General features: G+C 71.5%; 52 protein-coding genes (1 of these 52 only partly in view). 33 read left to right on the top strand and 19 right to left on the bottom strand.

The window, feature by feature from the left end:
* On the top strand, positions 1 to 1,031 hold the 3' portion of the coding sequence (locus AB0L00_RS11855; protein WP_364431907.1) for a DUF2207 domain-containing protein. Its footprint begins 745 nt before the window's first position; 1,031 of the gene's 1,776 nt are visible here — the last part of the coding sequence; its start codon lies off the left edge, out of view; its stop codon occupies positions 1,029 to 1,031.
* Between the two features lie 156 nt (positions 1,032 to 1,187).
* Here AB0L00_RS11855 and AB0L00_RS11860 read toward each other — a convergent pair whose 3' ends face one another.
* Positions 1,188 to 1,538, bottom strand: a complete 351-nt coding sequence (locus AB0L00_RS11860) for a hypothetical protein (protein WP_364431909.1) — start codon at positions 1,536 to 1,538, stop codon at positions 1,188 to 1,190.
* Between the two features lie 235 nt (positions 1,539 to 1,773).
* Between AB0L00_RS11860 and AB0L00_RS11865 the strand changes: the two genes are divergently transcribed.
* The 7 genes from AB0L00_RS11865 (at position 1,774) to leuS (ending at position 11,288) form a co-directional block, all read left to right on the top strand.
* A complete protein-coding gene (locus AB0L00_RS11865; RefSeq protein WP_364431912.1) occupies positions 1,774 to 2,859 on the top strand; it encodes a polysaccharide deacetylase family protein in 1,086 nt (361 codons plus the stop codon).
* Between the two features lie 155 nt (positions 2,860 to 3,014).
* Complete coding sequence (locus AB0L00_RS11870; RefSeq protein WP_364431914.1) at positions 3,015 to 3,536, top strand: DUF1707 and DUF4870 domain-containing protein; 522 nt, start codon at positions 3,015 to 3,017, stop codon at positions 3,534 to 3,536.
* A 68-nt stretch (positions 3,537 to 3,604) separates the two neighbouring features.
* Positions 3,605 to 4,969: an FAD-binding oxidoreductase gene (locus AB0L00_RS11875; protein WP_364431917.1), complete on the top strand. Its 1,365-nt coding sequence runs from the start codon at positions 3,605 to 3,607 to the stop codon at positions 4,967 to 4,969.
* A 2-nt stretch (positions 4,970 to 4,971) separates the two neighbouring features.
* Positions 4,972 to 6,255 carry a class I SAM-dependent methyltransferase gene (locus tag AB0L00_RS11880; RefSeq protein WP_364431920.1) on the top strand — a complete coding sequence of 428 codons (1,284 nt, stop codon included), beginning with the start codon at positions 4,972 to 4,974 and terminating at the stop codon, positions 6,253 to 6,255.
* Between the two features lie 129 nt (positions 6,256 to 6,384).
* Positions 6,385 to 7,278, top strand: a complete 894-nt coding sequence (locus AB0L00_RS11885; protein WP_364431922.1) for an alpha/beta hydrolase — start codon at positions 6,385 to 6,387, stop codon at positions 7,276 to 7,278.
* 54 nt (positions 7,279 to 7,332) lie between these two features.
* Positions 7,333 to 8,580, top strand: coding sequence for a cytochrome P450 (locus AB0L00_RS11890; RefSeq protein WP_364431925.1), 1,248 nt, complete (start codon positions 7,333 to 7,335; stop codon positions 8,578 to 8,580).
* 242 nt (positions 8,581 to 8,822) lie between these two features.
* Positions 8,823 to 11,288 (top strand): leucine--tRNA ligase, encoded by a 2,466-nt coding sequence (leuS, locus tag AB0L00_RS11895; protein WP_364431927.1) that lies wholly within the window; start codon positions 8,823 to 8,825, stop codon positions 11,286 to 11,288.
* Between the two features lie 153 nt (positions 11,289 to 11,441).
* Here the strand turns inward: leuS and lexA are convergent, their stop codons facing one another.
* Positions 11,442 to 12,146 (bottom strand): transcriptional repressor LexA, encoded by a 705-nt coding sequence (gene lexA, locus AB0L00_RS11900; protein ID WP_345353819.1) that lies wholly within the window; start codon positions 12,144 to 12,146, stop codon positions 11,442 to 11,444.
* 654 nt (positions 12,147 to 12,800) lie between these two features.
* On the opposite strand from lexA, the gene nrdR reads away from it, so the two are divergent.
* Entirely contained in the window at positions 12,801 to 13,265 is a 465-nt protein-coding gene (gene nrdR, locus AB0L00_RS11905; protein WP_345353820.1) for a transcriptional regulator NrdR, read from the top strand.
* Between the two features lie 72 nt (positions 13,266 to 13,337).
* Positions 13,338 to 16,163: a vitamin B12-dependent ribonucleotide reductase gene (locus AB0L00_RS11910; RefSeq protein ID WP_364431930.1), complete on the top strand. Its 2,826-nt coding sequence runs from the start codon at positions 13,338 to 13,340 to the stop codon at positions 16,161 to 16,163.
* Between the two features lie 261 nt (positions 16,164 to 16,424).
* On the opposite strand, the gene AB0L00_RS11915 is transcribed toward AB0L00_RS11910, so the two are convergent.
* Entirely contained in the window at positions 16,425 to 17,405 is a 981-nt protein-coding gene (locus AB0L00_RS11915; protein ID WP_364431933.1) for a MarR family transcriptional regulator, read from the bottom strand.
* 195 nt (positions 17,406 to 17,600) lie between these two features.
* Between AB0L00_RS11915 and AB0L00_RS11920 the strand changes: the two genes are divergently transcribed.
* The 4 genes from AB0L00_RS11920 to AB0L00_RS11935 all read left to right on the top strand — a co-directional run bounded on the left by AB0L00_RS11920 (position 17,601) and on the right by AB0L00_RS11935 (position 20,878).
* Positions 17,601 to 18,707, top strand: a complete 1,107-nt coding sequence (locus tag AB0L00_RS11920; RefSeq protein WP_364431936.1) for a serine hydrolase domain-containing protein — start codon at positions 17,601 to 17,603, stop codon at positions 18,705 to 18,707.
* 56 nt (positions 18,708 to 18,763) lie between these two features.
* On the top strand, positions 18,764 to 19,705 hold the full coding sequence (gene sigJ / locus AB0L00_RS11925) for an RNA polymerase sigma factor SigJ (RefSeq protein WP_364431938.1): 942 nt from the start codon (positions 18,764 to 18,766) through the stop codon (positions 19,703 to 19,705).
* An 86-nt stretch (positions 19,706 to 19,791) separates the two neighbouring features.
* Positions 19,792 to 20,730, top strand: coding sequence for an NAD(P)-dependent oxidoreductase (locus AB0L00_RS11930; RefSeq protein ID WP_364431941.1), 939 nt, complete (start codon positions 19,792 to 19,794; stop codon positions 20,728 to 20,730).
* A 16-nt stretch (positions 20,731 to 20,746) separates the two neighbouring features.
* Entirely contained in the window at positions 20,747 to 20,878 is a 132-nt protein-coding gene (locus AB0L00_RS11935; protein WP_364431944.1) for a hypothetical protein, read from the top strand.
* Positions 20,879 to 21,049: 171 nt separating this feature from the next.
* Here the strand turns inward: AB0L00_RS11935 and AB0L00_RS11940 are convergent, their stop codons facing one another.
* Complete coding sequence (locus AB0L00_RS11940; protein WP_364431947.1) at positions 21,050 to 21,652, bottom strand: helix-turn-helix domain-containing protein; 603 nt, start codon at positions 21,650 to 21,652, stop codon at positions 21,050 to 21,052.
* A 7-nt stretch (positions 21,653 to 21,659) separates the two neighbouring features.
* Here AB0L00_RS11940 and AB0L00_RS11945 point away from each other — a divergent pair, with 7 nt between their 5' ends.
* Together AB0L00_RS11945 and AB0L00_RS11950 are read left to right on the top strand one after the other, a co-directional pair.
* On the top strand, positions 21,660 to 22,283 hold the full coding sequence (locus tag AB0L00_RS11945; RefSeq protein ID WP_364431950.1) for a hypothetical protein: 624 nt from the start codon (positions 21,660 to 21,662) through the stop codon (positions 22,281 to 22,283).
* Positions 22,198 to 22,740 carry a GDSL-type esterase/lipase family protein gene (locus AB0L00_RS11950; protein WP_364431953.1) on the top strand — a complete coding sequence of 181 codons (543 nt, stop codon included), beginning with the start codon at positions 22,198 to 22,200 and terminating at the stop codon, positions 22,738 to 22,740. The genes AB0L00_RS11945 and AB0L00_RS11950 overlap by 86 nt, the downstream gene beginning before the upstream one ends.
* A 214-nt stretch (positions 22,741 to 22,954) precedes the next feature.
* Here the strand turns inward: AB0L00_RS11950 and AB0L00_RS11955 are convergent, their stop codons facing one another.
* Positions 22,955 to 23,737 carry an SDR family oxidoreductase gene (locus AB0L00_RS11955; protein ID WP_364431955.1) on the bottom strand — a complete coding sequence of 261 codons (783 nt, stop codon included), beginning with the start codon at positions 23,735 to 23,737 and terminating at the stop codon, positions 22,955 to 22,957.
* Positions 23,738 to 23,823: 86 nt separating this feature from the next.
* Here AB0L00_RS11955 and AB0L00_RS11960 point away from each other — a divergent pair, with 86 nt between their 5' ends.
* Positions 23,824 to 24,681, top strand: a complete 858-nt coding sequence (locus AB0L00_RS11960) for a helix-turn-helix transcriptional regulator (protein ID WP_364431958.1) — start codon at positions 23,824 to 23,826, stop codon at positions 24,679 to 24,681.
* A gap of 85 nt (positions 24,682 to 24,766) precedes the next feature.
* On the opposite strand, the gene AB0L00_RS11965 is transcribed toward AB0L00_RS11960, so the two are convergent.
* Positions 24,767 to 25,507, bottom strand: coding sequence for an SDR family oxidoreductase (locus AB0L00_RS11965; RefSeq protein WP_364431961.1), 741 nt, complete (start codon positions 25,505 to 25,507; stop codon positions 24,767 to 24,769).
* 95 nt (positions 25,508 to 25,602) lie between these two features.
* On the opposite strand from AB0L00_RS11965, the gene AB0L00_RS11970 reads away from it, so the two are divergent.
* Positions 25,603 to 26,178 carry a TetR family transcriptional regulator gene (locus AB0L00_RS11970; protein ID WP_364431963.1) on the top strand — a complete coding sequence of 192 codons (576 nt, stop codon included), beginning with the start codon at positions 25,603 to 25,605 and terminating at the stop codon, positions 26,176 to 26,178.
* Here the strand turns inward: AB0L00_RS11970 and AB0L00_RS11975 are convergent.
* Complete coding sequence (locus tag AB0L00_RS11975; protein ID WP_364431966.1) at positions 26,155 to 26,637, bottom strand: MarR family transcriptional regulator; 483 nt, start codon at positions 26,635 to 26,637, stop codon at positions 26,155 to 26,157. The genes AB0L00_RS11970 and AB0L00_RS11975 overlap by 24 nt on opposite strands.
* A gap of 69 nt (positions 26,638 to 26,706) precedes the next feature.
* Here AB0L00_RS11975 and AB0L00_RS11980 point away from each other — a divergent pair, with 69 nt between their 5' ends.
* Positions 26,707 to 27,312 (top strand): TIGR03086 family metal-binding protein, encoded by a 606-nt coding sequence (locus tag AB0L00_RS11980; RefSeq protein WP_364431968.1) that lies wholly within the window; start codon positions 26,707 to 26,709, stop codon positions 27,310 to 27,312.
* Positions 27,313 to 27,331: 19 nt separating this feature from the next.
* On the opposite strand, the gene AB0L00_RS11985 is transcribed toward AB0L00_RS11980, so the two are convergent.
* Positions 27,332 to 28,330: a zinc-dependent alcohol dehydrogenase family protein gene (locus AB0L00_RS11985; protein ID WP_364431971.1), complete on the bottom strand. Its 999-nt coding sequence runs from the start codon at positions 28,328 to 28,330 to the stop codon at positions 27,332 to 27,334.
* Between the two features lie 110 nt (positions 28,331 to 28,440).
* Between AB0L00_RS11985 and AB0L00_RS11990 the strand changes: the two genes are divergently transcribed.
* The 3 genes from AB0L00_RS11990 (at position 28,441) to AB0L00_RS12000 (ending at position 31,541) form a co-directional block, all read left to right on the top strand.
* Entirely contained in the window at positions 28,441 to 28,779 is a 339-nt protein-coding gene (locus AB0L00_RS11990; protein WP_345353831.1) for a helix-turn-helix domain-containing protein, read from the top strand.
* Positions 28,780 to 28,948: 169 nt separating this feature from the next.
* Positions 28,949 to 31,042 carry an elongation factor G gene (gene fusA / locus AB0L00_RS11995; RefSeq protein ID WP_364431975.1) on the top strand — a complete coding sequence of 698 codons (2,094 nt, stop codon included), beginning with the start codon at positions 28,949 to 28,951 and terminating at the stop codon, positions 31,040 to 31,042.
* Between the two features lie 151 nt (positions 31,043 to 31,193).
* Positions 31,194 to 31,541 (top strand): PH domain-containing protein, encoded by a 348-nt coding sequence (locus AB0L00_RS12000; protein WP_345353833.1) that lies wholly within the window; start codon positions 31,194 to 31,196, stop codon positions 31,539 to 31,541.
* Between the two features lie 107 nt (positions 31,542 to 31,648).
* Here AB0L00_RS12000 and AB0L00_RS12005 read toward each other — a convergent pair whose 3' ends face one another.
* A complete protein-coding gene (locus AB0L00_RS12005) occupies positions 31,649 to 32,512 on the bottom strand; it encodes an alpha/beta fold hydrolase (protein ID WP_364431977.1) in 864 nt (287 codons plus the stop codon).
* A gap of 202 nt (positions 32,513 to 32,714) precedes the next feature.
* Here AB0L00_RS12005 and AB0L00_RS12010 point away from each other — a divergent pair, with 202 nt between their 5' ends.
* Positions 32,715 to 33,746 carry a hypothetical protein gene (locus tag AB0L00_RS12010; protein WP_364431980.1) on the top strand — a complete coding sequence of 344 codons (1,032 nt, stop codon included), beginning with the start codon at positions 32,715 to 32,717 and terminating at the stop codon, positions 33,744 to 33,746.
* A 24-nt stretch (positions 33,747 to 33,770) separates the two neighbouring features.
* On the opposite strand, the gene AB0L00_RS12015 is transcribed toward AB0L00_RS12010, so the two are convergent.
* From AB0L00_RS12015 to AB0L00_RS12030, 4 genes are all read right to left on the bottom strand, one after another.
* Positions 33,771 to 34,664, bottom strand: coding sequence for an alpha/beta fold hydrolase (locus tag AB0L00_RS12015; RefSeq protein WP_364431983.1), 894 nt, complete (start codon positions 34,662 to 34,664; stop codon positions 33,771 to 33,773).
* A 196-nt stretch (positions 34,665 to 34,860) separates the two neighbouring features.
* Complete coding sequence (locus AB0L00_RS12020; protein ID WP_364431985.1) at positions 34,861 to 35,343, bottom strand: PPOX class F420-dependent oxidoreductase; 483 nt, start codon at positions 35,341 to 35,343, stop codon at positions 34,861 to 34,863.
* A 12-nt stretch (positions 35,344 to 35,355) separates the two neighbouring features.
* Positions 35,356 to 36,825 (bottom strand): DHA2 family efflux MFS transporter permease subunit, encoded by a 1,470-nt coding sequence (locus AB0L00_RS12025; protein ID WP_364431988.1) that lies wholly within the window; start codon positions 36,823 to 36,825, stop codon positions 35,356 to 35,358.
* Positions 36,826 to 36,905: 80 nt separating this feature from the next.
* Positions 36,906 to 37,394 carry a MarR family winged helix-turn-helix transcriptional regulator gene (locus AB0L00_RS12030; RefSeq protein ID WP_345353839.1) on the bottom strand — a complete coding sequence of 163 codons (489 nt, stop codon included), beginning with the start codon at positions 37,392 to 37,394 and terminating at the stop codon, positions 36,906 to 36,908.
* Positions 37,395 to 37,495: 101 nt separating this feature from the next.
* Here AB0L00_RS12030 and AB0L00_RS12035 point away from each other — a divergent pair, with 101 nt between their 5' ends.
* On the top strand, positions 37,496 to 39,082 hold the full coding sequence (locus tag AB0L00_RS12035; protein WP_364431991.1) for an MFS transporter: 1,587 nt from the start codon (positions 37,496 to 37,498) through the stop codon (positions 39,080 to 39,082).
* A gap of 10 nt (positions 39,083 to 39,092) precedes the next feature.
* Here AB0L00_RS12035 and AB0L00_RS12040 read toward each other — a convergent pair whose 3' ends face one another.
* Positions 39,093 to 40,304: a Gfo/Idh/MocA family oxidoreductase gene (locus AB0L00_RS12040; RefSeq protein ID WP_364431993.1), complete on the bottom strand. Its 1,212-nt coding sequence runs from the start codon at positions 40,302 to 40,304 to the stop codon at positions 39,093 to 39,095.
* Between the two features lie 219 nt (positions 40,305 to 40,523).
* On the opposite strand from AB0L00_RS12040, the gene AB0L00_RS12045 reads away from it, so the two are divergent.
* Entirely contained in the window at positions 40,524 to 41,573 is a 1,050-nt protein-coding gene (locus tag AB0L00_RS12045; RefSeq protein WP_364431996.1) for a biotin/lipoate A/B protein ligase family protein, read from the top strand.
* 109 nt (positions 41,574 to 41,682) lie between these two features.
* On the top strand, positions 41,683 to 43,326 hold the full coding sequence (gene pgi / locus AB0L00_RS12050) for a glucose-6-phosphate isomerase (protein ID WP_364431999.1): 1,644 nt from the start codon (positions 41,683 to 41,685) through the stop codon (positions 43,324 to 43,326).
* Positions 43,327 to 43,447: 121 nt separating this feature from the next.
* Here the strand turns inward: pgi and AB0L00_RS12055 are convergent, their stop codons facing one another.
* Positions 43,448 to 44,305, bottom strand: a complete 858-nt coding sequence (locus AB0L00_RS12055; protein ID WP_364432001.1) for a DoxX family membrane protein — start codon at positions 44,303 to 44,305, stop codon at positions 43,448 to 43,450.
* Positions 44,306 to 44,394: 89 nt separating this feature from the next.
* Between AB0L00_RS12055 and AB0L00_RS12060 the strand changes: the two genes are divergently transcribed.
* The gene (locus AB0L00_RS12060) at positions 44,395 to 45,135 is read left to right on the top strand and encodes a ribonuclease HII (RefSeq protein WP_364432004.1); all 741 of its coding nucleotides are present in this window, start codon (positions 44,395 to 44,397) and stop codon (positions 45,133 to 45,135) included.
* 93 nt (positions 45,136 to 45,228) lie between these two features.
* Here AB0L00_RS12060 and AB0L00_RS12065 read toward each other — a convergent pair whose 3' ends face one another.
* Together AB0L00_RS12065 and AB0L00_RS12070 are read right to left on the bottom strand one after the other, a co-directional pair.
* The gene (locus tag AB0L00_RS12065) at positions 45,229 to 45,834 is read right to left on the bottom strand and encodes a response regulator transcription factor (RefSeq protein WP_364432007.1); all 606 of its coding nucleotides are present in this window, start codon (positions 45,832 to 45,834) and stop codon (positions 45,229 to 45,231) included.
* On the bottom strand, positions 45,831 to 47,009 hold the full coding sequence (locus AB0L00_RS12070; RefSeq protein WP_364432010.1) for a sensor histidine kinase: 1,179 nt from the start codon (positions 47,007 to 47,009) through the stop codon (positions 45,831 to 45,833). Before AB0L00_RS12070 ends, AB0L00_RS12065 begins: the two co-directional genes overlap by 4 nt.
* A gap of 137 nt (positions 47,010 to 47,146) precedes the next feature.
* Between AB0L00_RS12070 and AB0L00_RS12075 the strand changes: the two genes are divergently transcribed.
* The 4 genes from AB0L00_RS12075 to AB0L00_RS12090 all read left to right on the top strand — a co-directional run bounded on the left by AB0L00_RS12075 (position 47,147) and on the right by AB0L00_RS12090 (position 52,136).
* A complete protein-coding gene (locus AB0L00_RS12075; RefSeq protein WP_364432013.1) occupies positions 47,147 to 47,845 on the top strand; it encodes a sugar isomerase domain-containing protein in 699 nt (232 codons plus the stop codon).
* Positions 47,846 to 47,872: 27 nt separating this feature from the next.
* A complete protein-coding gene (locus AB0L00_RS12080) occupies positions 47,873 to 48,505 on the top strand; it encodes an endonuclease (RefSeq protein WP_364432016.1) in 633 nt (210 codons plus the stop codon).
* Between the two features lie 169 nt (positions 48,506 to 48,674).
* Positions 48,675 to 51,020 (top strand): AAA family ATPase, encoded by a 2,346-nt coding sequence (locus tag AB0L00_RS12085; protein ID WP_364432019.1) that lies wholly within the window; start codon positions 48,675 to 48,677, stop codon positions 51,018 to 51,020.
* Positions 51,021 to 51,074: 54 nt separating this feature from the next.
* On the top strand, positions 51,075 to 52,136 hold the full coding sequence (locus AB0L00_RS12090) for a winged helix DNA-binding domain-containing protein (protein ID WP_364432022.1): 1,062 nt from the start codon (positions 51,075 to 51,077) through the stop codon (positions 52,134 to 52,136).
* A 151-nt stretch (positions 52,137 to 52,287) separates the two neighbouring features.
* Here AB0L00_RS12090 and AB0L00_RS12095 read toward each other — a convergent pair whose 3' ends face one another.
* Complete coding sequence (locus AB0L00_RS12095; RefSeq protein ID WP_364432024.1) at positions 52,288 to 53,220, bottom strand: TIGR03564 family F420-dependent LLM class oxidoreductase; 933 nt, start codon at positions 53,218 to 53,220, stop codon at positions 52,288 to 52,290.
* Positions 53,221 to 53,294: 74 nt separating this feature from the next.
* On the opposite strand from AB0L00_RS12095, the gene AB0L00_RS12100 reads away from it, so the two are divergent.
* Positions 53,295 to 53,861 carry a helix-turn-helix domain-containing protein gene (locus tag AB0L00_RS12100; RefSeq protein WP_364432027.1) on the top strand — a complete coding sequence of 189 codons (567 nt, stop codon included), beginning with the start codon at positions 53,295 to 53,297 and terminating at the stop codon, positions 53,859 to 53,861.
* Between the two features lie 140 nt (positions 53,862 to 54,001).
* Positions 54,002 to 54,961: an alpha/beta fold hydrolase gene (locus AB0L00_RS12105; protein ID WP_364432029.1), complete on the top strand. Its 960-nt coding sequence runs from the start codon at positions 54,002 to 54,004 to the stop codon at positions 54,959 to 54,961.
* A gap of 45 nt (positions 54,962 to 55,006) precedes the next feature.
* On the opposite strand, the gene AB0L00_RS12110 is transcribed toward AB0L00_RS12105, so the two are convergent.
* Complete coding sequence (locus AB0L00_RS12110) at positions 55,007 to 56,188, bottom strand: SMI1/KNR4 family protein (protein ID WP_364432032.1); 1,182 nt, start codon at positions 56,186 to 56,188, stop codon at positions 55,007 to 55,009.
* Between the last annotated feature and the right edge of the window lie 53 nt (positions 56,189 to 56,241).

The following is a 56,241-nucleotide window of genomic DNA, read 5'->3' on the forward strand; positions in this document are numbered from 1 at the left end:
TCGCCGCCGCGGGAGGCCTACTGCTCATCGCCGCCTGGTGGTTCCTGCCGCGTCGCCGGTGCGGCCTGGGACGCCGGGACGGCGGCGTCTCGGCGTTCCCCCCGGACGACCCGAGGATGCGCCCCGGCGTCGCCGTGGTGCTCGTGAACGGGTTGCGCGCGAACCGGCACGCCCTCGCCGCCACTTTGACGGACCTGGTGATCCGAGACCACATCCACCTGAAGGCGGAAAGGCTGACTCGGAACGAGGACAGAGTGCGGCTGACCCGGGGCGACGCCGCCGATCGGGACCTGGTCGGCGTCGAACGCCGGCTCCTCACCGACATCTTCCAGCGGAATGACACCATCTCTCTCGGCGACGTTTGGACGCGGGCGTATCAGCGCCCGCTCTGCGAGCAACTCGAGCGTGCGCCGGTCGAACTCGGCCTGTACCGCAGGACCCCGTCGGCGCAGGCGCTGCAGTCGAAGCTGCTGGCGTGGTCGGCCGGGATCCTCGGCCTGACCCTGCTCTGCCTCGCCGCCACGTCGCCGGCCTTCGCGGGCGGAGGATGGGTGAGCCTGACGCCGATCGTGATCGCGCCATTGGTCGTGTTGATGGGACACACGGTGCCGCGCCGGGCGTCGGGTGCGCGAGCCGAGGCGCTGGCGAGCGCCTGGCGGAAGGCCGTCGCGGGCGGACCACCGAGCGACGACCCCGCCGCCCTGACGCGCACGTTCCCGTACGCCATCGCGTTCCGGCAGGCGGCACGCTGGAGTGACCCGATGGCGTCGCCGGCGCAGGCGGGCGACCTGGACTGGTTCGAGGTCGACAGGCCACTTCGGCCGCGAAAGCACCGCTCCGCGGTCGCCTCCCTGCTCCTAGGGCTGTCGAGCGTGTGGCCCGAACCCGCCACCTCCCGAACGAGGGGTGCCCGCAGCCGCGGGGGCGGCGGCGGCCTTTTCGGCGGTGGTTACGGCAGCGACTCCGGCTTCAGCGGCGGTGGGATGTCCGTGGGCGACGGCGGTGGAGGAGGCGGAGGGGGAAGCTGGTGACGGGGCCAGGACCGGGGCCGGCCTGGCTGCCGGCGTTCGCGGCCTGGCAGGCGGCCCGAACCGCCGGGTCCGAACCGCCGGGGCCGAATCGCAGGGGCCTAACTGCCGGGTCCGAAACCGCAGGGGCCGCGGAGCGGTCCTACCGTCGCGGTGTCGTCACAGGGAGGCGGCGCCGCCCTGGCGTTTGCGGCGTTCGTTGAAATCCCGCATCCGTTGCGGGTAACCGGTGATCTGCACGTCGTACACCGGAAGGCGCAGGTCGCGGGCGACCTTGTGGATGACCCGCGGTGAGCCGACGCGGCGGCGGGTCCACTCGCCGTCGGCGGCGATCGCCACGGCGGTGGTGTCGGTGGCGAAAGTCTCGGGTTCGACGTAGAACTCCACGCCCTTGCGACTCCGGGCAAAGGCCCTGAGCGACTCGATGTCGGCGTTCGTCGCCTCCCGGTCCAGAACGGTCACCCTGTCACCCCGCCGGCGGCGAATTCCGAAGCGATCGCCCCACCTCATCGGACGTCCTCCCCAAGAGCCCGTCGCGCTTCCCGCCCCCCGTGCCCTGACGGCTTCTTGCGGTGGATCGCGCGATTCGTCACGTCTTCAACGCCGATCTATCTTGCAGGGTTCCAAGTGATGACACCACGCGTTTGTCGGTATTTGACCGACTACGAAACCGCAAGGGGAATATGGAACTAAGGTGTGCCGTGTCGCGCGTCAGGTACTAATGGGGGGTCCGATGAGCTTCGTCATGTCGTCGAGGACCGTCCGCAAAGCCCTCCTGATCGCCGCGGCCGTACTCGGGCTCGGGTGGCTCAGCGGCCTCGGAACCCACCCGGCCGGCCCCGCGCGGGGCACGGGTGGGACCGCCGGGCCGCCCATCCCGGAGACGGCGACCGGCCGGTCCGCCTCACGTGGCGCACCGCCCACCGGGCCGCTCGGCCGGCCGAGGTCGCGTCCCGTGGGCGGCCCGCCCACCACGGCGTCACGCGGCCCGGCGAACGCCGCGGCGGCCCACGCCCCGGCGAACGACCTCATCGCACGCCTGCGGTACCTCGCCCAGCTCCCCGGCACCAAGGCCGCGGCGCCCAAGCCGCGGGTCGACTGCCGCAAGGTCAAGTGCATCGCGCTGACGTTCGACGACGGCCCGGGCCCGTACACCGCGAAGCTGCTGAACATGCTCGCCGCCCGGCACGTCAAGGTCACCTTCTTCCTCATCGGCGGCAACATCCGCGGCCGCGAGGCGCTCGTCCGCCGTGAGCTCGCCGAGGGCCACGTGGTCGGCGACCACACCTGGTCGCACCCGTCGCTCAGCTCGCTGTCCGACGGCGCCATCCGCTCCCAGTTGACGCGCACCCTCGGTGAGATCCGCCGGGCGTCCGGCCACGGCACCGTCCTGATGCGACCGCCGTACGGCGCGACGGACCGGCAAGTGGCGGCGGTGGCGCGCCGCATGGGCATGGCGCAGATCCTCTGGAGCGTCGACACCAATGACTGGCTGGACCGGAACTCGGCGATCGTCGCGCATCGCGCGGTGTCCTGGGCCCATCCGGGCGACATCATCCTGATGCACGACATCCACCCGACGACGGTGAACGCCGTGCCGAAGATCCTGGCCGGTCTGTCGCGACGCGGCTTCACGTTCGTCACCGTGCCCGAACTGTTCGGCGTACGGTCGCTGAAGCCGGGGGAGACCTACTTCGACGGGCCCGTGCCCCGGCCGAAGAGCCCGCGGACGAAGGCCGCTTCGCACCCGAGCGGCGCGGCGAACCCGAGCGGCGCGCACCCCTCGGGTGGCCCGGCCGCAACACGGGCACCCGCCACGCCCGGAGGCTGACCCGCCGGTCCGGGGCCGCCGCGCCCGAAGGCGACTTGCCTGGTCCAGGCCCGCCGCACCCGGAGGCCGACCTGCTGGACCGGGGGATCGCCCCAGGGACGGATCAGGGGTTTCCCGGATGGATTCGGAATCGGGCGCGGCGCACGATCGATGGCATGACCATCTCCACACCGACCGGCGCGCTGCGCGTCTCCGCCGCCGAACGCGAGCCGATCGTCGACCGGCTGCAGCAGGCCTTCGCCGAAGGCCGCCTCGACAAGGAAGAACTCGACCTGCGGCTGCATCTCGCGATGACGGCCAGGACACGGGCCGACCTGGACGCGGTGCTGGCGGACCTGTCGCCCGTGCCCGCCGCGCACCGGGCGCCGACGCCGGTCGGCGAGCCGACCGCCGAGCAGCGCGTGCTGGCCGCGCTCGCGCACGTCCTCGGCGCCACCACCCTCTTCCTGGGACCGCTCGTCATGCTGTGCACGCGCGCCCGGCGGTCGCCGTACGTCCGCCGGCACATCGTCGAGGCCCTCAACTTCCAGCTCACGCTGCTGCTGCTGACGGTCGTGACCTTCGGCATCGGGGGGATCGCGTACGCGGTCGCCTGGATCGTCTGCGGGGTCGCCGCGCTGCTGGCGCTCGTGGGCACGGCGTTCCGGTATCCGTTCACCCTCCGGCTGGTGCACTGACCCGATCACGCCGCGTATCGGGCGTGCCCTGGCTGTGCCGCCGGATGCCGGGATGAGAAGATCGACAGGTGACAGGTCACCAAACCGCGGTCGAGAGGCTCCTGGCGTCCTACCGGGCCATCCCGGAGGGCGCACCGGTCCGGCTGGCGAAACGCACCTCGAACCTGTTCCGGTTCCGCGACGAGATCCAGGCGCCCGGCCTCGACGTCAGCGGCTTCGACAAGGTCCTGAGCGTGGACCCCGAGGCCCGCGTCGCCGATGTCCAGGGCATGACGACGTACGAGGACCTGGTCGACGCGACCCTGCCGTACGGCCTGATGCCGTTCGTCGTCCCGCAGCTCAAGACGATCACACTGGGCGGCGCGGTGACGGGGCTCGGCATCGAGTCGTCGTCGTACCGCAACGGGTTGCCGCACGAGTCCGTGCTGGAGATGGAGATCCTCACCGGCGCGGGCGAGGTCGTCACCGCGACTCCGGACAACGAGCACCGCGACCTGTTCTACGGCTTCCCGAACTCGTACGGGACGCTCGGGTACGCCCTGCGCCTCAAGATCAAGTTGCAGCCGGTCAAGCCGTACGTCGCGCTGTGGCACGTGCGGTTCTCCTCCGCGCAGGAGTGCGTGGAGGCCATCGACGAGCTCGGTGCCGAGGCGGACTTCATCGACGGCACGGTGTTCGGCGGGGATGAGCTGTACCTCACGCTGGGCCGGTTCGCCGACACGGCCGAGCGCGTCTCCGACTACACGGGGCAGGGGATCTACTACCGGTCGATCCGCGACCGGTTCGTCACGCCGCGCTGGCTGCGGCCGGACGGCCCGCCGACCGACGCTCTGACGACGCACGACTACCTCTGGCGGTGGGACACCGACTGGTTCTGGTGCTCGCGCGCGTTCGGCGCGCAGCATCCCCTCGTGCGCCGGGTCTGGCCGGCGTCCAAGAAGCGTTCCGACGTCTACCGCCGGCTGGTCGCGCTCGACAAGCGCCTGCAGACGTCGGCGCGGGTCGACCGCTGGCTCGGCCGGCCGCCCCGCGAGGACGTCATCCAGGACGTCGAGGTGCCGGTGGAGCGGCTGCCCGAGTTCCTCGAGTTCTTCCACCGTGAGATCGGCATGAGCCCGGTGTGGCTGTGCCCGCTGCGGGCACAGGACAAGTGGCCGCTGTACCCCCTCGAGCCCGGACGGACGTACGTCAACGTGGGCTTCTGGGGGACGGTGCCGCAGAAACCCGGTCGGCTGCCCGAACACCACAACCGGCTGATCGAGCGCGAGGTCGCCCGCCTCGACGGCCACAAATCGCTGTACTCGACGGCGTTCTACACGCGTGAGGACTTCTGGCGGCACTACGACGGCGCTACCTATCGCACGTTGAAGGAGGAATACGACCCGGAGCGGCGGCTGCTGGATCTCTACGACAAAACCGTACGGGGCAGGTGAAGATGAAGCTGGCGGAGGCTTTCGAACGCGTCGTCGGACGCGACGCACAGGTGGAGTTCCGGGCGTACGACGACAGTCGCGCCGGAGCTCTCGGCGCGGACGTCAGGGTGGAGGTCAGGTCGCCGTACGCGGTGTCCTATCTCGCCCACGCGCCGGGTGCGCTGGGGCTGGCCCGCGCGTACGTCGCGGGGTACCTCGACGTGCACGGGGACATGCACACGGCACTGTTCCGGATGCAGTCGGCCCTCGGCGAACTGAGCTGGGCCGACAAGAGGACCCTGCTGCGCGGCATTCTGGGCGACCCGCTGCTGCGCGCCGCCGCGCTGACGCGTCTCGACCCGCCGCCGCAGGAGGTACGGCCCGCCCGCGTGCCACTCCTGTCGGGACTGCGGCATTCCAAGCGCCGCGACGCGAAGGCGATCTCCCATCACTACGACGTCTCGAACACCTTCTACGAGTGGGTGCTCGGCCCGTCGATGGCCTACACCTGCGCGTGCTTCCCCTCGGAGGACGCGACGCTGGAGCAGGCGCAGTTCCACAAGTTCGACCTCGTGGCGCGCAAGCTCGGGCTCCGCGAGGGCATGCGGCTGCTCGACGTCGGCTGCGGCTGGGGCGGCATGGTCATGCACGCCGCGCGGGAGTACGGCGTGAAGGCGCTCGGCGTGACGCTGTCCAAGCAGCAGGCCGAGTGGGCGCAGAAGGCGATCGCCGAGGCGGGGCTGTCGGAGCTCGCCGAGGTCCGCCACCTCGACTACCGCGACGTCAAGGAGGACGGCTTCGACGCCGTCAGCTCGATCGGCCTGACCGAGCACATCGGCAAGGCGAACGTCCCCGGCTACTTCTCCTTCCTGTACGGCAAGCTCAAGCCGGGCGGCCGAATGCTGAACCACTGCATCACCCGCCCTGACGACAACGAGCCGTCGATCCGCCAGGAAGGCTTCATCAACCGGTACGTCTTCCCCGACGGCGAACTGGAGGGGCCGGGCTGGCTGATCTCGCGGATGAACGACGCCGGCTTCGAGATCCAGCATGAGGAGAACCTCCGCGAGCACTACGCCAAGACCCTGGCCGGCTGGTGCCGCAACCTCGACGACCACTGGGACGAGGCGGTCGCCGAGGTCGGGGAGGGCACCGCGCGCGTGTGGCGGCTGTACATGGCCGGCTCGCGGCTCGGGTTCGACCTGAACTGGATCCAGCTGCACCAGGTGCTCGGCGTCAAGCTGGGAGAGGACGGCCGCTCCGGCATGCCGCTGCGGCCTGCGTTCGAGCCGCCGACGGCCGGCTGACCGCCGACTGCGGTGACGGCCGGCCACGGTCGGTCGCGGTGACGGGTGGTCGCGGCGTGCGCCGCGACCACTCCGGGACGCGCCGGGCAGGGCGTGACGGGTCGGCGACGGCGGCTTAGTGTCGGCCTCATGACGGAGATCGCGACGATCCAGGCGAACGGCCTGAGCTTCGGCTACCTCGAGGCCGGCAGCGGGCCGCTCGCGCTGTGCCTGCACGGCTTCCCCGACTCGGCGCACACCTGGCGGCATCTGCTCCCCGCGCTGGCCGACGCCGGCTACCACGCTGTCGCGCCGTTCCTGCGCGGCTACGCGCCCACGGACGTGCCGAAGGACGGCGCCTACCAGGTCGGCGCGCTGGCGGCCGACGCGAACGCCCTGCACGAGGCGTTCGGCGGGGACGCCGACGCGGTGCTCATCGGGCACGACTGGGGCGCCGCCGCGACGTACGCCGCCGTCGCGCACGCCCCGGAGCGCTGGCGGCGGGCGGTGGCCATGGCGCTCCCGCCGTTCGGGGCCATGTTGTCGAGTTTCTTCGACTACGCGCAGCTCAAGCGGTCCTTCTACATCTTCCTGTTCCAGACGCCGCTGGCCGAGGCGGCGGTGCTGATGGAGGACCTGGCGTTCCTCGACGGCCTGTGGGCGGACTGGTCGCCGGGCTACGACGCCGCCCGCGACGTCGCCCACGTCAAAGAGTGCCTCCGCGACCCGGAGAACCTGTCCGCCGCCATCGGCTACTACCGGGCGATGCTCGACCCGTCCCGGCACCTGCCCGCGTACGCCGCCGAACAGGAGGCGGCCGAACGCGTCGGCGAGCGGCCGATCCTCTATCTGCACGGGGCGGCCGACGGCTGCCTGGACGCCGGGCTCGCCCGAGACGTCGACGGGCATCTCCCGCCCGGTTCGCGGTCGGCGTTCGTCGCCGGCGCCGGGCACTTCGCGCATCTGGAGCGGCCCGGGGAGGTCGAGCGGCTGATCCTGGACTGGCTGGCCGACGATCGACCCGTACGAACCGGTGCGGTGTAAGTGCTTACTTTGGCAGAATGGAGCAGAATCGCGTTCTAGTCGAGGAGGAGCGGCGTGGAGAAGACCCGGCCCGACGGGATCGATCTGACCGAGTGGGATTTCTGGGCGAGCCCGCTCGACGAGCGTCATGCGGCGTTCCGGACGCTGCGGGGGCTGCCGCGGCCGGCGTTCTTCCGGGAGCCGGAGCTGTCGTTCGTGCCGGCGGGGCCCGGGTACTACGCGCTGGTCACCCACGCGGACGTCGTCGAGGCCTCGCGCCGGCCGGCCGACTTCTGCTCCGGGCAGGGTGCGATCAACATCAACGACATGCCGGCCGACCTGGGCGAGTACTTCGGCTCCATGATCAATATGGACGACCCGCGGCATGCCAAGATCCGCCGGATCGTCTCGCGCGCGTTCTCGCCGCGCATGATCCAGCGGTTCGAGGACCAGGTCCAGGCCGTCGCCGAACAGGTCGTCGAGGAGGTCCTCGCCAAGGGCGGCGGCGACTTCGTCACCGACGTCGCCGCCCGGCTCCCCTTGAAGATCATCTGTGACCTGATGGGCATCGACGAGGCGCACTACAAGACCGTCTTCGACAACTCCAACATCATCCTCGCCGGCGCCGACACCGAGTTCGTCTCCGAGGAGGCCGACCAGGTCGCGCTGCAGCTCCTCGAGGCGGGGCAGACGCTGAAGGACCTCGTCGAGGAGCTCGGCCGCAGGCGCCGCGAGGAGCCGACCGGCGACCTCACCTCCGCGCTGGTGAACGCCAACATCGACGGCGAGTCGCTGACCGACCAGGAGCTCGGCTCGTTCTTCATCCTCCTCGTCGTCGCCGGCAACGAGACCACCCGCAACGCCATCGCCCACGGCCTGCACCTGCTCACCCGGTACCCGGAGCAGCGGGAGCTGCTCGCGTCGGACTTCGAGCGGTACGTTCCGGGCGCGGTGGAGGAGATCGTGCGGTACGCCTCGCCGGTCATCTGGATGCGGCGCACCGCGACCCGTGACACCGAGCTGAACGGCCGCGAGTTCAAGGCCGGCGACAAGCTGCTGCTCTACTACTGGTCGGCCAACCGGGACGAGACCGTCTTCGCCGACCCGGACGTCTTCGACATCACCCGTGATCCCAATCCCCACGTCGGTTTCGGCGGCCCCGGCCCGCACTTCTGTCTCGGCGCCCACCTGGCCCGCAGGGAGATCACCGTGATGTTCCGGGAGCTGTTCCGCCGGGCTCCGGGCATCCGCGCCACGGGTGAGCCCGACCGCCTGCTGTCCAACTTCATCAACGGCATCAAGCACCTGCCGTACACCGTCTGACGCGCCGCGCCCGGGACGCCGGGCGGCCGCCGGACGACGCCTCGACCGAGCGAGGCGTCGTTCGGCGGCCGCCCGGCGTCCTTGCGTCTGCGATAGTCTTGAGGTATGCGATCTCGGCTGCTCCTCAGCCGGCCGCGTTGACCCGAGCCGTCGACGCGGCAGCCCCTCCTGCGTGAGGGGCGTTCTCATGCCAGGGGCACGGTTCACCGCCAGCCGAAGCCGTGCGAATCAGACGAGGAACCATGACAGGCGCCGACGAGAACTACGACCCACGGACGATCCAGGACAAGTGGCAGGCCCGGTGGGAGGAGCTGAAGCCCTTCGCGGCGAGCGAGGACCCCGCCGACGAGCGGCCTCGCAAGTACGCGCTGGACATGTTCCCATACCCCTCCGGCGACCTCCACATGGGTCACGCCGAGGCGTTCGCGATCGGCGACGTGGTGGCGCGGTACTGGCTCCAGAAGGGCTTCAACGTCCTGCACCCCATCGGCTGGGACTCCTTCGGCCTGCCGGCCGAGAACGCCGCGATCAAGCGCAATTCCCACCCCGCCGAGTGGACGTACACCAACATCGACACCCAGGCGGAGTCTTTCAAGCGCTACGCGGCCTCCTTCGACTGGTCGCGCCGGCTGCACACCTCCGACCCGGAGTACTACCGCTGGAACCAGTGGCTGTTCCTGCGCTTCTACGAGCGCGGCCTGGCGTACCGCAAGGGCGGCCAGGTCAACTGGTGCCCGAACGACCAGACCGTGCTGGCCAACGAGCAGGTCGTCAACGGGCACTGCGAGCGGTGCGGCGCGGTGGTCGAGAAGCGCGTCCTGACGCAGTGGTACTTCAAGATCACTGAGTACGCCGACCGGCTGCTGGCCGACATGGCGGAGCTGGAGTGGCCCGAGCGGGTGCTGCTGATGCAGCGCAACTGGATCGGCCGCTCCGAGGGCGCCGACGTCACCTTCCAGATCGAGGGGCGCGCGGAGCCGATCACCGTCTACACCACCCGGCCGGACACCCTGTACGGCGCGACCTTCTTCGTCGTCGCCGCCGACGCCCCGCTGGCCGACGAGATCGTCGCGCCGGAGCAGCGCGCGGAGTTCGAGACCTACCGGGACGCGGTCCGCCGCGAGACGGAGATCGAGCGGCTGGCCACCGACAAGGAGAAGACCGGCGTCTTCCTGGGCCGCTACGCGATCAACCCGGTGAACGGCGAGCGCATCCCCGTGTGGGCCTCCGACTACGTCCTGGCCGAGTACGGCCACGGCGCGATCATGGCGGTGCCCGCCCACGACCAGCGCGACCTGGACTTCGCCCGCAGGTTCGGCCTGCCGGTCCGCGTCGTCGTGCACACCGGTGAGGCGGACCCGGGGGAGACCGGGGCCGCGACCCCCGGCGAGGGCGAGCTGGTCAACTCGGGTCCCCTGGACGGCCTGACCAAGTCCACCGCCATCCCGCGGATCGTCGAGATCCTGGAGGAGAAGGGCCTGGGCAAGGCCGCCGTCAACTACCGGCTGCGCGACTGGCTGATCTCCCGGCAGCGGTTCTGGGGCACGCCCATCCCGATCATCCACTGCGACGCGTGCGGCGAGGTCCCGGTCCCGGACGACCAGCTGCCCGTGCGCCTGCCGGACAACCTGCGCGGCGCCGACCTGGCCCCGAAGGGCGTGTCGCCGCTGGCGGCCGCCGCCGACTGGGTCAACGTCTCGTGCCCCAAGTGCGGCGGCGCGGCCAAGCGCGACACCGACACGATGGACACCTTCGTCGACTCGTCCTGGTACTTCCTGCGGTACTGCTCGCCGGGGTACGAGGACGGGCCGTTCGACGCCGAGAAGGTGCGCCGGTGGATGCCGGCCGACCAGTACACCGGTGGTGTCGAGCACGCCATCCTGCACCTGCTGTACGCGCGCTTCTTCACCAAGGTGCTGTACGACATGGGCCTGGTGGACTTCACCGAGCCCTTCAAGCGGCTGGTCAACCAGGGCCAGGTCATCCTGAACGGCTCCGCGATGTCCAAGACGACCGGCAACCTGGTCGACCTGGGCGAGCAGATCGCCGAGTACGGCGTCGACGCCGTACGGCTGACGATGCTGTTCTCGGGGCCGCCGGAGGACGACATCGACTGGGCGGACGTGTCGCCGTCGGGGTCGGTGAAGTTCCTGGCGCGGGTCTTCCGCGTGGCCGCCGAGGTGACGTCCGCGCCGGGCGCCGACCCGGCGACCGGCGACGTCGAGCTGCGCAAGGTGACGCACCGGACGATCGACGAGGTCACCCGGCTGGTCGAGGCGCACCGCTACAACGTGGCGATCGCCCGGATGATGGAGCTGACCTCCGCGGCGCGCAAGGCCATCGACACGGGGGCGGGCGCCGGCGACCCGGCGGTCCGGGAGGCCGCCGAGACCCTGGCGGTCATGCTGTCGCTGGTCGCGCCGTACACCGCCGAGGAGATGTGGGAGCGGCTGGGCCGTACGGCTCCGGTGGTCAAGGCCGGCTGGCCGACGGCCGACCCCGCGCTGCTGGTCCAGGAGTCGGTGACCTGCGTGGTCCAGGTGGCGGGCAAGGTCCGCGACCGCCTGGAGGTGTCCCCGGACATCGCCGAGAGCGACCTGGAGCGCCTGGCGCTGGAGTCGGAGAAGGTCAGGGCGGCCCTGGGCGACCGGGGCGTCCGCAAGGTCGTCGTGCGCGCTCCGAAGATCGTGAACATCGTGCCTGCCTGATCGGCGCCAGGGCGTGTCCGACGGGGATTCGTCGGACACGCCTTAGCCCCGGTTCGGTGCCGTGGCACCGAACCGGGGCTGATCACGTATTCCGCGGGACCGCCACCGTGCGCCCCGGAACGGCCGCGTCGCCGCCGGGGATCCCGGGCGGGATCACATCTTCCGCAGGACCGCCACCACGCGCCCGAGAATGGTCGCGTCGTCGCCGGGAATCGGGTCGTACGCCGGGTTGTGCGGCATCAGCCAGACCTTGTCGTCGCGGCGCTTGAGCGTCTTGACGGTGGCCTCGCCGTCGATCATCGCCGCCACAATGTCGCCGTTCTCCGCGACGGGCTGCTGGCGCACGACGACCCAGTCGCCGTCGGCGATGGCCGCCTCGATCATCGAGTCACCGGTGACGTTGAGCAGGAAGTGGGTGCCTTCGCCGACGAGCTGCCGCGGCAGCGCGAAGACGTCCTCCACGGCCTCCTCGGCGAGGATCGGACCACCGGCCGCGATGCGCCCGACGAGCGGGACGTACGCGGGCGCCGGCCGCGTCGGGGCCTCCTGGCCGTTGGCGACCTCGTACGACTCGCCGTCGGCCTCGGCGGCGATGGCCGGAGATCCGGGCATGCGGACGACGACCGCGCGCGGCCGGTTGGGATCGCGCAGCAGGAAGCCCTTGCGTTGCAGGGTCCGGAGCTGGTGGGACACGCTGGAGGTGCTGGTCAGGCCGACGGCCTCGCCGATCTCCCGCATCGACGGCGGATAGCCGCGCCGCTGCACCGAGTCTCTGATCACTTCCAGCACCTTGCGCTGACGGACGGTCAGGCCGCTCTCGTCGCCCGGGCCGTCGGGCATTTCCCGAACCTTGCTCATGGTGTCTCCGATGGCTGTCTTGCCGGTGACGCGTCGCCGCCGGTATTTCGGTCCCGTAGTGGGACGTTATCGCTTCTGCGGGAAATGATCAAACAGGTGTTCGAAAAATGTGGAATTTTGCGGTCCGGGGTATGTCGCGTTTAGTTCGCACACATGTTCGAAGGTAATTCCCGGGCCGGGTTCGCGGAAGGAGGGCGCCATTGGCGGCCGCGCCTTGCCGCCTCGTCGTGATCGGCGCTCTCGCGCGGCCGGCGCGAAGGGGGTGCCCGCCGACGCGGCGCCGGCGCGCCCGTGGCAGTCTTGGGGGCGCGCGACGCCCGCACCCGCCCGGCCGCCGGCCGGGATGTGATCGACCTCACCGCGACGGGCGTCGGTCGCGTTTCCGCAGGTGATCCAGGATGTACGAGGTCGAAGCGGCCGATCGCCGCCCCCGGGTGGGAGGGTCCGACACGCCGATGAGGGCGACGGATCGCCCTGTGAGCGGCGTCTTCTCGCCGGGTGCCCCATGCGGGTTGCGATGCACCCGGCCGGGCTCTACGGTTGGACCCCAACATCTAGTAGTTACATGGATGTAGTTCACCATAGGTTGTGGTTACGAGGTGAGGTTCGCGCAGTTCGCGCGTGACCCGCTGTCAGGGGGAGGAGTCCGGAGCCATGCACTGCCCGTTCTGCCGACACACCGACAGCAGGGTCATCGACAGCCGCACGGCCGACGACGGAGCCGCCATCCGGCGCCGTCGTTCGTGTCCCGAGTGCGGCCGCCGCTTCACCACCCAGGAGACGGTGCTCATGATGGTCGCCAAGCGCAGTGGCGTCACCGAGCCGTTCTCCCGGGACAAGATCATCGCCGGAGTGCGCCGGGCGTGTCAGGGCCGTCCCGTCAACGAGGACGCCCTGGCCATGCTCGGCCAGCGGGTCGAGGAGGCGATCCGGGCGACCGGGAACGCCGAGATTCCCTCGCACCAGGTCGGGCTGGCGATCCTCGGCCCGCTCCGTGAACTCGACGAGGTCGCGTACCTGCGATTCGCCTCCGTCTACCGGGGGTTCGAGACGCTGGACGACTTCGCCAAGGAAATCGAATCGCTGCGCGCGGCGTCCGGCGGCGACGCCCGTTCCTAGGGCGGCGCCCGGACCGCGGGCTGTACGGGTAATCCTGGAGGTGGGCCTGGTGTGCCCGAGAAGGGGGATGTCATGACGGAGACGGTGAGCGGCTCAGCCCGTCGGGGCAAGGCGGGTCGCAGGGGCCTGAAGATGGAGCGCGTCTTCACGCGGCCGGGCGTCCACCCGTACGACGATGTCCGGTGGGAGCGCCGGGACGTCGTCATGACCAACTGGCGTGACGGGTCGGTGAACTTCGAGCAGAAGGGCGTCGAGTTCCCCGACACCTGGTCCGTCAACGCGGTCAACATCGTCACCTCGAAGTACTTCCGCGGCGCGGTCGGCACGCCGCAGCGCGAGTCGAGCCTCAAGCAACTGGTCGACCGGGTCGTCGGGGTGTACACCGAGACCGGCCGCAAGAACGGCTACTTCGCGTCCGAGGAGGACGCCGAGATCTTCGACCACGAGCTGAAGCACGCCCTGGTCAACCAGGTCTTCAGCTTCAACTCGCCGGTCTGGTTCAACGTCGGCACCGCCTCGCCGCAGCAGGTCAGCGCGTGCTTCATCCTGTCCGTGGACGACACGATGGAGTCGATCCTGGACTGGTACAAGGAAGAGGGCGTCATCTTCAAGGGCGGCTCCGGGTCGGGGGTCAACCTCTCCCGAATCCGCTCCAGCAAGGAGCTGCTGTCCTCCGGCGGCACCGCGAGCGGCCCGGTGTCGTTCATGCGCGGCGCCGACGCCTCCGCCGGGACGATCAAGTCCGGCGGCGCGACCCGCCGGGCGGCGAAGATGGTCGTCCTCGACGTCGACCACCCGGACGTCGAGGAGTTCATCGAGACCAAGGCACGCGAAGAGGACAAGATCCGCGCCCTCCGCGACGCCGGCTTCGACATGGACCTGGGCGGCAAGGACATCGTCAGCGTCCAGTACCAGAACGCCAACAACTCCGTCCGCGTCTCCGACGAGTTCATGCGCGCGGTGGAGTCCGGCGATTCCTTCGGCCTGCGCTCCCGCCGTTCCGGCGAGGTCATCAGCCAGGTCGACGCCAAGGGCCTGTTCCGCAAGCTCGCCCAGGCGGCCTGGGAGTGCGCGGACCCCGGCATCCAGTACGACGACACGATCAACGACTGGCACACCAACCCCGAGACCGGGCGCATCACCGCGAGCAACCCGTGCTCGGAGTACATGAGCCTGGACAACTCGTCCTGCAACCTGGCCAGCATCAACCTGCTGAAGTTCCTGAACGGCGACAACACCTTCGACGTCGAGCGGTTCGTCAAGCTCAGCGAGCTGATCATCACCGCGATGGACATCTCCATCACGTTCGCGGACTTCCCGACCGAGAAGATCGGTGAGACGACCCGGGCGTACCGCCAGCTCGGCATCGGCTACGCCAACCTCGGCGCGCTGCTGATGGCGACCGGCCACGCGTACGACTCCGAGGGCGGGCGCTCGCTCGCGGCGACCATCACCTCGCTGATGACCGGCGTGGCCTACCGCCGCTCCGCCGAGCTGGCCGGCGCGGTCGGCACGTACGACGGCTACGCCCGCAACGCGGAGGCGCACCAGCGCGTCATGCGCAAGCACGCGGTCGCCAACGACGAGATCCGCACGCTCGACGCGATGGACAAGTCCATCCACAGCGAGGCCACCAAGCAGTGGCGGCAGTGCCTCAAGGTCGGCGAGAAGAACGGCTACCGCAACGCCCAGGCGTCGCTGCTGGCGCCCACCGGCACGATCGGCCTCATGATGGACTGCGACACGACGGGCATCGAGCCCGACCTGGCGCTGGTCAAGTACAAGAAGCTGGTCGGCGGCGGCTCGATGCAGATCGTTAACAACACCGTCCCGCGCGCCCTGAAGAAGCTCGGCTACCAGCAGGAGCAGATCGAGGCGATCGTCGAGTACATCTCCGAGCACGGCCACGTCGTCGACGCGCCCGGCCTGCGCCTCGAGCACTACGAGGTCTTCGACTGCGCGATGGGCGAGCGGGCGATCAGCCCGATGGGCCACGTGCGGATGATGGCCGCGGTGCAGCCGTTCCTGTCCGGCGCGATCTCCAAGACCGTGAACATGCCGGAGCAGGCCACCGTCGAGGACGTCGAGAAGATCTACTTCGAGGGCTGGAAGCTCGGCCTCAAGGCCCTGGCGATCTACCGCGACAACTGCAAGGTCGGCCAGCCGCTGTCCGTGGCCAAGAAGAAGACCGAGGAGAAGGTCGAGGAGGCGCCGGCGCCGGCCCCGGTGGTCGAGCGCGGCCCGGTGCGGACCCGCCTGCCCAAGCAGCGGACCGCGACCGTCACCCGGTTCTCCGTCGGCGGCGCCGAGGGCTACATGACCGCCTCCTGCTACCCGGACAACGGGCTCGGTGAGGTGTTCCTCAAGCTCGGTAAGCAGGGCTCCACGCTCGCCGGGGTCATGGACGCCTTCTCGATGGCGATCTCCATCAGCCTCCAGTACGGCGTGCCGCTGGAGACGTGGGTCGAGAAGTTCACCAACATGCGGTTCGAGCCGGCGGGCATGACCGACGACCCGGACATCCGGATGGCGACCTCGATGATGGACTACATCTTCCGTCGCCTCGCCCTGGACCACCTGCCGTACGAGACGCGCGCCGAGCTGGGGATCTTCTCGGCCGAGGAGCGCACGGCGCAGGCGGCGGGCCAGGACCCGGCCTCGCTGCACGCCGAGGAGGACATCGAGCGCGAGTCGCTGGCCCAGTCGGTGCCGGTCGAGCAGCCGAAGGCCAAGGAGCCGGAGGCACCCGCCGAGGCGCACTCCTCGACCGAGCTGATCGAGAGCCACCAGGGCCGTACGGCGGACGCGCCGCTGTGCCTCACCTGCGGCACGAAGATGCGCCCGGCCGGCAGCTGCTACGTCTGCGAGGGCTGCGGCTCCACCAGCGGCTGCAGCTGATTCGGAATGCCCATCAAGGCGTGAAATAGACAGTGCGGAGCGGGGAGCCGACGTGACGTCGGCTCCCCGCTCTCATGCTTTTTCGCCTAAGTGCCCTCTCCCCGCCCGGGCACTGGGCCGCGTGGGCCTGAGCCTGTAGGCAGGGGAGCGTAGACCTGCCAGCTGCGCCAGGTGGCGATCCGGTCATACCTGGATGATCGACCTTCTCGCTCCCTGCTGAGCCTGCTCCTGATGAGTTCAATTAGCTCCTTGGAAGGGTCATCAACTTGTCGAGGTCGTTTTGTCGCGCGGTCGGCTGTGGCGATGTGGAGGGCCGAGGGCTTCGCGCTGTGCCGTGGTGAGCCGGTGGTCTCCGGCGGTGACGGAGTAGGCGCCGGACGCGACGGCCCGTACGGTGACCGGGTCGCCGACCTCCGGATGCCGTTCGGCGCCGCGCAGGGCACTGGTGACGCGGTCCGGATGCCATCCCAACGCCGGGGCGAGTTGCTCGACTGTGAGCGGCTCGCTCGCATGCACCAGTGCGGCGAGCACCGTCAGCATGTCGTTGACGGCCGACTGGTCAGGGCCGCCGGCCATATTGGCGCTGAGTCGTGCGAAGAACCGGGACATGTCGTTCAGCCGGGCCCCGGCCGGTGTGGTGGCCCCGAAGATCTTGACTCCCCGCCGAGCGGTGCCGGCCCACATGGTGTTCTTGCGGGCGCTCGCCGTCCAAGCCCGGACCCAGACGTCGTCCCCGATGACGTACCGTTCGCGGGGTCGTCGGGGGTCACGCTCGCGTCGGATGATGTCCAGGCCTTCGAGGTAGCCGATCGCCTTGGACACCGACGCCGGGCTGACCTGCAGTTGTCGGACCAGGTCCACGGAGGTCAGGGCGCCGGAATCGGTGGTGACGAGGTGCACGAGCACCCGCGCGGCCATTCGGGGAAGCCCGATCTGTACCATCAGCGCCGCGAAGTCCTCCGCGAAAGCGCGGACCGCCTCAGGGTCACGCCGGTAGACGTTCGCGGCGGCCGGGGCGCGCAGCGGCCGCGCGGCGTGTCCGCGACGGCGGGCACGCCGCGCGGTGGCCTTCTGGGCGTGGTCCGCCCGGTAGTCTCCGGGCCCGCCGTTGCGAGCCACCTCCCGGCTGATGGTCGAGGTCGGCCTGCCCAGCCGCCTGGCCATCTCGGCGTAGTCGAGCCCTCCCGCCAGCCACGACGCGATGCGCCGACGGTCCTGTTCGCTCAGCCTGCTTCCCGGCATTCGCGCAGTATGCATTCGCGACCGACCGCATTGCAACGGCTGAGTTTTCGATCGTTGCAATCGAGCCCAGGCCATTGCAATCTTCTTTGTGAGAAACCGCTGTTCAACGCCATGTTCATTCCTACTAGGCGGATTGACGATTCAGGAAACCGCACGTAGTTTCCCTCACCTCTCAAGCAATGGTGAGGAGTCGACATGACACAGCCCCACGCCCGAACCGCCTCGGCGGCCATGGGCGCCGACCGTGACGTCCTTCAGCGGCTGCTCGATCGGGCTGTCGGGGAGGGCGGCGTTCCCGGCATCGTCATCGAGGTCCGCGACGACCGCGGGCGTTGGTTCGGCGCGGCGGGAGTGGCCGACACCGACACCGGGCGCGCACGCACTCCACAAGAGCGGTTCCGCATCGGCAGCACCACCAAGACGTTCGTGGCCACGGTGATCCTGCAGCTTGTCGCCGAGCGCAGGCTGAGCCTGGACGAGACCGTGGAGGAATGGCTGCCGGGGAGGGTCCGCGGGCACGGTCACCGGGGCGGGAGGATCAGCATCCGGCGGTTGCTGAACCACACCAGCGGGATCTGCAGCTACACCGAGGACCCCGAAATGGTGAACCGTTATGAGAAGCACACCCCGGAACTGCTCGTGGACATCGCCATGGCCCATCCGCCGGCCTTCGAACCGGGCGCGGCCTGGGGATACAGCAACACCAACTACATCCTCGCCGGGATGATCGTCGAGCGGGTGACCGGCCAGGCGCTGGCTGATCAGATCGCCCGGCGGATCACCCGGCCGCTCGGCCTCGACGGGACCTACCTGCCGAGCGGCGCCGACCCGACGATCCAAGGACCACACCCGCGGCACTACACGAAGCTGATGAATCCCGCCCCCGACGCCGTGATCCACGACGCCACCGAGCTGGACTCATCGATGTTCTGGGCGGCGGGCGGCATGATCTCGACAATCGGTGATCTCCACCGGTTCTTCGGTGCACTCCTGGGCGGCCGGCTCCTCCCTTCCGCGCAGCAAGAGGAGATGTTCACCACGGTCCCGACCGAGAACTGGATCCCCGACACGACGTACGGGCTGGGCATCTCCTCGGTCACGCTGTCGTGCGGCGCCACCGTGTGGGGCATGGGCGGCGCCATCTTCGGCTCCTGGTCCTACACCTACGGCACCCGCGACGGCGAGCACCTGGTCGTCATCGACGTCAACGGTGACTGGGCCGACGGCCCCTGGGACGACCCGGTCGGCATCTTCACTGACCTGCTCCACGCGGAGTTCTGCTCGCCGAAGACGACGCCCTAAGGGCACGAGAAAGGCCGTGACCAGTTGGAGGCGCTGCGGAAGATTACGATGCGATCATGCCTTTGACGGTGGATGACGTTGACCGGTTCGAGCTGGCGAGGCCCCGTCTGGAGGCCATCGCCTACCGCCTCCTCGGTTCCGCACACGAGGCAGAGGACGCCGTGCAGGAAACGTTCTTGCGCTGGCAGGCCGCCGACGTCGACCGGGTCGAGGTCCCTGAGGCCTGGCTGACGAAGGTGCTCACCAACCTGTGCCTCAACCAGCTTGCGTCCGCGCGGGCACGCCGCGAGACCTACGTGGGCCGATGGCTCCCCGAGCCGCTGCTCGCGGGCGACCCGATGCTCGGCCCGGCCGACACCGCCGAGCAGCGCGAATCGGTGTCGGCCGCGGTCCTCACCCTCATGGAGCGTCTGTCCCCCAACGAACGGGCCGTTTACGTGCTGCGGGAGGCCTTCGACTACCCGCACCGGGAGATCGCCGAGATCCTCGACATCACCGAGGCCGCCAGCCAGCAGATCTTTCACCGTGCCAAGAAGCATGTCGCGTACGGCAAGGCCCGCAGCGAGATCGACGAGGCCGCCGCCTACCGGATCGTCGAGGAGTTCCTCGCGGCCGCCACCAGTGGCCGGACCGATGAGCTCGTACGCCTGCTCACCAAGGACGCCATCTCCATCGGCGATGGCGGAGGGAAGGTCCCAGCGCGCACCAAGGCGTTCGAGGGAGCCGTCGCGGTCGCGAGGTTCGTGCGGGCCCTGTTCAAGCCCGCCGAGGCCAAGCGCACCATCGTCGGCGGTTCGTCCGAGATCCACGCCTGGGCCGCCAATGGCGAACCCGCCGTCGTGGTCGTCGTGGAGGGCCGGGTCGTCGCCATCATGTGCCTGGAGGTCACAGCCGAGGGCATCACCGCCTGCCGTACCCAGGCGAACCCCGACAAGCTTGAACGCGCGACCGAGCAGTGGGCGGCGGCCGACCATGGGGAGCCCCTGCTCGTGGTGTGACCTCTATCACGTCCGATTCCTGTCAGCAATCGGCGGGCCATCCGGTTCAAGTGGCGAAACCGAACCGGAGAGGAAGGGAGCCGACGATGCGAGTTCTGGTGGCAGGAGCGACGGGAGCGATGGGCACGGAACTGCTGCCCCGTCTGGTCGACGCGGGACACGAGGTGTTCGCCATGGTCCGCAGCGATTCCGCTAAGGCCAGGGCGGCGGAGCTGGGCGCGGTGCCGGTCATCGCCGACGCGCTCGACCGGGCCCAGGTCGAGGCGGCCGTGCGCGAGGCGGCCCCAGAGGTGATCGTCAACCAGCTGACCGCCATCGGGCACATCGACACCCGCCATTTCGAGCGCAGCTTCGCCGCCACCGACCGGCTGCGGATCGAGGGCACCGACAACCTGCTCGCGGCCGCACGCGCCACCGGGGTGCGACGGTTCGTCGCCCAGAGCAACGGCGCGTTCACCTACGCCCGGACCGGCGGGCCGGTCAAGACCGAACAGGACCCCTTGGACCGCTCACCGGTCGCCCCGATGGCCCCGATGATCGCCGCGATCGAGCACTTGGAGAAGGCCGTGCTCGGCGCCGCCTGGACCGAAGGGATCGTGCTGCGCTACGGCGCGTTCTACGGACCCGGCACCTCCATGGCGCCCGGCTCCGCCCAGCTCGAGATGATCCGCAAGCGCAAGTTCCCGGTCGTCGGCGACGGCGGCGGGGTGTGGTCGTTCGTCCACGTCGCCGACGCCGCCGAGGCCACGGTCGCAGCGGTGGAGAACGGCGGCCGCGGTGTCTACAACATCGTCGATGACGACCCCGCCCCGGTCGCCGAGTGGCTACCGGAACTGGCGGCGATGATGGGTGCCAAGAAACCGATGCGTGTACCGCGGTTCATCGGGCGGCTGGCCGCCGGACCGGCCGGCGTCGTGCTCATGACCGAACTGCGTGGAGCATCCAATGCCAAGGCCAAGCGCGAACTGGGCTGGTACCCGACACACCCCACTTGGCGCCAGGGCCTCCAAGCTGTGACCGACTGAGATCACCGCCTCGGGCATGGAGCTGGCCGGGCCCGATCCAGCGCGCACCCGGCGACTGCGTGTGGCGCACAACGTCTTCGACTGGATGGACAAGGCCTTCGCGAGTATGCCCGGGCCGCAGCACGAGGAAGATGTCGATGAAACGTGAGCCGGGTCGTTCCGCGATCGTGGCCGGGGCCGGGGCCGGGGCCGGGGCCGGGGCCGGAATCGGCGGGCCGGCGGCGGCCGTCGGCCTGCTGCGGAGCGGATGGGATGTTCCGGGTCCCCCTCGACGTGTTCTCGCACGTCGGTGGCGGGACGACGATGTCACCTCAACGGGTCAGTGCGCGCGTACGCCGTCGATGGCGATCGCCAGCAGGCGGTCGGCTTCGGCCGGGCCGTCGGGGTCGTGCTCGGTGGCCAGGGCGATGGCGCTGACCAGCTTCAGCAGATGGGTGATGGCGATCTCGGGGCGCACGGCGTCTGCCGTTCGGGCGCGTGCGAGGAGGGCATCGCCAGCGTTGATGATCATGTCATGACAAGTACTGCCGAGGGTCGGGTCGCCGCCGCGTATCAGTGACGCACCCAGACCCCGGTTGGCCACTGCATGTGCGCCGACGGCGCGGAGCCAGATGAGCAACGCCTCTCCCGGACCGGGGTCGCAGAGCAGGTCGTCGGCCTTGGCGCAAAGAGTTTCCACTCGATCTTTGAAGACCGCCTCCAGGAGCGCCTGCCGGGAGGGGAAGTGACGGTGCAGGGTGGCCGAACCGACTCTGGCGCGGCGGGCGACCTCCTCCAAGGACGCGTCGGCGCCTTGCTCGGCGATCAGGGCCCCGGCGGCGGCGATGATCCGGTCGACGTTGCGCGTCGTCGCGATGCCGACGCAGGCCGAGGCGGGCCTTCGTTGGAACGCGGCTTGGGGCACCGCCGCCCAGCCGTCCACTCCGTCCGTGGACTGGTACGGGCCCAACTGGTCGGAGAAGGGCTTCGCCGGCGACTCCCTGCGCCAGGTGATCCGGGTCACCGACGGTGGGTCGAAGGCTCGGATCCGGCTGTCGAACGTCTACGGGACCACGCCGCTCCGGGTGGCCGGCGGAGTGATCGCCAAGGCCGGTACGGGCGCCGCGGTGCAACCGGGGTCGCTTCGTACGCTGAGGTTCCACTGTTCGACGGGAGCCGTCGTCCCCCCTGGCCGTGAAATCGTCAGCGATGCCGTGGCCCTGCGTTCGTCCGCCTTGGACAAGCTGACCGTGACGCTCCGGTTCGACGCCCCGACGGGGCCCGCGACCTTCCACCACTTCGCGATGGCCGCCGCCTACCGCGCCGCGGGCGACCACCTGACCGACACCGGTGCCGCGGCGTTCGGGGAGCGCAGCGACTCCTGGTACTACCTGACCGGCGTGGAGGTCTCCGGAAAGTCGCGCCACGGCAGCGTGGTGACATTCGGTGACTCCCTCACCGACGGAGTCGGCTCCACGAAGGGCATCGATGGGCGGTATCCCGACCGGCTGGCCGAACGGCTCGTCTCGGGGGGGCCGGCCGCTGGGCGTGGTCAACGCGGGTATCGGCGGTAATCGGCTGCTCAGCGACTCACCTGTGTACGGAGAGAAGGGCCTGTCCCGCTTCCGTCGGGACGTGCTGGAACGCCCCGGCGTGCGCACTGTGATCGTGATGGACGGCGTGAACGACCTGGCCGCCTGGAACGAGACCGGGCCCGTGACCGCGCGACAGATCATCGAAGGACTTCGTGCCCTGATCGGCGCCGCCCACGCTCGCGGCATCCGGGTCGTCGGCGGCACGATCATGCCGATGAAGGGGTCGGCGGCCTACACCGGGAGCGGGGAGCGGATCCGCGACGAGGTCAACCGCTGGATCCGCGGTGGCGGCGCGTACGACTCCGTCGTCGACTTCGACCGTGTCGTCGATGACCGCGGCCGAATCCGTGCCCTCTATGACAGCGGCGACCACATCCACCTCAACGACACCGGCTACCGCGCCATCGCCGACGCGGTCGATCTCAACACCCTCTGAGCCCTGACGGGGTGCTGCTCGGCTCGCCGCCCGTTAGGGAATACCGCACCCTGCGAGTAAGTGCTCTGTCCCAGTACAGCGGGAGAGGTGTCGGCAGGCACGGCACTCGGGCTGAGACACCACGGCCGTCGTGCCGGGTGACGAGGGGGATCCGGAGATGCTCCGGATCCCCCTTCTCCTGTTCCCATTCGCCGGCGGCGGGGTCGTCCCCGTCTCAGGCGCCGGCGCCGCCGTCCACCGGCACGATCGCGCCGGTCACCATCGAGGCCCGGTCGCTGAGCAGCCACGCGGCCACCTCGGCGACCTCGCGAGGCTCGGCCATCCGGCCGAGCGGGACGCTCGCGTTGATCTGCTCGATGACGCCCGGGGAGGCGGCCTCCCACTCGTCGATCATCTCCGTCGCGGTGCCGCCGGGAGTGATGCCGTTGACCCGGATGCCGTCGGGAGCCCAGGTCACCGCGGCGGTCTCGGTGATGCTGTTGAGCGCGCGCTTCATCGCGCCGTACGCGGGGAGCGCGGGGTTCGCGCGGCGGCTGCCGATGCTCGAGGTGTTGACGATCGCCCCGCCACCGCCCCGGCGCATGAGCGCGGCCTCGGCCGTCATCGCGGTCCAGTGCGCGCGGAAGTTCACCTCGAACTGCTGCTCGACGTCCTCGTCGCTCGTCGTGTCGAGCGGGCCGGGCCGCTGGCCGACCGCGCCGTTGTTGAACGCGCCGTCGAGCCGTCCGTGCAGCTCCTCGACGCGGTCGACCGCCGCGCGGATGCTCGCGCGGTCGGCGAGGTCCACGGTCACGGCGTCCGCGACGCCGCCGTCGGCGCGGATCTCGGCAACGATCTTCTGGAGGGCGTCGGTGCCGCGGGCGGCGAGCACGACGGCGGCGCCCTCGGCGGCGAAGAGCCGGGCCGCGGCCGCTCCGATGCCGCGGCTGGCGCCGGTGATGAACACGACCTTGCCGGTGAGCAGGCCGATGGGGGTGATGTCGATGTCGTTCGTCATGAGGGCAGCGTCGGGCCGGCCCCCGAACCGGATACAGGCACAGGAAGTACCAGGATCCGCCGCCGGGCGGCGTGCAGAATTGGGCTATGGACAGGCAAGAGCTGGGCGCGTTCCTCCGTAGCCGCCGCGAGCGCCTCCGGCCGGAGGACGTCGGCCTCCCCTCGGGCCCGCGGCGCCGGACACCGGGTCTGCGCCGCGAGGAGGTGGCGGTCCTCGCGCACATCTCCACCGAGTACTACGTCCGGCTCGAGCAGGGCAGGGCGCCTCGGCCGTCGGGCGAGGTCCTCGCCGGGATCGCGAGCGCGCTGCGGCTCACGGACGCCGAGTCCGATCACCTGCACCTCCTCGCGGGCACGGCGCCGAGCCGTACCGGAGTGCACCGGCGCGACGTCCGCCCGAGCATCCTCGCGCTGCTGGAACGCCTGCCGCAGACGGCCGGGTTCGTGATGTCCGCCACGTTCGAGGTCCTCGCCTGGAACGACCTCGCGGCCGCGCTCATGGAGGACTTCGCTCCGCTCGCCCCGCAGGACCGCAATCTCGCGCGCCGGGTGTTCCTCGGACCGGCGGACGCCGACGCGACGCCGTACGGGGTCTCCGACACCACGGAGTTCCGGCACCACGTCGTCATGGAGCTCCGGTCCGCCCTCGCCCGGTACCCGTCCGATCCGGCGGTGACCGGACTCGTCGACGAGCTCCGCGAAGGCAGCCCGGAGTTCGCCCGGCTCTGGGAGCGACACGATGTGCAGGCCGCGCCGATGCTCACGAAGACCTTCCGGCACACGGTGGTCGGGGAGGTCACCGTCGACTGCGACACGCTCGCGCTCACGGACCGCGACCAGCACCTCGTGCTCTACACCGCGCCGCCCGGATCCCGCAGCGCCGAGGCTCTGGCCCTCCTGAACGTCCTCGGAGCCGAGTACGTCAAGGAGAGCGGGCCGCGCTGACGGAGCGAGTGACGCGCGGCCGGAGTGGTTCACCGCCGTGGCCCGCGACGCTCAGGGAACGATCATCGATTCGGGCCGACGGTGGCTAACCCTGGATCGTCGGGCGGATGGTGATCTCGCCGATCTCCACGTCGTGGGGCTGTTCAACGGCGAAGGCGATGGCGCGGGCGACCGCCTCCGGCGGGATGGCGATCCGGTCCATGGTGCGGCGGGCCTGCTCACGGGCCTGGGGGTCGTCGATCGAGTCGGTGAGTTCGGTGTTCACGAAGCCCGGCGACACCGCCGTCGTCCGCAGCACGCCGTCGGTCGACTCCTGCCGCAGTGCTTCCAGGAGAGTGCGGACGGCGTTCTTGGTCGCGGCGTAGACCGCCTGGGTGGGGACGATCTTCAGGCCGGACGTCGACACCGTGGTCACCAGGTGGCCGCGGCCCTGCCGGCGGAAGACCGGAAGCGCGGCGGCGACGCCGTACAGCACTCCGCGGAGGTTGACGTCGATCATCGCCGACCAGCCGTCGACGTCGAGGTCGGCCACGGGTCCGAGCCTGCTGATGCCGGCGTTGCCCACCAGCACGTCGAGGCGGCCGAACTCCGCCACGGCCCGGCCGACGAGTCCCTCCAGGTCCTCGCGCCGGGTGACGTCCGTGGTGCAGGCGATGGCGCGCCCGCCGTGGTCGCGGATGTCCCGGGCGAGCTCGTCGAGGCGCTCCGTCCGGCGTGCGCCGAGGACGACGGCCGCCCCTCGCTCGGCGAGCAGGCGCGCCGTCGCCTCGCCGATGCCGCTGCTCGCTCCGGTGATGGCGACGACCTTGCCGCTGATGGCTGTCATGGGAATCCCTTCGGCATAAAGTGGACACGTGTCCGCAGTGACTCGCACGCTACCGGACACATGTCCGCTTAGCCAACGCATCGAGCAGGGGAGCGATGGACTCAATCCGCCGCCGGGCCGACGCCGCCGACAACCGCGCACGGATCATCCGGGTCGCGCGAGAGGTCATCGCGAACGCGGAGGAGATCAGGCTCAACGCGATCGCCAAGCAGGCGGGGGTCGGTCAGGGCACCCTCTACCGCCACTTCCCGACCCGGGAGGATCTGCTCGCCGAGGTCTATCGGGAGGACGTCGGCGAGCTCGTCGCGGCCGCCCCGGCGCTGCTCGCCGAGCATGAGCCGCTCACCGCGCTGGCTCGCTGGTTCGACCGCGTGGTCGACTACGCGCGGGTCAAGCGCGGAGTGTTCGCCGCCGTCGAGGCGGCGGTCTGGCGGGACCTCTCGGCGCACAGCCTCGGCCCGATCGGCGACGCGCTGACCGTGCTCCTCGACGCCGGCAAGGCGGACGGGAGCATCCGCCCCGACGTGGACGCCCGTGACGTCATCCTTCTCATCGGTTACCTGACCCGCCTCGAGCAGGACGAGTGGGACGCCAGGGCCCGGCACCTGCTCCAGGTCGTTCTCGACGGGTTGCGCCGCGTCGAGCGGTCAGTCCGAGCGACGCCGAGGTGACGCCGGGTCGACGATCTCTTCCTCCGGCAGGCTGGACAGCGTCCGCAGGGCCCGGAGGAAGGCGGCGCGGTCGGCGGCCGGCAGCCGGGCGAGCAGGCGGTTCTCCCGCTCTCTGATGCCGGCCTGTACGGAGTCGCGCACCCGCCGTCCCTCGGGGGTGAGTGAGAGGAGCCGGACCCGCCGGTCGCCGGGGTCGGGTCGCCGCTCGATCAGCCCGCGCTCCTGGAGGCCGTCGAGCACGCCGATGATGCGGGTCTTGTCGGCGCCGATGGCCTGCGCCAGCGCGTTCTGGGTCCGGACGGGCTCCTCGCCCAGGGCCAGCAGGACGGAGTACGCCCACATGGACATGTCGTGGGCGCTCAGCACCGGCGCCTCGGCCGCCATCAGGGCGCGCCCCAACGGCACGATCATCGCCGCCAGGTCACGCCGCCCGTCTTCGGCCGCCCTGCTCTCCGTCATGGCACGAAAATACGACGTCTCCAAAGATATGCATGGACAGATGATAAGCAGCTTGCTTACTATCTGCTCATGAATACGATTGATCTACGTTCGGCGGACGAGCGGGTGGTACGGACGAGCGTCGAGGTGGTGGCGAAGGCGAGCCGCGACGATCTCGGCCGCCCCACACCGTGTTCGGCCTGGACGCTCGGCGACCTGCTCGCCCACATGACGGCCCAGCATCACGGCTTCGCGGCCGCCGCGCGGGGCGGCGGCGCCGACCTCGCGGTCTGGCGGCCCCGGCCGCTCGACGCGGATCCGGTGGCCGCGTACGCCGCCGCCGCCGAGGAGGTCCTGGCCGCCTTCGCCGGACCTGACGTCCTGGACCGGGCGTTCGCCCTGCCCGAGGTCGGGCCCGGAGCGACGTTCCCCGGCGCTCAGGCGATCGGGTTCCACTTCATCGACTACGTGGTGCACGCCTGGGACGTCGCGCGCTCCCTCGGGCTGTCGTACGAACTGGACGACGACCTGGCCGAGGACGCGCTGCGGGTCGCCTTGGCCGTCCCCGGCGGGGACCACCGGCTCGGGCCGGGCGCCTCCTTCCGCCCGGAGTTGCCCGCGCCCGAGGACGCGTCCCCGCTCGACCGGATCCTGACGGCGCTCGGTCGCTCCCCGAACTGGCCCGACGGAGCCTGAGCCGTACGAGGATCCCGGCTCACTGCTCGACGGTGACGACGATCTTGCCGAACTGGGCGTTGGACTCCAGGTACCGGTGGGCCTCGACGATCTCCTCCAGGTCGAACGTGCGGTCCACGACGGGCCGGAAGGCGCCCGAACGCAGCCCTGAGGCCACGAACGCCTCCGCCCGGCGGAGCCGTTCGGGCCGGCGGGTCGTCTCGTACAGGGTGTAGGTGCGCATGCTGAGCGCGGGCATGCCCAGCTCGATCCCCGGATAGGGCGTCGGCTCGCCGCTCAGCGCGCCGTACACCAGGAGCGTGCCCTCGTCGGCGACCACCTTGGCCAGGTCCATGACGCCGGGACCGGCGACGGCGTCGAACACGAACTCGGCGCCCCGGTCGCCGGTCGCCGCCAGCACCCGCTCGACGACGTCCTCGGACTCGGTGACGATCACGTCCGCCGCGCCCGCCTTCAGCAGCGCCTTCTTCTTGGCGGCGGTGCGGGTGAGGGCGATCGGCGTGGCGCCGACACGGTCGGCCACCTGGATGGCGGCCAGCCCGACGCTGCTGGACGCCGCGTTCAGCACGACCGTGTCCCCGGGGCGCATCCCGCCGACCTCGACCAGCGCCCCGTAGGCCGTCACGTACGGCATCCACACCGCCGCGCCCTCGACCGCGCCGAGCCCCTCCGGACGGCGCATCACCGCCGACGCGGGCACGATCGCCCGCTCGGCGTAGACGCCGTAGTCGTTCTGGGAGAACGCGGGCACGGTGCCGACCGGCTGCCCGGGCCGGAGCCCGGTGACGCCCGCGCCGACCGCCTCGATCACGCCGGCGGCCTCGGTGCCCAGCCGGGCGGGGAACCGCTTCACCTCCTCGATGTAGTGGCCGGTCCGGAACAGCACCTCGGCCCTGTTCAGGCCGATCGCGTCCACCCGGATCCGCACCTCGCCCGGGCCCGGATCGCCGACCTCCAGATCCTCCAGTCGCAGCACCTCGGGGCCGCCGAGCTCGTGGAACCGCACCGTCCTGGTCATCGCGTCGTCCTTCCGCGGAGTCGTGGGGTGAACCACTTAAGCCCGCAAGTACGACGGCTGTCAAACTTTGACGTTCATCGTAGTTCGACACCGGTCGTAGGATGTGGGTCATGGACGACCGCATCCCGCCGCACCCCGACGTGCGGACGGTCCCCCTGCAGCGGGTCCTCGAGGCCCTCGTCGACCCGGTGCGGCGGAGCATCGTCACGCAGCTCTGCGACGCCACCGCCGACCTCAAGTGCGGCGGGTTCGACATTCCCGTGAGCAATTCCACGGCCACCCACCATTTCCGGATTCTGCGCGAGGCCGGGCTCATCCGGCAGTACTACGTCGGCACCTCGCGGATGAACGCTCTTCGGCGCGATGAGGTCGACGAGGTATTTCCCGGACTGCTCGACGCCATTGTGTCCGCCGACCGCGAGTCCTCCGGGACGCTCTCGCGTCGATGAGCGCGCGATTCACGCGTCATCCGACGCGTGAATCGCCCGGCGCCACCCGGCCGACGGACCTGCGCGGCCGCCGAAAACCGCGTGCACTTCCCTGGGCGATGCGTTCATACTCATGACCCGGTACGACCGGTCACCGCATCCCATCCCAGCGCAGAAAGGACGCAAGCCCATGGCCGCCATCACTCGTCTGGATCTGGCCAAGGTTCGCAACATCGGGATCGTGGCCCACATCGACGCGGGCAAGACGACGACGACCGAGCGCATTCTTTACTACACCGGTGTCTCCTACAAAGTCGGAGAGGTCCATGACGGTAATACGACAATGGACTATCTGGCGCTGGAAAGAGAACGCGGCATCACGATCACGTCCGCCGCGACCACGTGCCACTGGACGCTCGACGGCATCGATCATCTGATCAACGTCATCGACACCCCCGGGCACGTCGACTTCACCGTCGAGGTGGAGCGCTGCCTGCGGGTGCTCGACGGCGCCGTGGCGGTCTTCGACGGGGTCGCCGGCGTGGAGCCGCAGTCCGAGACCGTCTGGCGTCAGGCCGAGAGGTACGGCGTGCCCCGGATCTGCTTCGTCAACAAGCTCGACCGTACCGGCGGGGACCTCCACCGATGCGTCGGCATGATCGCCGATCGGCTCGGTGCGGTGCCGCTGGTCCTGCAGCTGCCGATCGGGACCGAGGACGCCTTCGCCGGCGTCGTCGACCTCGTCCGGATGAAGGCGTACGTCTGGTCCGCCGAGGCCCGCCTCGGCGAGGCCTACGACCTCGTCGACGTCCCGGACACGCACCGCGCGGCCGCCCGTGAGTGGCGCGGCAGGCTCGTGGAGACGCTCGCCGAGCACGACGAGGAGGTCATGCGGCTCTTCGCGGACGGCCTCGAACCGCCGGAGGACCTGCTGCACGCCGCGATCCGGCGGGTCACGATCGCGTCCGGCGGGTCGGAGGGTCCTACGGTCACGCCGGTGCTCTGCGGCACGGCCTTCAAGAACAAGGGCGTGCAGCCGCTGCTCGACGCGGTCGTCCGGTACCTGCCGTCCCCGCTGGACGTCGAGGCCGTCGACGTCCGGCGCGGAGCCGCGATCAGACCGGCCGACGACGAACCCCTCGCCGCGCTCGTGTTCAAGATCCTGACCGACGCGCACCTGGGCCGGCTGGCCTTCGTCCGGGTCTACGCCGGCCGCCTGGAGCCGGGGGCGACGGTGTTCAACTCCGTCAAGGGCAGGAGGGAGCGGGTCGGCAAGCTCTACCGGATGCACGCCGACAAGCGGCTGGAGCTGACGTCGGCGGGCACCGGCGACATCGTCGCGGTGATGGGGCTGAAGGACACCACGACCGGCGAGACGCTGTGCGGCGACCGGAACCCGGTGGTCCTGGAGTCCATGGACTTCCCGGACCCGGTCGTCGAGGTGGCCGTCGAGGCCGTGGCCCGGCGGGATCGGGAGCGGCTGCGCCTGGCGGTCCGGCGGCTCGCGGAGGAGGACCCCTCCTTCACGGTGCGGACCGGGGAGGAGACCGGCCAGACCGTGATCGGCGGGATGGGCGAGCTCCATCTGTCGATCGTCGTCGACCGGCTCGAGCGCGAGTTCGGTGTCGAGACGACGGTCGGCCGGCCGCGGGTCGCCTACCGGGAGACCATCCGCAGGCCGGTCGAGAAGGTCGAGTACACGCACAGGAAGCAGACGGGAGGAAAGGGGCAGTTCGCCAGGGTGCGGCTCGCCGTCGAACCGATCGCGGACGGCTACGAGTTCGTGAACGAGGTCACCGGCGGGCGGGTCCCGAAGGAGTTCATCCCCGCGGTGGACGCCGGCTGCCAGGACGCGATGCGGTTCGGCGTCGTGGCGGGCTACGAGATGACGGGCGTGCGCGTCACGCTCCTCGACGGCGCGTTCCACGAGCAGGACTCCTCCGAGCTCGCGTTCCGCCAGGCCGGATTCCACGCGTTCAAGGACGCCGCGCGCCGGGCCGTGCCGGTGCTCCTGGAGCCGGTCATGGCGGTCGAGGTCACCACGCCCGACGACTACACGGGCGAGGTGATCGGCGACCTGAACGCACGGCGTGGGCACATCCAGGCCCTGGCCGAGCGGGCCGGCGCCCGGATCGTCCAGGGGCGGGTTCCGCTGTCGGAGATGTTCGGCTACGCCGGTGATCTCCGCAGCCGGACCTCGGGGCGGGCGAGCTTCGCCATGGAGTTCGACTCGTACGCCGAGGTTCCGCGCGCCCTGGCCGAGGCGGTCGCCGCCACGGCCTGACGCCGAGGGCGTTCCGCCGCGCACGCGCGGCGGAACGCCCCTGGTCCGGTCACGTTTCAGTGACGTGCCGGAGGCCGCGCCAAGGGATCAGTACGTTGTTATCCTTCCGGTTCCTCATAAGAAAGGGCATCTTGTGGCTATCCGCGACAAATTGCGGGCCAATGCGGCTCCCCTCCTCCAGCCGGGGGAGAACATCCAGGCCGTCTTCTGCGGACAGACGACCAGCCAGTACTTCGCCCTGATCTCGGTGTGGATCATCATCCTCACGAACGCCTACCGCGTCGTGGTGGTCACGGACCGGCGGATCCTGATCTGCAAGTCCGGGCGGTTCCGGATGACCCCGGTGAAGGAGATCAGCCGGGAGCTGCCGCGCAACCTGCGGATCGGGCCGGCGAGCGGCCTGTGGTGGCGTTGCGAGTCCCTCGGCGAGAAGCTGTACGTCCACAAGCGGTTCCACAAGGACGTGGCCGCGGCGGACGGTCAGGCCCTCGCCGCCTGAGACACCCGCGTCCCCGGTGGGCCGGCCCCGGAGCGGCCCGTGCGGCCGTCGCCCCCGTCGCCGCGCCGATCCGCCGGGGAACCCCCCGCGGACCGGCGCGGGACCACTCACCCGCCGACGCCGCCGGGGGACGGGGGCAGGTGCCGGCGCAGGAAGTCCGCGAGGGTGCGGCTGAGTCGTACGCGGTGGTCCGACAGGTCGTGGTCGGCGGGGAACAGATGGTCTTCGAGGCGGTCGACGGGGTGGGCCCGGTAGGCGCTCACGACCGGATCGTGGTGGAACGGGGCGGGGGTCACGTCGTCGCGGCCGGTGCCGATGAGCAGCACCGGGCGGTTCGCGAGCCGCGGGGCGAGCCCGGCGAGACTCCATGAGTCGCCCGCTTCCTCCATCTCGGCGAGGAGGGCCTCGGCGCTGGTGCCGCGCAGCGGGGCGAGGCCGCCGCGCCACAGGTCGAGGTACCACGCGCGCCGCGCCGGATCGGCCCGGGAGTCCGCGGCCGCCCACCCGAAGTCGAACCCGGACACCGAGGCCACCGCGGCGATCGACGGGTCCGCCGCGGCGGTCATCAGCGCGGTGAAGCCGCCGGCGCTGTGCCCGGCCACCGCGAGCCGTTCCGGATCCAGCCGATGGGCGGCCGCGAACTCCGGCTCCCGTACGGCGGTCGTGACCCGCGTGGCGTCCTCGAGCAGGTGGGCCCAGGAATAGGAACCGCCGATCCCCCACGAGCCGCGGTAGTGGAAGACCAGGGACGCGTAGCCGGCCCGGCGCAGCGCCTGCGCCACGTCGAAGTTGCGCTCGTTGCCGGGGAAACCGTGCAGCAGCACGACGATCGGGTGCGGCCCCGGGCCCGCCGGAACGTGCAGCACGCCGAGCAGCGTCTCGCCCGCGCTCTCGAAGGCCACCGCCGGAGTGGTCGCGGCCGGCGTCATGTCCGGGGCCGGGTCGGTCATCAGGAGATCGGGCACGCTCACGCTACCTCCGCAGGTCGAAAGGGCTGGCGCGAGACTAGCAGTAGATCGAACCGATCGGTACGATCTCCCCTCGGGCCCGAGGCGGCTCCCCCGTAAAGGGGAGGCGACCGCCGGGGGTTCACACCGCAGGGGGTCCTGTCCGATCGGCGCCTCCGGAAGGCTCGCCAGGGTCAGATCGGCTCGACGCGAGGTGCTGGTGCGGATGGTGCGAGATTCGGCGGGACCGCCGACGGGTGTGGGCGTGGGGTGGAGCGCGGCGCGCCGGATCGCCGGTTACGGCGCGGCGCTCAGCATGGCGTCCTACCTGGTCGTCAAGGTCGTCTGGGTCGTCGCGGCGTTCGTCGGCCGGGCCCCGGAGGGCTTCGGCACCGCCGGCTGGGTGACGCTGAACGCCGTCACCGTGGCGATGGCGACGACCGGGGTCGGACTCGGGCTGGCGCTGGCCCAGCGGTGGGGACGCCGGCTGCCCGCCGTTCCGGTGGTCTTCTTCTCCTGGGTCGGGGCGGGCTTCCTGGTCCCCATGATCCCGTACATGGCGGCCGGCGGCCTCCTCGGCGCGTCGGGGGCCGACGCGGGCGGTGCGCGGGACGGTTCCGGCCTCGTGCCGCGGTGGGAGACGGCGCTGATCACCGTCGGCTTCACGGGGATGGCCCTCGGGCTGGCCGTGGCCCTGCCGATCTATCTGCGGGAGCGCTGGCCGCGCGCCTTCCTCGGCCGGCTGCGCGGCGGCGGGGCGGGGGCCCGGCCGCTCGTCACCGCGGCGATCGTCGCGACCATCGGGCTGGGCGCGCTCTGGTCCTCCTGGGCACTGGGGAGCACGCTGGGCCTCGACCCGGCGCACCGCGAGGACGGGGATCTCAACGGGCGGCTGCTGAACGCGACCTCGGGACTGTGGGCCCTGATCGGCGCGTGGAGCGTGGGGGCGCTCACACGCGGGCGGCCCGGCCGGCTTCGGCGGTGGCTCCCGATGAGCCTCGCCTTCGCCGGATCGGGCTCGCTGTTCGCGTGGAGCGGCTGGAAGCTGGCGATGGTGATCCTGCGGCCGGGAGGTTTCACGACCGCCGAGTACACGGGCGTCGCGATCGCCGAGCACGCGCTGGGCGTCGGCCTCGGCCTGACGCTGCTGACGGCGGTCCTCCGGAGCGTCCGGCCGGCGGGTCCTGAATCGCCGAACCATCCGGCCCCGGCCGGGACGGGCACCCGTACGGCGGGTCCCGGTGCCGGGGGCGGCTGACCGCCCCCGGGGGAGGGAGCCGTGTCAGCCGTGGGACAGGCAGTTGCTCGGGGCCGCGTGCGCGGGGTCGAGGGCGTTCTCGACCTCGTGCAGGGCCACCGGGTCGAAGGCGATGGCGACGTGCTCGGAGACATCGGTCGGGCAGAGGTTCTGCAGGAGGACGTTGTGGACGCCGGACCCGCTGAGGAACTGCGTGGCGTACGGCGTGACGACCTCGTCGTACCTACTGGAGATCACCGTGTAGGAGACGCCGGGGACCGTGTCGCCGCCGGCGTTCAGCGTGGTCAGCAGGCTGGAGCCGACGACCTGGTCGACGCAGGCCGGGCAGCCGGAGTTCAGCAGGTCGAGGGCGCCGGGGAACTGCGCGGCGAGGGTGGCGAGGCCGTCGAGGGTCGTCCCGTGGTTGGACGGGGCCAGCCCGACGAGCGTGTGGACCTTGGCGGCGCCGCCGAGGAACTTCAGGTAGTAGCGCGGCATCATGCCGCCCTGTGAGTGCCCGACGAGGTCGGCCTGGGCGGCGTTCGTGGCGGCGAGGACACCGGTGACGAACGTCGCCAACTGGCCCGCCGAGCTCGCCACCGGCGCGACGGCGCGCAGGACGGGGACGCCCGGCACCTCGCCGTACGTGAGGGCGAAGACGCAGTAGCCGCGTGCGGCGAGGGCGGGCGCGACGGTGAGCCAGTTGACGCTGCCGCTGGCGAAGGTGCCGTGGACGAGGACCACGGGCCGCGGGTGCGCCGCGGAGGGCCGGCACGACCAGTCGTTCGCGCCGGGGACGCCCGGGGCGGCGAGCGCCTTGGCGGCGTCGACCGGGTCGGCGGCGTGCGCGGCGGTCGACACGCCGGTGAGCAGGACGCAGGACAGGGCCGCGGCGGCGGTGAGGCAGAGCGTACGGAGGAGGCGGGGGCGAGGGGGCACGGTTCCTCCCGGAGGGGGTGGCGGGGGAGTGCCGTTGTGAACCGCGTCACGTAATCAGGCACTTATGGAGGGAAGTTACCTCCGGGTTAACAACCTGACCAGCGCGTCACAAATAACGGTCAAGTAACAAAAACTCGGCAGTAACCAGCGGGGCCGCGAAAGGATTCCGCAGCCCCGCCATCCTCGCCACCCGCCGTCAGGACGAGGGGATGTCCAGTGCCGTGCCGTAGAGACGGTCGACGCGCAGCCGGATCACCAGCCGCCGGTCGGCCACCATCTGCGTCAGGAAGGCCGCCCGCTCGTCGGCGCTCTCGAAGGGCGGGACCATGCCGAGCAGTTCGAGCCCCGTCGGGTCGCCGGGCGTGGTCGTGACCGGGGAGAGTTCGGCGGTGCCCTCGGCCACGGCGAACGACCAGTGGTCCTCGCTGGCGACGTACAGCGCGCTCCGCGGGTCCTTGCGCAGGTGGCGGACCTTCAGCCGGTCGGCCGTGGTGCTGATCCGGGCGACGCGCTCCCGGCCGTCCCACGAGTAGAGGACGGTGGACAGGTGCGGGTGGCCGCTGCTCTTGTTCGTCGCGAGGGCCCCGAACTGATGGCCGGCGAGGAACCGCACGAGGGCCTCGTCGGACAGCGCGACCGGGGCGGGGCCCGATCCGGGGGTGTTCTCGGTGTCGCTCATCGGTTCCTGCTCTCAGTGGACGGATGCGGGAGCGGTGGGGACGTCGGCCGGAGCCTCGGCGCCGGCGGGCGCGGCCGTCGTGCGGCGGGGCTGCCGCAGCACGGTCAGGGCGAGGACGAAGGCGACGGCGAGCAGGCCCGCGCCGATGCCGAACGCCAGGTGGAACCCGCCGGTCAGCGCGGCCGCCCGATCGTGCCCGTGCGCCGCCAGGCCGGTGGTACGGGCGGTCGCCAGCGTCGACAGCACCGCGACGCCGAGCGCGCCGCCGACCTGCTGAGCGGTGCTGAACAGCCCGGACGCGACCCCCGCGTCGTCCGGCTTCGCGCCCGACATGCCGAGGGCGGTCACCGCCGAGATCGCCAGGCCGAACCCGCCCGCGAGCAGCATCGTCGGCAGCAAGTCCGCGACGTAGTCGGCGTGCGCGGGCAGCCGGGTCAGCAGCAGGAGGGCCACCACCAGCGACGCCAGGCCGGTGAGCAGGACGAGCCGCTCGCCGAACCGGGCGATCAGCCGCGCCGACAGCAGCAGTGACACGGTCGCGATCATGCCGGCCGCCGGCAGCATCGCCAGGCCGGTGCCCAGCGCGCCGTACCCGAGCACGTTCTGGGCGTACAGCGCGATGAGGATCTGGAACCCGAACAGGGCGGAGACCATCAGGATCTGGATGAGGTTGGCGCCCGAGACGTTGCGCGAGCGGAACATCCGCAGCGGCAGCAGCGGGGCGGCGGCCCTGGCCTGGCGCAGGACGAACCCGGCGAGCAGGGCGACGGAGACCGCGCCGAGCCCGAGCGTCGACGGGGCGGTCCAGCCGTGGCGGCCGGTCTGGACGATCGTGTAGACGGTCAGCATCAGCCCCGAGGTGACCAGCACGGCGCCGACGGCGTCGGCGCCCGCGCCGAGCCCGAGACCGCGCTCGGCGGGCAGCACCCGGACCGCCAGGGCGATCGTCGCGGCCCCGATCGGCAGGTTGATGAAGAAGATCCAGTGCCAGTTGATCGCCTCGGTGAGGACTCCGCCGAGGACCTGGCCGATCGAGGCGCCGGCGGCCCCGACGAAGCTGAACGCGCCGATCGCCGTGCCGCGTTCCCGTGGCTCGGGGAAGAGCGTGACGATCATTCCGAGGCCCACGGCCGAGGTCAGCGCGCCGCCGACGCCCTGCACGAAGCGCGCGGCGATCAGCGTCTCCTGGTCGGTCGCGAGGCCGCACAGCAGTGAGGCCGCGGTGAACACCGCCAGGCCGGTGACGAACACCCGCTTGCGGCCGACCAGGTCGCCGAGCCGCCCGGCCAGCAGGAGCAGGCCGCCGAAAGCGATCATGTAGGCGTTGACGGTCCAGGTGAGGTTCGCGGGGGAGAAGTGCAGGTCCCGCTGGATGGCCGGCAGCGCGACCGTCACGATGCTGCCGTCCAAGATGATCATCAGGCTTCCGGCGCACAGCGCGACCAGCGCCGCGGTGCGCGAACGGACAAGGGGTGTGGTCATGGGGCGTCTCCCGGTATGTGGGTGGGCAACCGAGATAGGACGCTAGCAAATAGTTTTGTTGTAGACAATCTCTATCGGACTTAACTCCGTGGCTGGCGTGCCCTCCGGATCGGCCGCTCGCACTCCACCGGCGTCGCCAGGTGGCCCTCGGCCAGCCGGGTCAGCGCCCGGACGAGCACCTCGCGCTCGTCCTCGGGCAGCGCCTCCAGGGCCTCGCGGTGCACTCGGTCGGCGATGCGCGTCCCCTCGGCGACGGCCCGCTCGCCCGCCTCGGTGACGGAGATGATCCGCGCCCGGCGGTCCCGGCTCGACGGCCGGCGTTCGGCGAGCCCGGCCTTCTCGAGCTCGTCGACGGTGACGACCATCGTCGTCTTGTCGAGATCGGAGATCTCGGCCAGCTGGATCTGGGTGCGTTCCTCCTCCAGCGCGTGGAACAGCACGCAGTAGCCCCGTGGGGTCATCCCGATCTCGGCGAAGGCGGCGGTCATCCGGGTCGCGAGCACGTGCCCGGTGTGGGTGAGTAGGTAGGACAGGTCCGGCGCGGTACGCGAGGGAGCGCTCGTGGTCATGCCCCCAATCTAACAAGTAGCGGATTATCTGTGACCGTACGAATGACGGCCGTCAGTGATCGGTACGCGGATGGTCAGCGGAGGCGCCGAGTCTTCCCTCCATGAACGACTCCTCCGCCGGAACCGCGGCCAAGGCGGGCCGCCGGGAGTGGATCGCGCTCTGCGTGCTCCTGCTCCCCCTCCTCCTCGTGTCCATGGACGTGTCGGTGCTGTACTTCGCCGTCCCGTTCATCAGCAGGACCCTCCAGCCGACGAGCACCGAGCAACTGTGGATCTTCGACATCTACGGGTTCGTGCTGGCCGGGCTGCTCATCACGATGGGCGCGCTCGGCGACCGGATCGGCCGGCGCCGGCTGCTGCTGATCGGCGCGCTCGGCTTCGGCCTCGCGTCGGTGGCCGCCGCGTACGCGCAGAACGCCGGGATGCTGATCGCCGCGCGCGCCGTCCTCGGGGTCGGCGGCGCGACGCTGATGCCCTCGACGCTGGCGCTGATCCGCAACATGTTCCACGACGAGAAGCAGCGCGGCACCGCCGTCGCGATCTGGTCGGCGGCCACCACGAGCGGCATCGCGCTCGGCCCGGTCCTGAGCGGGCTGCTGCTGAACCACTTCTGGTGGGGCTCGGTCTTCCTCATCAACACCCCGGCCATGGTGCTGCTCCTCGTCTTCGCCCCGTTCCTGGTTCCGGAGTTCCGGAACCCGGCGGCCGGCCGGTTCGACCTGCTCTCCTCGGTGCTCTCGCTGGGCGCGGTACTGCCCGTGATCTACGGTGTAAAGGAGATCGCCGCCGACGGCGTCGACCTCGTGCGGGTACTGAGCATCGTCGCCGGTCTGCTGGTCGGCGCGGTCTTCATCCGCCGCCAGGCCCGTCGCCCCGACCCGATGATCGACCTGCGGATGTTCCGCAACCGGGGGTTCAGCGGCTCGATCGTCACCAACCTGATCGCGATGTTCGCCATGGTCGGCTTCGCGATCTTCACGACGCAGTACCTGCAGTCGGTGCTCGCCATGAGCCCCCTGACCGCGGCCCTGTGGAGCCTGGTCCCCTCACTGGGCGTCGGCATCGCCGCGCCGCTGGCCACCCAACTGGCCCGCCGGGTGAACCGGGCGTACGTGATCGGCGCGGGCTTCCTGGTCGCCGCGCTCGGCTTCGTGGCGCTGACGCAGGTGCGGGCGGACTCGTCGGTCGTGGTGATCCTGGTGGGCGCCGGGGTGTACGCCATCGGCCTGGCCGTGGTGATGACGCTCGTCACGGACATGGTGCTGGGCGCCGCGCCGCCCGAGCGCGCGGGGACCGCGTCCGCGCTGGTCGAGTGCGGTTCGGAGTTCGGCGGCGCCCTCGGCATGGCGATCCTCGGCAGCGTCGGGACGGCGATCTACCGTCGGAACGTCACCGACGCGCTGCCCGCGGGACTGCCGCACGACGCGGTGCACGCCGTACGGGAGACGCTGGGCGGCGCGCTCGCGGTGGCCGGCCGGCTGCCGGGCGGAGCCGGCACGGCGGTCCGGCGGGCCGCGAGTGACGCGTTCGTCGACGGCATGCACGCCGCCGCCGTGGCGGGCGCCGTGGCCATGGTGGGCGCCGCCCTCCTCGCCCTGCTGGTCCTGCGCCGGGCCGAGATCGCCCAGCCGACCGATCGGTCCGCCGCCTCCGACCCCGCCGGCGCCGAACCCGCCCTGCGCGGCTGACCGCCGGACCTCACCGCTCCACGGGCCGGGAACCACCCGTCTCGGCGGAGCGGCGGACGGCGTCCAGCAGCCGGTGCACGCGGACCCCGTGCTCGAACCCCGGTACGCGCCGGGTCCCCTCGCGGATGTCCTCGGCGAGGCGCGCGTACAGCCGGGCGACGTTCCGGGCGAGCACGGGAGTCTCGCCCGGAAGGTCCACGGAGGCCCCGCCCGTACCGCGTGCGGGCGCCTCGCCCGGGACACGCACGGGAGCCCCGCCCGCGCCGGGCGTCGAGGTCAGGTCCGGGATCCGGCCGTGTCCGGCCGGCACGGGCAGGTCCCGCCAGGGGTCGCCGGCCTTCCGCGCCTCGTACAGCCGGGGCTCGCCGACCTGGATCTGCGCGGCCCGCCAGTCGCCCGCCGCGACCACGGTCAGGTCCCCCTCGGTGCCGGTGAACTCCAGGACGGTGCGGCTCTCGCCCACCTTCGCGTCCTGCAGGTGGACGGCGGCGACCGCACCGCCGGCGAGCCGGCCGTGCAGCACGACCTGGTCCGGGCTGGTGGCCTCCACCGTCGCACCGGTCTCGGCGACGGTGTACCGGGGACGCGAGACCGACAGGGCGGCCGAGAGCTCGGTGAGGTCGCCGGCCAGGTACTCCAGGGTGTCCAGAGTGTGTCCGCCGACGACCTCCAGGAGGCCCGCGCCCTGAGCCGGGTCGAGGGTGTAGGCGGCCCAGGTGGGGATCTCGCCGCTCGCGCCCTTGCTCCGCGCGGCGTGCACGTTGACCGCCGTGACCCGGCCCAGGTGCCCGCCCGCGATGAGCTCACGGGCGTACGTGATCGCCGGCGCGTACCTCGCCTGCAGGCCCACCGCGTCGTGCACCCCGGCGGCGCGCGCGGCCGCCGCCAGGCGTTCCGCCTCGGCGGTGGTGAGGCCGAGCGGCCACTCGCAGTAGACGTGCTTGCCGGCCGCCAGCGCCGCGCCGACCAACTCGGCGTGGGCGGCCACCTTGACGGTCACCACCACCAGGTCGACCTCGGGGTGCTCGGCGAGCCGGCGGGCGTCGGTGAACGCGTGCGCGGCGCCGAAGGCGCGGGCGGCCTCGCGTGCGCTCTCCGGGCGGCTGGTGCCGACCGCGGTCAGCTCGTACGCCGGGAGAGTGCGCAGCGCGGGAATGTGCGCGGCCGCCGCCCAACCGCGCTCGGGCGAGGCTCCGACGACGCCGACGCGAATCTGGTCCATACGCGCTCTCCTCCAACTAACCGGACTCGGTTCGTCCGTTCAAGGCTCGTGAGCGTACGATAAGCGGACCTGATTCGTCCACTTATTGTCGGAGCGGCTCGGCGGCCGCACCGGAGCCACCGGCGGAATCCACGCCCGGCCCGCGTGGTTGACGATCTCCGGGACCGGGCGCGCGTCGTGATTCGGGAAGCGCCGGTCAGGATGAACAGGTAGGCCAGGATGCACGGTGAGTACAAGGTGCCGGGCGGCAAGCTCGTGGTCGTCGACTTCGACGTCGATGACGGGAGACTGCGGAACGCCCGGGTCAGCGGCGACTTCTTCCTCGAACCGGACGAGGCGCTCGACGCCATCGACGACACCCTGAACGGCCTGCCCGTGCACCTGGAGGCGCGGGACATCGCGGCCCGGCTCGACGCGCGGCTGCCGACGGGCGCCGTGATGTTCGGGCTCTCCACCGAGGCCGTCGGCATCGCGGTGCGCCGGGCGCTGACGGACGCGACCGACTGGCGCGACTACGACTGGCGGCTCATCCACGAGGACCCACAGGACCCGGCGCTGCACATGGCCCTGGACGAGGTCCTCACCGAGGAGGTGGCGGCCGGGCGCCGGCCCCCGACGCTGCGCGTCTGGGAGTGGGCGGCGCCGGCGGTGGTGATCGGCAGCTTCCAGTCGCTGCGCAACGAGGTGGACGCCGACGCGGCGCGCCGGCACGGCGTGACCGTGGTCCGCAGGATCAGCGGCGGCGGGGCGATGTTCATCGAGCCGGGCAACACGATCACCTACTCGCTGTACGCCCCCGACGCGCTCGTCCAGGGCATGACGTTCGCCGACAGCTACGCGTTCCTCGACGACTGGGTGCTCGGCGCGCTGGGCGAGCTGGGCATCCGGGCGTGGTACCAGCCGCTCAACGACATCACCTCCGACCAGGGCAAGATCGCGGGAGCGGCGCAGAAGCGGCTGAGCTCCGGCGCGGTGCTGCACCACGTGACCATGTCGTACGACATCGACGCGGACAAGATGCTGCAGGTGCTGCGGATCGGCCGGGAGAAGCTGTCCGACAAGGGCATCGCCAGCGCGAAGAAGCGGGTGGACCCGCTGCGCCGCCAGACCGGCCTGCCCAGGTCCCGGATCATCGACCGGATGATCGCGCACTTCCGGGGCCGGTACGGGCTGACGGAGGACCGGCTCACCGACGACGAACTCCAGGCGGCGGCCAAGAGGGTGGCCGCGAAGTTCGGTACCGCCGAGTGGACGGCCCGCGTGCCCTGACCGCCTTGGGGGTCCGCGAGACGGGGCCCGACGCGCTTCGGTTGGATGGTTACGGAGGGGGCACGCGAAGAGAGTGCTTTCTTCTCAGTTCAATGAAGGGGAGACGAGGATGTCCGACCGCGTTCGGCTGGATGAGACGGAACAGTGGCAGGCGCTGCGAGCGCACCGTCAGGAGATCGGTGAGCCGCCGTTGCGCGAGCTGTTCGGGGCCGACCCCGACCGGGGCCGCCGATACGCGTTGGAGGCCGGCGACCTCTATATCGACTACTCGCGGCACCTGGTCACCGATGAGACGCTCCGCCTGCTGCGCGAGCTGGCGGAGACCCGCGACGTCGCCGGGCTGCGGGACGCGATGTTCGCCGGGAAGAAGATCAATGTCACCGAGAACCGCGCGGTGCTGCACGTCGCGCTGCGCGCGCCGCGCGACGCGGTGATCGAGGTCGACGGGAAGAACGTCGTCCCCGAGGTGCACGCGGTGCTGGACAAGATGGCCGCCTTCGCCGAGCGGGTCCGGTCGGGCGAGTGGAAGGGCCACACCGGCAAGCCGATCCGCACGGTCGTCAACATCGGCATCGGCGGTTCGGACCTCGGCCCGAAGATGGCGTACGAGGCGCTGAAGCCGTTCAGCGACCGGTCGCGCGACTTCCGGTACGTCTCGAACGTCGACGGCGCCGACCTGCACGAGAACATCCGCGACCTCGACCCGGCCGAGACGCTGTTCATCGTTTCGTCCAAGACGTTCACGACGGTCGAGACGATCACGAACGCCACCTCCGCGCGCCGCTGGCTGCTGTCCGCGCTGGGTGACGACGCGGCGGTCGCGCGCCACTTCGTGGCGGTGTCCACCAACACCGAGCAGGTCGCGAAGTTCGGCATCGACCCGGCCAACATGTTCGAGTTCTGGGACTGGGTGGGCGGCCGCTACTCCCTCGACTCGGCCATCGGCCTGTCCCTGATGATCGCGATCGGGCCGGAGCGGTTCCGCGAGTTCCTGGACGGTTTCCACCTGATCGACGAGCACTTCCGCACGGCTCCGCCGGAGCGCAACGCGCCGTTCCTGCTGGGCCTGCTCGGCCTCTGGTACGACGACTTCCACGGCGCGCAGACCCACGCGGTGCTGCCCTACAGCCACTACCTCTCCCGCTTCACCGACTACCTGCAGCAGCTGGACATGGAGTCCAACGGCAAGTCGGTGGACCGCCAGGGCGAGCGGGTGGACTGGGACACCGGCCCGGTCGTGTGGGGGACGCCCGGCACGAACGGCCAGCACGCCTACTACCAGCTCCTGCATCAGGGGACGAAGCTCATCCCGGCCGACCTGATCGGCTTCGCCCGGCCGCTCGAGGAGCTGGGGGAGCTGGCCGACCAGCACGACCTGCTGATGGCGAACCTGTTCGCGCAGGGCCAGGCGCTGGCGTTCGGCAAGACCGCCGAGGAGGTCGCCGCCGAAGGGGTGGCCCCCGAGCTGGTGCCGCACCGCACCTTCCAGGGCAACCACCCGACCACGACGATCCTGGCGAACGAGCTGACGCCGTCGGTGCTCGGCCAGCTCATCGCGCTGTACGAGCACAAGGTGTTCGTGCAGGGCGCGATCTGGAACATCAACTCCTTCGACCAGTGGGGCGTGGAGCTGGGCAAGGCTCTCGCCAAGCGACTCGAGCCCCGGCTCACCGCCGAGACCGCGGACACCTCCGACCTCGACGGCTCGACGGCCACCCTGGTCGAGCGGTACCGCACGCTGCGCGGCCGCTGACCGGGCCAGGAGCCCTTCGTCGCCGGGGTCCTGCGCCGACCGGCTCTGGAGCCTTTCGCGGCCGGGGCCCCGCGCTGATCGGGTCAGGCGCCCTTCGCGCCCGGCCGCGGCGCCGACCGGCTCAGGAGTCCTTCGCGGACGGGCCCTTCCGCGACCTCGCCCGGGGCTTGCTCTTCGCGGGAGGCGTGCCGTCCGCCAGGGGCTCTTGCTCCGGCTTCGGTCCCGCGACCGGTACGTCGCGGGGCGTGCTCGTGGCGGCGCGCCTCGGCCGCGCGGGCGGCGCCGCCGCGTCCGGTGCCCCGCCGACCGGGCTCCCGGACGCCGGCGGCGCGTCCCCGGCCGGGTACTCGGCGGTCGGCGGCGCGTCCCCTACCGGGTATGCGGGTGTCGGCCGCGTGCTCGGGGCGGCCGGCGGCGCGTCCCCGGTGGGCGACGGGGGCGGAGGTGTCTCGTCCCGTCGCGTACGACGGCGGCGCCCCGGGGAACCGTTGCGCCCGAACAACCGGTGGTCCAGCGTCAGCCGCCCGCCGCCGCCCGCCGCGAACAGCAGCGAGGCCAGGCCGAGGACGAGGACCAGTTCGAAGCCGTTGCGGGGCGTGCCCTTGTCGACGACGAACACCCCGTGCGCTGCGTGGACGAACACGAAGGCCCCGGCCATGTCCAGGAACAGCAGCGTGCCCGCCACCGGCAACGCGAGGCCGAGGATCAGCGCCGCCCCGCCCAGCAGTTCGACGAACGTGGAGTAGACGGCCGCGGCCGTCGGCGCGGGCACGCCCATCGCGTCGAAGTCGTGGCCGGTCGCGGTCACGCCGACCTGGATCTTCTGCCAGCCGTGGGCCAGGAAGACCACCCCGATCCCGCACCGGGCGAGCAGGGCGACGGCGTCGTACACCGGCCGCCGGGACGTGGCGGCCCTCTCCTCGCGCTCCTCGCGATCGTCGGTCCAGAACGCGTTCATGTCCTCGGGCGACGTTTCCATCGGACGATGATCCTTCGAGAGTCGAATCGCCGTCCACCCGGTTCCGGAAACAGGCCACGTGCCCATCCCGCCTGTCATCATGAGGCCTCATGGATCACGAGGGCATCATCGATGACGGGTCGTTCGCCGGGGACGGCCGCGCGGAGCCGGTGGAGACGAGGCCCGGGGAGACGGGGCCCGACTACTCGCTGGAGCGGCGGCTGATCGACGCCGGGGCCGCGCGCGTCGCCGGGATCGACGAGGTGGGCCGGGGCGCGTGGGCGGGGCCGGTCGTGGTGTGCGCGGCCGTCACGGACCTGACCGAGCCTCCCGCCGGGCTGACCGACTCGAAGATGCTCACCGCCCGGCGCCGTGAGCGCATCGCCGAGGAGCTCCGCGGCCGGCTGCCCGCGTACGCCATCGGCATGGCGAGCGCGGAGGAGATCGACGAGGCGGGCATGACGGAGGCGCTGCGGCGGGCGGCCGTACGGGCCCTGGAGGCGCTGCCGGACCGCCCGGACGCGATCATCCTGGACGGGAAGCACGACTACCTCGGCGGAGCCTGGCCGGTGCGCACCGAGATCAAGGGCGACCTGCGGTCGGTCACGGTGGCGGCCGCCTCCGTACTGGCCAAGGTGCACCGTGACACGCTGATGGCCGGGCTGGGGCACGAGGAGTTCGACTTCGCGCGGAACGCCGGGTATCCCTCGCCGACGCACCAGGAGGCGCTGCGCCGGCTCGGGCCGACACCGCACCACCGGCTGTCCTGGTCCTACCTCGACGACCTGCCCGAGTGGCGGCACCTGAAAAGGCACCGTCCGGACATCGAGGGCCAGCTCTCCCTGATCTGACCCGTACGAGCCGGGGTGGCCTGGCAGAGGCGGTGGCCCGTCCCCGCGGGTGATCCGTCCCCGCCGGTGGCCCGTTCTCAGCCGGGTGAGCGGTCAGAGCCAGCCGTTGTGGCGGGCGGCCCGTACGGCCTCGATGCGGTTGCGGGCGCCGGTCTTGCCGATCGCCGCGGACAGGTAGTTGCGCACGGTGCTCTCCGACAGGTGCAGGCGCCCGGCGATGTCGGAGATCGTCGACCCGTCGGCGGCCGCGGACAGCACGTCGCACTCCCGTGGCGTCAGCGGGCTGGGTCCGGCGCTGAGGGCGGCGGTGGCCAGCTCGGGGTCGACGACGCGTTCGCCCGCGAGGATGCGCCGGATGGCCGCCGACAGGTCCTCGACGGGGCCGTCCTTGACGAGGAAGCCGCTCGCGCCCGCCTCCATGGCGCGGCGCAGGTAGCCGGGCCGCCCGAACGTCGTGACGATCAGGATCTTGCAGTCCGGCAGCGCGGCGTGCAGGTCGGCGGCGGCGTCGAGGCCGCTGCGTCCCGGCAGTTCGATGTCGAGCACGGCGACGTCGGGCCGCAGCTCGAGGGCGGCCGGGAGGATCCGGTCTCCGGCGGCGACCTGACCGACGACCTCGAAGTCGTCCTCCAGGTTGAGGAGGAGGGCGAGCGCGCCGCGCATCATGCCCTGGTCCTCCGCGAGCAGCACCCTGATCAAGAAACGGTCTCCTTCAGTGGCAGCGTGATGGTGAGCAGGTAGCCCCCGCCGTCGGCCGGTCCCGCCTCGAGGCGGCCCTCCGCGCCGCCGATCCGCTCGACGAGCCCGCGCAGGCCGTTGCCCTCGGAACCGCCGGAGAGGACGGTCCCGCCGCGGCCGTCGTCGCGGACGGACAGGACCGCCGCGTCGTCCCGCCGGGCCACCGAGATCTCGCAGTTGGCGGCGCCGCTGTGCCGGATGACGTTCGTGACGCCCTCGCGCACCGCCCAGCCCAGCAGGGCGTCCGCCTCCGTCGGCAGCGGGGTGCCCTCCATGCGGACCAGCGCCGTGATCCCGGCGTCCCGCAGCGCGGTACGGGCGCCGTCGATCTCGGCGTCGAGCCCGCGGCCACGGTAGCCGGTCACCGCCAGGCGTACCTGCCGGAGCGCGTCCCGGCCGATCTCCTCGATGTCGGCGGCCTGCTCGGCGGCGAGCCCGGCGTCGCGGTCGGCGAGCTTGCGGACCGCCTGCGCCTTGACGACCATCACCGACAGCGTGTGCCCCAGCAGGTCGTGCAGGTCGCGGGCGAAGCGCAGACGCTCCTCGGACACGGCGGTCCGGGCGAGTTCCTCGCGGGTGTCGCGCAGCTCCCGGATCGCGGCGAACAGGCGCAGCATGGTGGCGACGATGAAGCCGGAGAGCAGGCTGCCGTACCAGACGCCGAACGCGTCCCCGGACGACGCGCCCCGGGCCCAGGCCAGCAGCGCCGCCGCGACGGCCAGCGGCCCGATCACCAGCACCGGCCAGGGCCGTCGGCCCCAGGGGATGACGACCCCGCAGGCCAGGGCGAGTGTGGGCGTCAGCGAGCTCATCCCGTGCCCGAACCAGCCGATCATGGTGAAGGCGTCCACCCCGGCCGCGACGAGCAGGACGACCGCCCGCCGGTCGCCCGGACCACGGCGGAAGCCGTACCAGATGGCGGTGACGATGAGGAGGATGTAGATCGTCAGCAGGGGACCGGACGCCCATACCGGCCGGGCCTGGCCGTGCAGCACGCTGGAGAACGCGGAGTACCCGACGAGGAGCCACGGGTACATCCCGTACGGGCCGGGGCCGTCGTCGATGTGGCTCGCGATGTCCGTGGCCGGCCCGGTGACGTCGTCGCCGGCCTCGGGCCCCTGCCGTTCCTGCTGCACGCCGCACACTTTAGGGGGGACGCGGTCCGCGGCGTAGATCGGTCCATCCCGGTATCCGGCAGGACAAAAGTCCCGCCACGCGCGCTCCCTAAGATCGCGGACGCCGAAAAGGTGCTAGACCGGTGTTCGTGGATTGGATGCGTGACCATCTCGAGCGGATAGAGCGGCACAACACGGACGCGCTGGAGCGCGCCAGCGGGCTGCTCCTCGACACCGTCCTCGGCGGCGGCCTGCTGTACCTCGGCGGATCGGGCCATTCACTGGCGATGGTGCTGGAGGGCTTCTTCCGCGCGGGCGGGCTGGCCTGCGTGTACCCGCTGTCCCGGCCGGAGATCTCGGCGCTCAACGGCGCGTGGCCTGCGACGGAGGCCGAGCGCCGCCCCGGCCTGGCCGCTCCGGTTCTGGAGGCCGCGGCACCACGGCCGGGCGACCTGGTGATGATCTTCTCCAACAGCGGCACCAACCCGTACCCGGTGGAGCTGGCGACCACGGCACGGTCGTACGGCCTGCCGGTGATCGCCATGGTGTCCGGGCCGTCGATGGCGGCGGCTCCGCCCCGGGCGGGCGTGAAGCTCGGTGAGGTCGCGGATCTAGTGCTCGACACCCTGACCCCGCCGGGCGACGCCTCCTATCCCACCGAGGCGCCGCGCACGGCGGCACTGTCCTCATTGTCATGCGTTTACCTGTGGAACCTGCTTCTCGCCCGGATGGCCGACCGCGCCGAATTGCCGCTCTGGGTCAGTGCGAACGTTCCCGGGGGAGATGAGCGCAATGCCGAACTACTGGCCCGGTACTCGGAACGGGTGCCGGTGCTAAGAACGTCGGTTATGGGGTAAGGACCTGACCTACTTGGAGGTGGCGTCATGGACAAGACGGTCAAGGCGTTGCTGTCGGAGGCCGGACGAACCTTTGCCGAAGAGGCCGGGATTCCGCTGAAGGATCAACCGGGCGCGCTGTTCAAACTCCTCGTACTCGCCAATCTCCTCAGCACCCGGATCAGCGCCGACATCGCGACCGCCGCGGCGCGGGAGATCTTCGAGGCGGGCGGGGGAACGCCGCGCGGCATGACCAGGCTCACCTGGCAGCAGCGCGTCGACGCGCTCGGCCGGGCGCACTACGTCCGCTATGACGAGAGCACCTCCACCCGGCTCGGGGACATGGCCGAGCTCGTCCTCGAGGAGTACGACGGCGATCTGCGCAAACTGCCGCTGAAGGCCGAACGCGACGTGGGCCACGCGAAGGAGCTGCTGGAGGAGTTCCCCGGCATCGGACCGGTGGGGGCCGACATCTTCTGCCGCGAGGCGCAGGCCGTATGGCCGTGGCTGCGCCCGTACCTCGACGACCTGACGCTGAAGGGCGCCGAGCGCGTCGGCCTGCCGAGCGATCCCAAGCGCCTGGCCGACCTCGTCAAGGACCGCGACCTGGCGCAGCTCTCGGCCGCCCTCGTCCGCGTCGCCAAGGACAAGAAGCTCGCCGATCAGGTGGCGAAGGCTTAGTGAGCAACGCGACCCGCGCCCGGCCGGCCGGGCGGCCTCGGCCGGAGAGCGCCCGCCAGGGGCATGGCCACTGTCCGATAACGGTCTTGATAGGGACGCGCCACGCAATGGGTCCTGCCATTCGACGCCCAAGCTGCGCTATACACGTCCTCAGGCATGAGGGAGAGCGATGCGACCGTTCGGCAGATCCCGATCGCGCCCTCCGGTGGCGCGTGATCTGTTCGAACGTGCCCGCTGGCGCTATTTCCAGATCCAGCCGGGTCTGCGGAGGCTGACGTTCCTGCTGTTGGTCGTGGGATCGGCGGCTGTGGCGATCGTCGCGAATCTGCCGTTGCTCACGACCGTCGTGTTCGTCGCGACGCTCCTGCTGGTCGTCGACTTCACCCTCCGCTCGCCGAGCGGAATGGCGACGGCCTTCGTCGTCGCCTGCTGGCTGGCGGCCGTGATCCCGCTGAGCCGCCTCTACCCGGACGGCGGCCATGAGGCCGTCTTCCTCGCGGCGCTGGCGCTCCCGGTCGCGTTCCTCGCCCACCGCATCCACGCGTACGCGCCGTGGCGCACCGCGGTCCTCTCACTGGGACTGGCCGGCATCGTGGCCGCCGCGCTCGCCCACCCGCTGCCGAGGCTGACCGCCGCGCCCGCCTGGGCGGCGGCGTTCGCCGTCCTCGGCTACCGCTGGTGGCAGGCGCGCCGCATCGTCCCCGCCGAGGCGTACGACACCGGCTGGGCCCAGGAGGACTACGCGGAGGACGACGAGTACGCCGCGCCGGGCCAGACCCGCGCCGCCGAGGAGGTCCCCGACATCTCGGTCGACGAGGCGTTCGCCGAACTCGAGGCGATGATCGGCCTGGAGCCGGTGAAACGGCAGGTCCGGTCGATCGCGGCCTCGATCGAGGCCGCGCGGATGCGGGCCGCGGCCGGGTTTCCCACCGAGAAGCCGATGCGGCACTTCGTGTTCGTCGGGCCGGCCGGTACCGGCAAGACCACCGTCGCCCGCGCCGTCGCGCGGATCTTCTACGCCTTCGGGCTGCTGCCGACGCCGCAGGTCGTCGAGGTGCAGCGCGCCGACCTGGTGGGGGAGTACCTCGGCGCCACCGCGATCAAGACGAACGAGGTGGTGGAGCGCTCCCTGGGCGGCGTGCTGTTCATCGACGAGGCGTACTCCCTGGTCAACGCCGGTGACGGACAGCCCGACCGGTTCGGCAGCGAGGCCGTCCAGACGCTCCTCAAACGCGCCGAGGACGACCGCGACAACGTCGTGATCATCCTGGCGGGCTACGAGGACGAGATGGAGGGCTTCCTCGCCTCCAACCCCGGCCTCGCCTCGCGGTTCGGGACGCGCGTGAAGTTCCCCGCGTACGAGCCGGCCGAACTGCTGCTGATCGCCGAGTACCACACCGGCCTGCGCGGCGACCGTCTCGGCCCGGACGCCGGGCCCTGCCTGCGGTCGAAGTTCGAGGAGGTCTCCCGGCGCGGCGTCCTCGACGAGCTGGGCAACGGGCGGTTCGTGCGCTCCCTGGTCGAGTCCGCGGCCCGCGCCCGCGACGTCCGGATCGTCCATGCCGGCGCCGAACCCGCTCCCGAAGACCTCGTCACGGTCCACGCGGTCGACGTCGAGATCGCGTTCGCGGAGCTGACCGAGCGCTACCGCGGCTACGCCGAGACGCCCACCCTGGAGGAGGCGCTCGCCGACCTGGACGGCATGATCGGCCTGGAGCCGGTGAAGCGCCAGGTCCGGGCCATCGCCGCGCAGCTCCAGGTCGCGAAGCTGCGCGAGGAGCAGGGGCTGCGCACGCATCCGCCGACGCGGCACTTCGTGTTCGCCGGGCCGCCCGGCACCGGTAAGACGACCGTCGCCCGGGTGCTCGGCCGGGTCTTCGCCGCGCTCGGCCTGCTGGCCCGGCCCGAGGTCGTCGAGGCCCAGCGCGCCGACCTCGTCGGCGAGCACCTGGGAGCGACGGCGATCAAGACCAACAAGGTGATCGATTCCGCGCTCGGCGGGGTCCTGTTCGTCGACGAGGCGTACTCCCTCGTCAATCCCGGCTACTCCGGCGGCGACGCGTTCGGCATCGAGGCGGTGCAGACCCTGCTCAAGCGCGCCGAGGACGACCGCGAACGCCTGGTCATCATCCTCGCCGGCTACGACGCGGACATGGACCGGTTCCTGCGGTCCAACCCGGGCCTGGCCTCCCGCTTCGCCGAACGCGTGGCGTTCCCCTCCTACGGCCCCGACGAACTGCTGGAGATCGCCCTCACGATCGCCGAGCGGGCCGGTGACACCTGGGAGGAGGACGCGCTGGACGACCTGGCGGGCGTCTTCCAGCGCGTCTGCGGCCTCGGCCGGATCGACGAGCTGGGCAACGGCCGGTTCGTGCGCTCGCTGTACGAGAAGGCCTGCGGCTTCCGCGACCTGCGCGTCGCCGAGCTCGGCGCGGATGTCACCACCGCCGACCTGACCACCCTGACCACCGAGGACGTCCGGGCCGCCTACACCGACCTCGCCCGCCACCACTGATCGCCGGTACGGCGAGGACACCGCTGTCGGTGGGGCGCGCTAGCGTGCGGTGCCGTGGAGACGGTGACGTGGGAGCAGGTGCTGGCCTGGCGGCTGCGGCGGCAGTTCCTCGACCCGGCCGCCGGCGGTGACCCGGTCGAGGTCACCCGGCGGCTCGCCGGCGTCCAGGCACAGGTGGCCTCGGCCGCCGAGCTGGCGATCGCCGTCCGGCAGGCCGAGCCGGCACCGGGCGCGGTGCCGGCGGCCCTCGCCGACCGCAGGCTCGTGAAGACCTGGGCGATGCGCGGCACCCTGCACCTGCTGCCCGCCGACGAGGCCGCCGCCTACCTCGCGCTGTCCGGGGCGCACCGCAACTGGGAGCGCGGGAGCTGGCAGAAGACGTTCGGCGCCACCCCCGCCGACCTGGAGGCCATCGCGGCGGCCGCGACCGACGCCCTGTCCGGCGGCGCGGTCCTCAGCCGTGAGGAGCTCACCGCCGAGATCGTCGACCGTACGGGCTCGGCCCATCTCGCCGAGGTGCTCGGCTCCGGGTGGGGCGTCCTCCTCAAGCCGCTCGCCTGGTGGCGGGTGCTGTGCTTCGGGCCGCCGCGCGGCAACCGGGTCACGTTCGTCAGCGCCGCCTGGCTGCCGGAGGCGCCCGACCCGGCGGCGACCGTGCTCCGGGCGTACCTCGGCGCCCACGGGCCGACGACGCCGGAGCTGTTCGACAAGGTGTGGCTGAGCCGGGGCGTCACCCCCAGGGCGCGGCTCAAGGGCTGGTTCGCCGCGCTGGGCGACGAGCTCACCGAGGTCGACGTCGAGGGCGAGCGGCGCGTCATGCTCGCCGAGCACGTCGCGGAGCTGGCCGCGACCCCGCCGAGCCGGGCCGTTCGCCTCCTCGGCGCGTTCGACGCGTACGTCCTGGGCACCGGCACCACCGCCACGGAGATCGTCCCGGCGGTGCGCCGCGCCGCGGTCAGCCGCAGCGGCGGCTGGATCTCCCCGGTCGTGCTGCACGGCGGCCGGGTCGCCGGCGTCTGGGCGGACGAGACGACCACGCTCTGGGAGGACGTCCCGGAGGACGCGCTCGCCGCCGAACGCGCCCGGCTCGCCCGGATCATCACGCCCTCCGGCTGATCGAGGGCCGGCGGTGGCCGCGGGGCGCGGACAGGTGCGGCCCTGATCGCCAGGGCCTTCCTGCCCGGCCGATCGGCGGTCGGCGGCGGTCGCGGGGCGCGGACAGGTGCGGCCCTGATCGCCAGGGCCTTCCCGTCCGGCCGATCGGCGGTCAGCGGCGGCCGCGGATCGCGGACAGCAGCGCGAGGGTGCGGGCCCGCTCCCGCTCGTCGCCGACCAGGCTGGCCACGAACTCGGTGGCACCGGCGTCGGCGTACGCCTGGATGGCCTGCTCGACCGCCTCCTCGTCGCCCGCGATGACCGTCTCGTGCACCCCCGACATGCCCTGACGGTCCAGGATGGCGCGGTAACTGGGCAGCCGCCCGGCGGCGTCGACCGCCGCCGCGACACTCTGCCGGACTCCGTCGGGGTCATGGGTGACGCTCACCATGACGCCGGCGACGACACGAGGGGCGGGCCGTCCCGCTTGCGCGGCGGCGCGGCCGATCGTCGGCGCGACGTGTTCACCGATCCCGCGCGGGCCGGTCCACACGGTGACCGCGCCGTCGGCCAGCTCTCCGGCGATCCGCAGCATCACCGGGCCGAGCGCCGCCAGGAGGACGGGCGGCGCCACCGCGCCCGGCACGCTCGTGCGTCCCACGGCGGTGAGCGCCTCGCCGTGGTGGTCGACCTTCTCGCCGCGCAGGAGCGGCACCAGAGCCGTCAGGTACTCGCGGACGTGCCGGGCGGGCCGGTCGTACGAGTGCCCGAACGCCTTCTCGATGATCTCCGGATGGCTCGGGCCGACACCGAGGATGAACCGGTTGCCGCTCGCCGCCTGCGCGGTGAGGGCCTGACCGGCCAGCGCGAGCGGATGGCGGGGATAGGTCTGGGTCACCGCGGTGCCCACGTCGATCCCCGGCACCTCCCGGGCGACGAGGGCGGCGAGCGTGACCGCGTCCCACGAGAAGAGCTGGCTGAAGTAGGCGCGGTCCAGCCCGGCCTCCGCCGCCGCGCGCACTCCTTCGATCATCTCCGGAAGAGCGGTGTCCGCGACCGCCACCCCGATCATCACTCCCAGCCGCACGGCGTCCTCCCACAACATGAACCGGATATTCCGCTTCCGAACTCTAGACTAACCTGAAGATCAGATTCCGATTGACCGCAGTGGGGAGATCCGTGCGAGCCGACGCGCGCCGCAACCGAGCGCTCATCCTGGACGCCGCCCTCGACCTGTTCGCCACTCGAGGTCCGGCGGTGTCCATGGAGGAGATCGCGCGGGCCGCGGGCCTGGGGGTGGGCACGCTGTACCGCCACTTCCCGGACCGGCAGGCACTGCAGGAGCAGATCGCCGCCGACACGCTGCGGCGGCTCCTCTCCGCCATCCGCGACCTGGCCGCCCGTCCCCTGCCGGCCTGGGAGGCGCTGGTGCTGTTCGTCCGCCACTGCGCCGGCCTGCCGCTGGCCCTGGCCAAGACGCTCGTGGACGATGAGTCCCCTCCTGCCGAGGTCGCCGAGCTCACCGGCGAGGTGAACGGGCTCATCGCCCTTCTCGCCGAGCAGGCCCAGCGTGAGGGCTCACTGCGCGCCGACATCCCGCCCCGCGAGATCGTCGACCTGCTCAGCGTCGCCGTCTGCCGGCCCGGGGCCCGCGCGGACGACGCCCTGACCACCGTCATCCTCGACGGGCTCAGAGCGCCGGCGGCGGTCGACCCGGAGCGCGCGCCGGCCGTCACGGGAGACTGAGTGCCTGGGCCCGAAGCGGCTCACCGCGGCCCTCTCGGGCGGACCCGTGAGCCCGGTTGTTACCGTGCACTTACGGCCCGGTAGTCGCCCCGAAACGCGCCGGCCGGACGATGCGAGGGACTCGACATCGGTGGTGAGGCGTGATTCCTGGAGCTCTCATCCGCTTCCGTGACATCCACGGTTACTGGCGGGCCTTCCGAATGACCGGCAACGGACCGCCGCTGCTGCTGATCCACGGCATCGGCGACAACTCCGGCACCTGGGAGGACGTCATCCCCCGCCTCGCCGAGCGCCACACCGTCATCGCGCCCGACCTGCTGGGCCACGGCGAGTCGGCCAAGCCGCGGGCCGACTACGCCATCGCCGCGTACGCCTGCGGAATGCGCGACCTGCTCAGCGTCCTCGACGTCGACCGGGTGTCGGTCGTCGGCCACTCGCTCGGCGGCGGGATCGCCATGCAGTTCGCCTACCAGTTCCCCGAACGCTGTGAGCGGCTCGTGCTCATCGCCCCCGGTGGGATCGGCCGGGAGGTCCACCCGCTGCTGCGCGTGGCGGCGGCGCCCGGCGCCGAGATCGGGCTGTCGCTGGCGACCTCCGTACCCGCGCGCACGGCCGTGCGGCTGGCGGCCCCCGCCCTGCGCCTCACCGGCGGACTGTTCCTGGGGACCGACTTCGACTACATCCTCCAGCGGTACCAGGGCCTGCGCACCCGGAAGGCGCGCGAGGCGTTCCTGCGCTGCCTCCGGGCCGGAGTCGACATGCGCGGCCAGGTCATCACCATGCTCGACCGCTGTTACCTCGCCGAGGGCATGCCGATCCTCATCATCTGGGGCCGGGAGGACCACGTGATCCCCGTCGGGCACGCGATGATCGCGCACGCCGCCATGCCGGGCAGCAGGCTCGAGATCTTCGGACGGTGCGGGCACTTCCCGCACCGTGACGATCCCGACCGCTTCGTCACCACGCTGGAGCGGTTCCTGGAGACGACGCAGCCGGCGCTGCACGATCCCGCCCGGTGGCGCCGCCTCCTGCGGGCCGGCCGGAGAGCGGCCGGAGCGAGGACGGAGGCCGTCGCCCCGCACGTGTCCAGCGGCGTCTGACCCACCGCCGCACGATGCCCGGATCGGCGTACGCCGCGCCCGGCCTCAGGACCGGGGCGGCCGGTAGGACCAGTCCAGCGCGCCGGATCGGTCCACCTGCGGGTGGCTGTACCGGACGGGCCGCCCGGACTCCAGCGAGGTCGCGGTCGCCTGGAGGAGGGCGAGATACGATGGCCAGCCTTCCCCGGAGTCGAAGATCAGCCCCTGTTCGTCGTCGGCGTCACCGACCCGTCCCCCGTGGTCGGGGTCGACCACCAACGTGACCCCGCCTCCGTCTTCGCCGATCGGCACCAGCCTGCCGGACCACCAGGTACCCGAGGCGTCTCCCATGTCCCGCACGATGCCGCACAGCATGCGCCAGGTGGACTCGATCCGGTCCAGGGACAGCGGCCGGTACATCAGGGGCACCTGGAAGGCCGCCCGGTCACCCTGCCGCACGCCGTTGTGGCGGAGCAGCGAGACGACGACGTCGTCGGGGAAGCGCACCCCGAGCCGGGTCTGCAGGGCGGCGATGCGCCCCGGGTCCGCCGGTGGGCCCAGCGTGGCGTACGTCGCGGGGGCGTGCGCGCGAAGCCACGTCTCGATACGGCGCCAGACCTGATCGGTCGCCGCCGCCCGCGCCGGGTCCGGGCGCACCGGGATCGGGTGATCCGCGGACGGGGCGCATCCGATGGCCTCGAGCCGGGCCTGCGTCAGCGGTGTCCGCTTGGGCGCGGGGCCCGGTGCGGGAGTCGTCACCATCAACGTGGGGCTCGGTGGCGCCGGGCTGGGCACCAGCGCATTGACGAGGTCGACGAAGCCCTGGTCGGCCTTGGCGGTTCTCCTGCCGTTCGTGACCAGCTTGCAGCTCTCATCGATGCTCAGGCCCTGAACCCGGCCGTCACCGTACGAGAACAGCACAAGGTCGGAGAGCGGCTCCCCCACGTAGAGGCACGCGATCGAGCCGCTGCCCATGACCGGCAACCGGTCGGCCCGCTCCGCGTACGACCGTACGTCGGGCAGCGGGTGGAAGCCGATGAGCCGTGCGGGAGCCTCTCGAAGGCCGCCCCCCATCCGCCTCTGGTACCGGCAGACGACGGCGGAGCCGGGCTCACCGGGAACGAGTCGCGTGGTGGCGCCCGGCCGGGTCGGCAGCTGGTTCTTGCCGAGGAACGTGAACTGAGCCGGGCAACGGTCCCAAGCCGACGTACGACCCGCACCGGGGAGCAGTTGCGGTACGACCGTCACGGAGGCCACCACCGCGGCCGTCCCCAACGCCCCCGCGCCCCACCGCCAGGACC

The sequence above is a fragment of the Actinoallomurus sp. NPDC052308 genome, assembly GCF_040679195.1.
Classification (GTDB): Bacteria; Actinomycetota; Actinomycetes; order Streptosporangiales; family Streptosporangiaceae; genus Actinoallomurus; species Actinoallomurus liliacearum.

Coding starts and splice junctions, on each gene's coding strand:
- AB0L00_RS11865 (WP_364431912.1), top strand. CDS start 1,774: ATGTCGTCGAGGACCGTCCGCAAAGCCCTCCTGATCGCCGCGGCCGTA.
- sigJ (WP_364431938.1), top strand. CDS start 18,764: ATGCCTTTGACGGTGGATGACGTTGACCGGTTCGAGCTGGCGAGGCCC.
- AB0L00_RS12035 (WP_364431991.1), top strand. CDS start 37,496: ATGAACGACTCCTCCGCCGGAACCGCGGCCAAGGCGGGCCGCCGGGAG.
- AB0L00_RS11950 (WP_364431953.1), top strand. CDS start 22,198: ATGGGCGGTATCCCGACCGGCTGGCCGAACGGCTCGTCTCGGGGGGGC.
- AB0L00_RS12060 (WP_364432004.1), top strand. CDS start 44,395: ATGGATCACGAGGGCATCATCGATGACGGGTCGTTCGCCGGGGACGGC.
- AB0L00_RS12040 (WP_364431993.1), bottom strand. CDS start 40,304: ATGGACCAGATTCGCGTCGGCGTCGTCGGAGCCTCGCCCGAGCGCGGT.
- AB0L00_RS11860 (WP_364431909.1), bottom strand. CDS start 1,538: ATGAGGTGGGGCGATCGCTTCGGAATTCGCCGCCGGCGGGGTGACAGG.
- AB0L00_RS12075 (WP_364432013.1), top strand. CDS start 47,147: ATGCGTGACCATCTCGAGCGGATAGAGCGGCACAACACGGACGCGCTG.
- AB0L00_RS11980 (WP_364431968.1), top strand. CDS start 26,707: ATGAATACGATTGATCTACGTTCGGCGGACGAGCGGGTGGTACGGACG.
- AB0L00_RS12085 (WP_364432019.1), top strand. CDS start 48,675: ATGCGACCGTTCGGCAGATCCCGATCGCGCCCTCCGGTGGCGCGTGAT.
- AB0L00_RS11870 (WP_364431914.1), top strand. CDS start 3,015: ATGACCATCTCCACACCGACCGGCGCGCTGCGCGTCTCCGCCGCCGAA.
- fusA (WP_364431975.1), top strand. CDS start 28,949: ATGGCCGCCATCACTCGTCTGGATCTGGCCAAGGTTCGCAACATCGGG.
- AB0L00_RS11885 (WP_364431922.1), top strand. CDS start 6,385: ATGACGGAGATCGCGACGATCCAGGCGAACGGCCTGAGCTTCGGCTAC.
- AB0L00_RS12095 (WP_364432024.1), bottom strand. CDS start 53,220: ATGTTGTGGGAGGACGCCGTGCGGCTGGGAGTGATGATCGGGGTGGCG.
- AB0L00_RS11930 (WP_364431941.1), top strand. CDS start 19,792: ATGCGAGTTCTGGTGGCAGGAGCGACGGGAGCGATGGGCACGGAACTG.
- AB0L00_RS12080 (WP_364432016.1), top strand. CDS start 47,873: ATGGACAAGACGGTCAAGGCGTTGCTGTCGGAGGCCGGACGAACCTTT.
- leuS (WP_364431927.1), top strand. CDS start 8,823: ATGACAGGCGCCGACGAGAACTACGACCCACGGACGATCCAGGACAAG.
- AB0L00_RS11935 (WP_364431944.1), top strand. CDS start 20,747: ATGGAGCTGGCCGGGCCCGATCCAGCGCGCACCCGGCGACTGCGTGTG.
- AB0L00_RS11910 (WP_364431930.1), top strand. CDS start 13,338: ATGACGGAGACGGTGAGCGGCTCAGCCCGTCGGGGCAAGGCGGGTCGC.
- AB0L00_RS11970 (WP_364431963.1), top strand. CDS start 25,603: ATGGACTCAATCCGCCGCCGGGCCGACGCCGCCGACAACCGCGCACGG.
- AB0L00_RS11915 (WP_364431933.1), bottom strand. CDS start 17,405: ATGCCGGGAAGCAGGCTGAGCGAACAGGACCGTCGGCGCATCGCGTCG.
- lexA (WP_345353819.1), bottom strand. CDS start 12,146: ATGAGCAAGGTTCGGGAAATGCCCGACGGCCCGGGCGACGAGAGCGGC.
- AB0L00_RS11960 (WP_364431958.1), top strand. CDS start 23,824: ATGGACAGGCAAGAGCTGGGCGCGTTCCTCCGTAGCCGCCGCGAGCGC.
- AB0L00_RS11880 (WP_364431920.1), top strand. CDS start 4,972: ATGAAGCTGGCGGAGGCTTTCGAACGCGTCGTCGGACGCGACGCACAG.
- nrdR (WP_345353820.1), top strand. CDS start 12,801: ATGCACTGCCCGTTCTGCCGACACACCGACAGCAGGGTCATCGACAGC.
- AB0L00_RS12030 (WP_345353839.1), bottom strand. CDS start 37,394: ATGACCACGAGCGCTCCCTCGCGTACCGCGCCGGACCTGTCCTACCTA.
- AB0L00_RS11985 (WP_364431971.1), bottom strand. CDS start 28,330: ATGACCAGGACGGTGCGGTTCCACGAGCTCGGCGGCCCCGAGGTGCTG.
- AB0L00_RS12045 (WP_364431996.1), top strand. CDS start 40,524: ATGCACGGTGAGTACAAGGTGCCGGGCGGCAAGCTCGTGGTCGTCGAC.
- AB0L00_RS12020 (WP_364431985.1), bottom strand. CDS start 35,343: ATGAGCGACACCGAGAACACCCCCGGATCGGGCCCCGCCCCGGTCGCG.
- AB0L00_RS11920 (WP_364431936.1), top strand. CDS start 17,601: ATGACACAGCCCCACGCCCGAACCGCCTCGGCGGCCATGGGCGCCGAC.
- AB0L00_RS11965 (WP_364431961.1), bottom strand. CDS start 25,507: ATGACAGCCATCAGCGGCAAGGTCGTCGCCATCACCGGAGCGAGCAGC.
- AB0L00_RS12025 (WP_364431988.1), bottom strand. CDS start 36,825: ATGACCACACCCCTTGTCCGTTCGCGCACCGCGGCGCTGGTCGCGCTG.
- AB0L00_RS12010 (WP_364431980.1), top strand. CDS start 32,715: ATGGTGCGAGATTCGGCGGGACCGCCGACGGGTGTGGGCGTGGGGTGG.
- AB0L00_RS12055 (WP_364432001.1), bottom strand. CDS start 44,305: ATGGAAACGTCGCCCGAGGACATGAACGCGTTCTGGACCGACGATCGC.
- AB0L00_RS11975 (WP_364431966.1), bottom strand. CDS start 26,637: ATGACGGAGAGCAGGGCGGCCGAAGACGGGCGGCGTGACCTGGCGGCG.
- AB0L00_RS11990 (WP_345353831.1), top strand. CDS start 28,441: ATGGACGACCGCATCCCGCCGCACCCCGACGTGCGGACGGTCCCCCTG.
- AB0L00_RS11955 (WP_364431955.1), bottom strand. CDS start 23,737: ATGACGAACGACATCGACATCACCCCCATCGGCCTGCTCACCGGCAAG.
- pgi (WP_364431999.1), top strand. CDS start 41,683: ATGTCCGACCGCGTTCGGCTGGATGAGACGGAACAGTGGCAGGCGCTG.